We start from the raw sequence: 57,671 nt of genomic DNA, 5'->3' as shown, positions 1-57,671 counted from the left end.
ACTGCATGAAATCGACATATCGTTATCATTTAAAACGACGATCAGATCAGCATCATGTGCAACTGCATCATTCATAGCTTCAAATGCCATACCTGCTGTCATTGCACCATCACCAACAATTGCAACCACATCACACGGATCTTTTTGATAACGACGCGCAAGCGACATTCCCAGACCTGCAGAAATTGCTGTTGACGAATGCCCTACACCAAAGGTATCAAATTCAGATTCTTCACGCGCAGGGAAAGCGGCTAAACCATCTTTACTACGAATCGTAGTAATTCGCTCACGACGCCCTGTCAGTACTTTATGTGGATATGCTTGATGACCCACATCCCAAACCAAACGGTCTTGCGGTGTATTAAAACAATAATGCAGTGCAACCGTTAATTCGATTACACCAAGATTTGCGCCAAAGTGGCCACCGCTTTGCCCTGCCGCATACAAAATATATTGACGCAACTCATCCGCCACTTGTGCGAGTTGGCTTTGCTCGAGCTGACGTAATTGTTGTGGATGATCAATTCCATCTAACAATGGCGTAACAGGACGTTGAGTTGGAATTTCGGTATACAACATAATGTGGCAAAGCCTTTTTAAGCCTGGCAAATCCGAAGCTGGGTTAAATGGGGGCAATCATACAATTAAATACGATCTACCTTCAATCAGCCACATGTGCGAATGATGTAGTGCTGAACATTCTCAAGCCAATCTTAAACAACTGACTTACAGATTATCCTGAATTATGTCACTGTTTATCAACCATTATTGTGTGCTTTCTATGAAAAAGAAAAACTTATGTGAAAAATCAGAAATTCCAATTCACTCAATCTTCACACATTAAGCTATACTTTGACAGTTTTTACTAACATAGCGAGCTCTCTGTGCCGATTGAATTTATTGCAACATCAAAGCTACCAACTGCTTTTGGTGACTTCAATATTTCTGTGTTTCAAGACCCTCAAACGGGCGAAGAACATGTGGCGCTTTCTAAAGGTTTAGAAACTCCTCCAACAGGACCTGTTTTAGTCCGTATTCATTCAGAATGCTTAACAGGTGATGCTTTCGCTTCATTAAAGTGTGACTGTGGTCCTCAATTACAAGCGACTCAACGTTTGATTAATGAAGCAGGTCAAGGTGTGATTTTGTATCTACGCCAAGAAGGTCGTGGGATTGGTTTAACGAATAAAATCCGCGCCTATGCTTTACAAGATCAAGGGCATGACACTGTTGATGCAAACCTGTTATTAAATCTTCCTGCGGATGCACGTCGTTATGATATGTGTAGCATTATGCTGGATCATCTACAAATTAAAGAAGTTAAGTTAATTACGAACAACCCGTTAAAACTTAAAGCCCTAACTGATTTAGACATTAATGTGGTTGAGCGTGTACCGTTAACAGTAGGTCGTAACCCATTTAATGAACAATATTTAAAGACCAAACGTGAGCGTATGGATCATCTTTACCAGAAGGATGACTTCTAAGTCATCCTTGATTCAATCAAGCTCATAATAATTCGAAAATAAGCGATTATTTTATATCGTCATAGAAAAAATACGGTTATTGGGTATTTTGCGGTGAAGATGTAAATCAAATGCCATGCAAATATTTCTTACGAATGGTTTGCCTTGTTCGGTTACTTGAATATCCTTTGATGTAATTTTTAACAAACCGTCATTCTGCATTTCCTCTAGTTGTGCTAATACTTCAGGTAACTCTGGAAAATACAATGCTTCATTCTGCCATGAAGTACTAAAGCAACACATTAAATTGAGTATATGTTGGCGAATGACTAAATCCTCTTCTGTTAAAAGATGTCCACGATATACAGGAATCTCATTCTTCTCTAAACGTGCATAATAATCTTCTAGCGTTTTTTCATTTTGCGCAAAGCTGTACCAACTATCACTAATTGAAGACAAACCTAGGCCAATCATGACTTGCGTTTTTGATGAGGTATACCCCATGAAATTACGATGCAGATTTTCTTGTTGGAAAGCTTGATACATTTTGTCATGTTCCAAAGCAAAGTGATCCATACCAATTTCATGATAACCCTGTGCTAAAAGTTTTCTCTTTCCCTCCTCATATAACTGGCGTTTCAACTCATCTTTAGGTACGTCCTGATCTTTGAAGCCACGCTGTCCATTGCCCTTAATCCAAGGTACATGAGCATAGCTATAAAATGCCAAACGATCTGGCTTTAGACTATTTGTTTGTTCAATCGTGTGTAACACATCCGTCAAGTTCTGAAATGGTAAGCCAAAGACCAAGTCATGTGAAATCGAGGTATAGCCAATTTCCCGTGCCCAATTTGTCACCTGTTGTACATGAGCAAATGGTTGAATACGGTGAATTGCTTTCTGAACTTTTTCATTATAGTCCTGCACCCCATAACTCACTCGGCGAAAACCAAGATCATATAGGGCTTGTAAATGCTCTCGAGTCGTATTATTAGGATGCCCTTCGAAACTAAATTCATATTCATCGGATACATCTGCATTTGCCAATAACCCATTAATCAACTCGATCAAGTGTTGTACAGAGAAAAATGTCGGAGTTCCTCCCCCCAAGTGAATTTCTTTAATCCTCGGTTTGTCGACAAGCAACTGGCAGTACAACTCCCATTCTTTTAACACAGCTTGAATATAAGGTTGTTCGACTTCATGGCGCTTCGTCACACGCTTATGACAACCACAAAAAGTGCACAAGCTCTCACAAAATGGCAAATGGATATATAAACTAATCCCTTCACTCGTATTTGTCTCATCAAATGCCCGTTTTAAAGTTTGCTTCCACATTTCCAAACTAAAATCTTGTTCTTGCCAGTACGGAACAGTCGGATAACTGGTGTAACGTGGTCCTGCAACATTGTATTTTTGAATAAGTGAATGAACTTGAGTCATAACGTGCCTATCTGATGTTCAGCTTGCAACAACAAGCATTATCAATACATTCTGCTGAGCTTAACCCAAGAAATCAACCAACCCTTTTAGTCGGAATAATTATGGTTAGATCGATTAGATCCTTTAAGCTGTTCAAGTATCTAATTGCAGTTTGAATCACAAAATCAGCTTATTTTTTTTATGATTTCATGGTAAATATCCTTCCATCTTTTTTAATGATTAGAAGGTTGAAATGCAGCATCCAACTTCAGCTGATATTCAACGTGTTCGCGAGTTTTTACTCGACTTACAAGCACGTATTTGTGCAGGATTAGAACAACAGGAACGTGCAGGCGGTGGCACTGCTGAGTTTATCATTGATGATTGGCAACGAACTGAAGGTGGTGGCGGTCGCTCTCGTGTTCTGCAAAATGGTGACGTCATTGAAAAAGGCGGAGTGATGTTTTCCCACATTAACATCAGTAAACTTCCTGCTTCTGCAACTGAACGCCATCCTCAAATCGCAGGTGCAAAAGCACAAGCTTTGGGTGTTTCTTTAGTTATTCATCCTAAAAATCCCAATATCCCAACTTCACATGCAAATGTACGTTTATTTGTTGCTGAACCTGAGGGTCAAGACCCTGTTTGGTGGTTTGGCGGTGGCTTTGATCTCACACCTTTCTATCCAGATGATCAAGATATTCAAAACTGGCATCAAACCGCTTATGACTTATGCCAGCCGTTTGGTGAACATATTTATGCTGAACATAAACAATGGTGTGATGATTATTTCTACTTAAAACATCGTGATGAACAACGTGGTGTAGGTGGTTTATTCTTTGATGATTTGAACCAATGGGACTTCGAAACTTGCTTTAAATATATTCAAGCCGTTGGTAATGGTTATTTAGAAGCAATCTTGCCTATTTTTGAAAAGCATCGTGAACAGCCTTATACCGAAGCTCAACGTGAATTCCAATTGTATCGTCGTGGTCGCTATGTTGAATATAATTTAGTCTACGACCGAGGTACCTTGTTTGGCCTGCAAACGGGTGGTCGTATTGAGTCGATTTTAGTTAGCTTGCCTAATCTCGCGGGTTGGTCTTATCGCCCTGAATGGGATGCTGATTCAATAGAGAAACGTTTAACGGATTATTATCTAAAACCTAGAGATTGGTTGAGTTTAAATAAATAATTGACCGTAATTGTTCAAAGCACCTGAATTTAGGTGCTTTTTTTGTACCTAAAGATTATCGTATATTGTGTCCGCATAAGCATTCAAATATGTTTAATAGCCTCTGTCCTCTCTTTCAACTTTGGATAAAAGTATGACCAAACAATTTGCTGTCATTGGGAATCCGATTGAACAATCTCGATCACCAGAACTCCATCATGCATTTGCAGCAAAAACGGGGGTCAATTTAGACTATAAAAAAATTCTTGCGCCCTTAGATGGTTTTGAAAGTACAACAAAAGATTTTTTTGCTCATGATGGCATTGGAATGAATGTAACTGTGCCGTTTAAAGAGCAGGCATTTGCTTTATGTGATCAACTTACTGAACGTGCCAAAATTGCCAAAGCTGTGAACACCTTATGGATGCAAGATGGCAAACTGTTTGGAGATAATACCGATGGTCAGGGTTTAGTTGCCGCCATTCAAGCCTTAGGTTGGGATCTTAAAAATAGTCGCATTTTAATCTTAGGTGCTGGTGGTGCAACACGTGGTGTCATTTATCCTTTAGTAGAAGCAGGCGCAAAACAGATTGTCATTGCCAATCGTACACTTGCTCGAGCTGAACAATTGGTCTCAGATTTAAAAGATGCCGTGCCGCAGGCGCAACTCTCAGCGCTCAGCTTGGAACAACTTGTTGGTGAATTTGATTTTGTCATCAATGCCACTTCTGCCAGCTTAACTGGTGATACTTTACAACTCCCTGAATGCTTGGTTTTTCACCATGCTTATGAAATGGCTTATGGCAAACCTTCGAGCTTTTTGGATCAAGCCCAAGAGCGCCAAGTTCCATCAGCAGATGGTTTTGGTATGTTGGTGGGTCAAGCGATTGAAGCCTTCTCTATTTGGAATGGGGTCAAACCTGAATTAAAAGATTTCTTATGACCCATCTATAAATATTAATTAGCAAAAAAGAACCTACATTGCGCAGGTTCTTTTCAAGTAATCGCCAATTATTTTGCCGTTAGCATTTTCAAATACACTTCTTTAAAGATTTCATAATCAATAAATTCATTGTGCTCAATCTTTAATGTCTTAATGCTCTTTTCAGACAACTGATTTTTACGAGCATCGACATATACTTGCCCTAAAATCGCTGCGGTTTGTGCCAATAATGGTTTTTCCTCACTTGAAACTCCATTATCACGCTCAAATTGAACTTGATACTGTTGAGCAAATAGCTGCTGTGGCTGTTTATATTGAGCTTGTAGCTTTTTCCAAGCTTGACGATCTTTATCACCATGCATCGCATCATTTACAATACGATTAACAGCTTGCCCTAGCTTGTCATCAAACTGATCATCTTGCTCAAGATGATGTTTCTTCTGTAATGCTTCAATGCTCTTCAACGCCTTACCTTGTGGGTTATAGATGTCATCTGTGGCATACCAATAGGCATAAACAGCCGCGATTTCCTGCAATTCCTGACTTGTATAACGTTGTGCAATTTCTGCTTTATTTTCTATCAGCTTGGCAATAAATACCGCTTTAAATGTTTGCTCATAACTGTGTGTTGCATCATATCGCTGTTCTGCAATGACTTTGAGTTGATCTTCTAAAGATAACGTATAAGGTTCAGCTGAACGCTCTTGAATGCCTGTCTGTCCCAATTTCTCAGAGAAACTACCGATTGCTTGTTCCAACATTGAGCCTTTACTTGCTTCAGCCCATGTTTTCGCTCGTTTCAATTGAGCCTGATCAATTGGCGTTGCTTGGCCATAATTGGAAATCAACATATCTGCTTTAAGATTAAAACGAGACTTCAGTTCAGGGAGTGCATAATTCAAATCATAATCAATTTTAACTGCTCGCCCTTGCGCATCTAAACCAATATCCATGGTAAATGGATTACGTTTGTCTTGAGGAGGCAACGTTTCTTCAATCTCAGCCTGATGCTTGATCCATAGCGCTTTAAATGCCTGATCATCAATAAATTGATTTTGATCATATACAGCAAATTCTTTTTCTACGCTTTGTAATTTTTCAACATAAGATAGAAAACCTGATTCGGCTTTTTTCGTATTAAAAACATCAATATCGTAAATACTTTCACAATACTGTGCATCTCCATAAGCAGCCTGTTTAGCATTCTGAAGCGCTGTACATTGGGCCTCTGTTAAACCTTGCTCATCTTCTGAGGAAGAAGCTGCATCTACGGCAGCATCAGCTGATTCTGAATCATCAGCGACTATCCCAGCTTCTTTGGCAGCATCCATCGCTTGCTGCGCTGCATCGGATACCTTTGGATCAGCTTCACCTTCAACACCAAAGTGCTGATTCACTAAACGATATAATTGCTGACTGACGACACTTGCATCATCTGCGGAATCTTTACTCGCTAATATGGATGCCGCTGCATCAGGCTTGGTTTTGCTTGCAGCATTGGTTTCATCAGCAATCAGCTTTTCTAAATTTTGTCCTTTAATATTTAAAATGCTTTGCATTAAATATTTTTCATTTACTTTGCTGTACAAATTCGCTTGTAAAATTAATTCTTCAATCGATGTTTTTAAGCGAATTTTTTCGACTACACCCAAATTTCGATCAGCAGCGGAGACAGACAATGCTTGAATGTTATTTTGATCAGCCAAACGGTAATAAACAGCACTTGAAGCTTTCACATACTCTGCAAATTTTTTGTAATCCACTTGCTTAAACATTGCCTGATATTTTGAAAAATCCAAATAAGCTAAATTATTTTGATTTTCTTTGTTCACCAAATACGGCATCAAAGCAAAGTAATTGATATAAAACTTATAATTATTTAAATCTAGAACCATCGGCACTTTTGCTTGAACTAACAAGGTTGGTTTTTCATAACGTGCTGTCAGATTAAACGAACCCATTTTCTGACGATAGTGGACTGAGCCATCATATTCAAATTGCATATCATTCAATATATTGGTCATGATCTGAGCAAATTTATCAGCTTTAGAACCACCAGAACTTTTGGGCTGTTGTGCCAAGGCATTATAGAGTGCCTGCTTCTGTTTGCTGTTTAAATTAACCTTTTGCTCTTGTAAATATTGATCCACTTTTTGTTTGAGTGCTGCATCTAAAGTTGCCTTTTCTGACGAGGTGTTTGATTTATTTTGATCTAGGTCGACATGAACTTTAAATTTGCCACGATAATCGTAACTCGGATATTCATACATTGCATTAAGACTATTAATTGCCTTTTGCTCTAAATTCTGAGAACCTGAATTGGTTTTAATGACATGCTGCGAACATGCAGAAAGACTAAGACCTAACAAGCATAATGTTAAATATTTTAAACGCATAGCTTTACCAAACACCCTTATATCGTTATATTTTCAACTATAAAATAGATCATTTTTCACATATAATATATACGAAGACTCTAACAGAAAAATGATTTTCTTACTCACAACTCATTTCGAAAATTAGCTTTTCTGACAATTTTTTCCCTAGAGTTTATCAATGTATTTTTATCACTATTATGAATAATCAAAGTATCGAAACAGATAATCCAAAATGATTCAAATACAGGATTAAGATTATGCCAGCTTATAAAGCCCCTCTCCGCGATATTCGTTTCTTAATGAACGAAATGTTAGATTATCCAGCACATTACCAAACTTTGACAAGTGGTCAAAATGCGGATGCTGAAACTGTTGATATGATTCTTGAAGGTGCGGCAGATTACTGCGAAAACGTACTTTCTCCACTGAACCAATCTGGTGATGAAGAAGGTTGTACTTTCAATAATGGCGAAGTAACAACGCCTAAAGGTTTTAAAGATGCTTACGACCAGTTCGTAATGGGCGGTTGGCAAGGTCTTTCTTACCCAGAAGAGTTTGGTGGTCAAGGCTTACCAATGTCTTTGAACCTCATCAAATCTGAAATGATGGGTACTGCGAACTGGTCATTTACAATGTACCCAGGTTTAAGTACTGGTTGTATGAATACCATCATGCAGTTCGGTACTGATGAGCAAAAAAATACCTATATGCCTAAATTGGTTGAAGGTACTTGGTCAGGCACAATGTGCTTAACTGAACCTCAATGTGGTACAGACTTAGGTCAAGTTAAAACTAAAGCTGAACCTGCTGCTGACGGTACTTATAAAATCTCTGGTACTAAAATCTTCATCTCTGCGGGTGAGCATGATTTAACAGAAAATATCATTCATATCGTACTTGCGCGTCTTCCAGATGCACCTGCTGGTACTCGTGGTATTTCTTTATTTATCGTACCTAAATTCATCCCAACTGCTGATGGCGGTGTAGGTGAGCGTAACACGGTTTCTTGTGGTTCGATCGAACACAAAATGGGTATCCGTGCTTCAGCAACTGCTGTATTGAACTTTGACAATGCAACAGGTTACCTCATCGGTGAAGTAAACAAAGGTTTACATGCCATGTTTACGTTCATGAACACTGCACGTATTGGTACAGCGGTTCAAGGTATTGCACATGCTGAACTTTCTTTCCAAGGTGCATTACCTTATGCGAAAGATCGTATGTCTATGCGTGCCCTTTCTGGTAAGAAAGAGCCTGAGCGTGTAGCTGATGCGATTATTCATCATGCTGACGTTCGTCGTATGTTGTTAACTCAAAAAGCGGTTGCAGAAGGCGGTCGCGCAATGATCTATCATGCTGCTAAACTTGCAGACAAAATGACAGATGCATTAGTCAATGGCGATCAAGCTGCTTATGAAGCTGCTGATGACAAACTAGGTTTCTATACCCCGATTTTGAAAGGTTTCTTGACTGAATTAGGTCTAGAAGCTGCGAACCATGGTATGCAAGTATACGGTGGTCATGGTTTTATCAAAGAATGGGGCATGGAACAAATCGCACGTGATGCACGTATCTCAACATTATATGAAGGTACAACGGGTATCCAAGCACTCGACTTATTAGGTCGTAAAGTTCTTTTAAGCTCAAAAGGTAAAGTCGTTCGTGACTATACTGCTGAAATCTTGAAATTCTGTGCTACGCATGCGCGTAACAAGTATTTACGTCGTTTCGCTTGGGACTTAACGAAGCTTTGCGCTCAATGGAACACATTGACTGTTCGCATCATGCTTGCAGCTCGTAAAGACCGTGACATCGTATCTTCTGCTTCTGCTGATTTCTTGATGTTCTCTGGTTATGTGATGATGGCTTATTTCTGGGCTCAACAAGCAGTGATTGCTTCTGAGAAACTAGAAGCTGGTAACGGCATTGAAACTCCAGAATTCTATAAAGCAAAAATCAAAGTTGCAGATTTCTACTTTGACCGTTTATTGCCACGTGCACAAGGTCACGCAGAATCAATGGTAACGACTTCACGTACTTTGACTTCACTTGCTCCAGAACACTTCAGCTTCGATTACTAATTCAATCGGAACTGATCAATAAAAAGAGCGCTTAAAGCGCTCTTTTTTATGAAAGCTTTATTTCACTTTTTTAAACACATAAGCTTTTTTGGGGAAAGGATATTCTTTAAAAAAAACACGATTCTGCCCGTGATCACCATTCCAGATTTGCTCAAGATCCATAACCAAATCATGATTTTGATTAATTTGATAATACAAATTTACATTGGCGGCATCACAACGGACAATAATTTCATTTCCTGCCTCATGAACATGCCATTGCACCTGCTTACAAGTTTGCTCTATTTTGGTCATATTGCGCGATGGATCTGAACCCAAACGTCCGAAACTGGTATTGGTCCAATAGACTGAACCATCTTCTAATAAATTTAAGATATATTCCGCTTCTTTTTCATCTTTGACACAACCAGCAAATGCATCAGTACAAGGAATACGCGCATGATAGCGCCCAACATATTGCATATCTTGTTGAGTCGGTTGCGTCATATGTTTAGAAGCAACATGAGGAACTGTTGCTTGTCCAGCAACCTCAGTCAGTGACATTCCTTCACTTGCACTTGTTCGTGCTTGCTCAGCATCTAACATGACAGGAATAGAACTTTCATCAGTAGTTGGCTGTGCTTGGTTTGATGTTTTCATTGAATCCGGATGATAGCTATCACAAGCACTCAACCCCAAACTCAATAAAAATCCTACACTAACATGCTGTAAGAAGAACCTGAACTGCATATTCACAAATCTCTAATATCAACATCGTTGTCACACTTTTTTCAAAAAACACCCCATGGTTCTGCAAAATATAGGAAGCATTTGAATATTCGTCTATTCCCCAAATGGGTAATTATGGCGGACGTAACTTGATGAAATAGCAAATTAACAAAGCAGTATGCTTTAAGTCGGTGCATTTTAGGCGATACTGTCGTTTTTTCCATCAGCCTTTTACACACCGTAACGATTCTCCCATCTGTTTAAACTTTAAAAAAACCAGTTCATCCCTATCTCATTATTAACAGCGATTTATCATGAATGAAGCCTCATTCTGTTGCTGTATCAAATATTTTAGGAGAAAAATTAAATGGCCAATTCTGGTTTATATCGCTCAAACCGACAAAGCATGATCGCTGGTGTAATGGGCGGTATTGCGGAACGTTTTGGTTGGAATGCAAATTTATTACGCTTGATCTTTGTAGTGATTTCACTCATGAGCGCAGCTTTCCCTGGTATTTTGGTTTACCTGATTTTGTGGTTAGTGATTCCAAAACAACAGCAAAGTCGCGTTGATTATGTACAAGGCTATAATCAGCCCGTAAAAACCGTTTATGAAGACCAAAGCATAAAGCGTTAATTTCTTTACCTCTTTTGGTCGCTACGGTTGAATTTCCCCCTAATACAACCGTAGCTTTTTTTATTCTGATTGAAGCTTTTGACGACTGAGTTGTTGTTGAAGCGCAGCGATCATATCCGCACGACTAATAATGCCAATCAAACGTTGATTTTCCACGACAGGAATATAATTAAAAGATTTCTCTACAAAATAAGGAATGAGATCTTGAATTGGTTGTAGCGGATCAACCGTTACCACGCGATGACTCATAATTTGATGTACATAGTGTTGCCATGAATTTCTTGGATCTGTTGCACCTTTAAACCACTCCACAACCTCATACAAAGCAAGTGTCCCTACCAAATTATGATCTGAATTTACCACAGGCAAACTCATTAAATTTACCGCTTTGAATTTATCTAAGGCTTGGTGAATATCATCATCTTCATGTAGCTTAATCACATCACGACTCATAATATCTTGGCAAACAAATGAGTGATTCAAACGTTCATTGGCGTGCTCTTGTGCCTCTAAAATGATCTTTTCCAAATCATACTGACTAATATCTAATAATTCTGTGTGGTGTGCCAAAGCATACTTAATATCTTTAGGTTGGATCGAAACTTTCTGAGTTGGCGTAGGGTCTTTGGAACGCTCATTGACATGCGCTGTAATCGGATAATGACGCCCAATCAAACGATTGAAAAAGACAGCAATCAACAAAAGTAAAATTGAGTTGAGTAATACGGGATATAAAATAAAGTGGAATCCCAAACGATGTACAGCATCACCGCCTAATACTGCGGTGATTGCAACTGCGCCGCTTGGAGGATGCAATGAATCAGTTGTCATCATCATAAAAATGGCTAACCCAACTGCGACACTAAAAGCAGAGGTTAAATCAGGTAATAACTGTGTACATGTCACACCAATTAAACCTGCCAATATGTTGCCAACCACAACATTCCACGGTTGCGCTAAAGGACTATTCGGAACTGCAAAAAGCAGTACAGAAGAGGCGCCCATCGGGGCGATATACCATGCATTCATACCACCCAATACATACCAACTAATTAAAGAGGATATTGCTAAGCCACAAAACGCACCAAATCCTGAAAGTAGACGTTCTTTCAAAGGTAATACTTTGTAATTCGGTTTTAAGAAATTTAGCCAGTCTGATTGGGTTAAGCTCACAATGCACCTTGCTGGAATAGTGTTGTTTCATTGGTCGCAGCAGTATACGCTGACTCAGACTGAAGATGTATTTAAATTACAGTTTTAAATAATAACGAAAACTGATCAAGGTCAATTTAAATACTCTTTCAATTGCTCCAATCGCTCTGCATATTTTTGCATGGGGCAAAACTCATACATCGACGAACCGATATAAGCACCAGCATTACGACACTCTTGATCGACAAAATTTTTCCAGAGCTGTTGTGATTTCATCATGTCCTGATAGCGTTCAGGCTGCTTGTATTCCTGACTCTGTTTTTTTATTTGATCCAATAACTGCACAATTTGCTTTGCATATAAAGTTTTGGTTCTGGTGCTACAGATCTCCACCACAGCATTATTGATATTCCCCAGTTTTAGCTGTTGAATGGTGTCATCGACACATTGGCTATAAGAATCTATCGCTTTATCTTGCGTTTTGGCAAATACCAAAGTACTCAAACAAGCCATAATCAGTACTGCTGTTTTTAAAACTAATTTAGTCATGAATGTGCCCTTTTGTTATGTTGGTATTTTTAAAATAATAATCAAAAAATGCCTTAAACATATTTTTCATTCAGATAACGCCAATAGCGTTTAGGTAAATATTGCACATGCAATTTCACATTCTGACGTTCTTTAATGTTGATACTATTGAAATAATCTTTCCAAAGTTGATCATATAATTCTTCTTGTTCATCTAATTCTAATTGGAAATTTTGACTGGCTCCATTTGCAATATTACGGTCAATCTGATGAGCATCTAAAGAGACCTCATGAATCTCGTGTAAGTCATAATACAATCCATATTTACGTTGTTCGTCATAAATCAACCAACGTTGATCTTGATAACGACGCTTAAAATGCGGCTGTATCAAAGGCAGCACATTAAAATCAGGACGAACCAAACTTAAAAACAATCCATCTGTGGTTTTCTTAAACCGCACAAATGCTTCCATACGATGCTTTTCGCGTCCCACCTTTTTCGTCCATTGCGAAATTGCTAAAACACTGGGATGCGAATAATTCTTCTCAACTGAATGTTGATGTTGAAAGACATAGATACAGTAATTAAATAAATGCTGATAGGCATCCAAGGATTCAGATAAATAGGCAAAATAAAATTGTCTCATAGATGAATGAGACAATTTCTGCTGTAAGGCTGACCAAACACGTGCTGCATGTTGCTCATGATTTGGAATTTCAACCACCGTGGCAAATAAGCCATGCTGAGCACCTTGATTTAAATACAATTGCACGTGGAATTCTTTAAATTGAAAAGCACGAAATACACAGTTGAGTAAACCGACCATAGAGCCATCAAAGTAGTAATAAACCACCGCATCACTAAGCATGTTTAGAATCCCAAACTCAGCTGCGGTGACAGTTGTTTAACGTATTTGGATGAACCCTGCGTTAATATTTGCTGACGAATATCAGTCGTAGAAAGTTCTTTTTGAAACCGTGGACTATCTTCACAACGAATAAAAAACTTGGCACGTGAATACGCCACACCGAGTTGTTTCAGTAAATCAGTATGGATTTTACCAAAACGACGCGCTTGCACGATTTTCTTGGCAGACTTCACCCCAATGCCCGGTACGCGCAAAATCATTTGATAATCCGCACGATTTAAATCCACTGGAAATTGTTCAGGATGACGCAATGCCCAACTCAGTTTCGGGTCTACATCCAAATCTAAATGTGGATGTTTTTCATTGACGATTTCATTGACTTCAAAACCATAAAAACGCATCAACCAATCACTTTGATACAGTCGATTTTCGCGTAACAAAGGTGGTGCTGAACCGACTGCTGGTAAATAATTATTTTCCGTGTTAATTGGAATATAACCTGAGAAATAGACTCGCTTTAATTTAAACTCTTTGTAATGCCGATCTGCCATAAACAGCACATCTTGATCAGTTTCTTGATGTGCGCCAACCACCATCTGTGTGGTCTGCCCTGCGGGGACATATTTCGGTACATGCTTGATAAGCTGACGTTCATCTTTAAGCTGAATCAAGCGATCACGAACCAGTCCCAAATCTTTTTGTACTTCTTGATGTGATTTTTCAGGGGCAAAGGCTTTTAAACCGACCTCAGTTGGCATTTCCAGATTAATACTCATTCGATCGGCATACAGACCTGCTTCATGAATCAATTCAGGGGAAGCACCCGGAATGGTTTTAAGATGAATATAGCCATTAAAGTTTTCTTCTAAACGCAGTTTTTTCACCACTTGCAGCATGCGCTCCATGGTATGGTCGGCTGACTTAAAAATACCTGAGCTCAGAAACAGCCCTTCGATATAATTACGGCGATAGAAATTAATGGTCAGGTCAACCACTTCCTGTACCGTAAATGCCGCTCGTTTCACATCATTGGAACGGCGCGACACACAATAGGCACAATCAAAAATACAAACATTGCTGAACAAGACTTTCAACAAAGAAACACAGCGTCCATCTTCGGTATAGCTATGACAAATCCCTGCCCGACTCGCGTCACCAAGACCTTTATCTTTATTTTTACGGTCACTGCCACTGGATGAACAGGACACATCATATTTGGCAGCGTCCGCTAAAATTTGTAGCTTTTCACGAATGCGATCAGACATTTCAAACGACCCAAGGAGAACAGAGAATATCGTTTAAAAATTAACATTTCAAAGTTGTGAAATTAAGAGCATGTGGGATGCAATACGTCATGAGATGACGTCTAAATATTCAAAATCTTCTTTCAAAATTGTACCACGGCGCACAATTGCGCCATTTCAATTGTGTATATTCAACCCCTCGGCTTTTTGTCATTTCAACTATTTTAGAAATATGTTCTTCCGAGCAATTAGCTCCGAATACAATACCTTTCAATGAATTTAGATAGTTAAATAATGGCTCTCTACCAACATCTCCTCCCATTAAAACCCAACGGTATTCTTGCTCTTGTTCCCAATCTAATAACTTTTCAAAAAAAAGCCTATCTTTATAGGTTTCTGAATGACATAAAGCGTACTCTTTCATATCTGAATTGAGACTTTCCAAAAAATCTACATTTATTATGTATGCAGAGTCTCTTTCTCCAATAAATCTATCAATATAATTAATATTCTGAGCAAAATAACTAAACTTAGAAAACTCGTTATGAAATGCCTGACCCAGTAGATCATTATCAAAAACCAAACAAACCCCTGTATGATTAGCAGCATATTGAGCCCACATTCTTGAGCGTCCATATCCTCTGTTCAATAAATCATTTAAATGGTTACCAGTTAAAACTTTATCTTTAGAAAAACATATGACATATGTTGAAGATTTAATTTCTCTATTTAGCTCATCAGATAGCGTCCATAAGTTATAAGCACTAAGATCCGAATTATGATTTGTTCCAATTTCAAATAACCAATTTTTAGACTCTTTAGGATCATTGGTCTTTTGATAGGAGCTAACCTTAAGCGTGTTACCTTGTAAAATATAATCAATTGCTGTATCAGCTCGTGTGTAATGATATAAATATTTTTTAGAGTCCCTATTAAAAATCATCTAGTTATCCAATTTTTTCAAATTCCAACTTCATTGACGCAATATAACATGCATTAACCACTTTCTTCCCTTTGCCACTCCTCCCCAAAATCCTTATACTTAACCACAATTTTTGTTTGATTCCAGTGGATGCACCATGAGTCGTGCTATATCGCATATTGATACATTTCAGGGCTTAATTCTTGCCCTACAAAACTATTGGGCGGAGCAAGGCTGCGTCGTATTACAACCATATGATATGGAAATGGGCGCAGGTACTTTCCACACTGCAACCTTCTTACGTGCATTAGGTCCAGAAACTTGGAACGCGGCTTATGTTCAACCATCACGCCGTCCAAAAGATGGTCGTTATGGTGAGAACCCGAACCGCTTACAACACTATTATCAGTTCCAAGTGGTACTCAAACCAAATCCAGACAATATCCAACAGCTTTATCTTGATTCATTAAAAGCGATCGGCATCGATACACTGACTCACGATATTCGCTTCGTAGAAGACAACTGGGAATCTCCAACACTGGGCGCTTGGGGCTTAGGTTGGGAAGTTTGGCTCAATGGTATGGAAGTGACTCAGTTCACTTACTTCCAGCAAGTCGGTGGTGTTGAATGCTACCCTGTTACTGGTGAAATCACATACGGTTTAGAACGTCTTGCAATGTACCTTCAAGGTGTAGACTCAGTTTACGATCTTGTTTGGACCAAAGGTCAGTTCGGTACAGTGACTTACGGTGATGTATTCCATCAAAACGAAGTTGAGCAATCAACCTATAACTTCGAATATGCACCAGTCGATAAAATGTTTGAATTATTCGACTTCTATGAAGCCGAAGCGTCTCGTTTAATCGAAGCTGAACTACCACTCCCAGCTTACGAGCAAGTCATCAAAGCGTCGCATTGCTTTAACTTGTTGGATGCACGTGGTGCGATTTCAGTAACTGAACGTCAACGTTATATTTTACGTGTCCGTACTTTGGCGCGTTCAATTGCACAAAGTTATGTGGCTGCCCGCGCGAAACTTGGTTTCCCTATGGCAGAACCACATTTGCGTGATGAAGTATTGGCCCAACTTAAAGCACAAGTTGAAGCAGAAGCAGCCCAAGCTGAAAAAGCGAAGGAGAATAAATAATGACTCAACATACAGTTTTATTCGAACTTGGCTGTGAAGAACTTCCACCAAAAAGCTTAAAAACTTTGCGTGATGCTTTAAAAGCTGAAACAGAAAAAGGCTTAAAAGATGCGGGCTTAAATTTTGCTGCGATCGAAGCCTATGCCGCACCACGTCGTTTAGCATTAAAAATTGTTGATATCGATGCTGCTCAAGCAGACACACAAAAACGTTTTGATGGCCCTGCTGTACAAGCGGCTTATGATGCTGAAGGTAATGCAACTAAGGCACTTGAAGGCTTTATGCGCGGTCAAGGCATTACGGTTGACCAACTTTCAACTTTCCAAGCAGGTAAAGTTGAAAAAGTGTGCTTCCTAAAAGATGTCAAAGGTCAAAGTCTTGATGCTTTACTTCCACAAATTTTACAGACTGCATTGGATAACTTGCCAATCGCAAAACGTATGCGTTCAGCAGCAAGCCGTACTGAATTCGTGCGTCCTGTGAAATGGGTGGTATTGCTGAAAGATGATCAAGTAGTTGAAGCAACCATTCAAGATCATAAAGCAGGTAATGTGACTTATGGTCATCGTTTCCATGCACCTGAAGCCGTGACTTTGGCGCATGCAAATGACTATTTGGCAACTTTAGAACAAGCCTATGTGGTTGCGAACTTCGAAAAGCGTCAAGCAACCATTCAAGAACAAGTGAAAAAATTAGCTGATGAAGTCAATGCCACTGCGATTGTGCCAGCAGATTTGCTTGATGAAGTAACGAGCCTCGTTGAATGGCCAGTTGCTTTACGTGCGACCTTTGAAGAGCGCTATTTAGCTGTTCCTCAAGAAGCGTTGATTACCACGATGCAGGACAATCAAAAGTATTTCTGCTTAATCAACGCCGAAGGTAAATTACAGCCTTACTTCATTACCATTTCAAATATTGAGTCGAAAGATCCGATTCAAATTATTGAAGGCAATGAAAAAGTTGTACGCCCTCGTTTGTCTGATGCGGAATTCTTCTTCTTACAAGATCAAAAGCAACCGCTTGCATCTCGTAAAGAAAAATTAGCCAACATGGTATTCCAAGCACAATTGGGTACGCTGTGGGATAAATCAGAACGTATTGCGAAATTAGCTGTAGCATTATCTCCAATTACGGGTGCCAATGTTGCTGATGCTGAGAAAGCTGCGTTACTTGCGAAATGTGACTTAACTTCTGAACTCGTGGGTGAATTCCCAGAACTTCAAGGGATTGCAGGCACGTATTATGCACGTCTTGAAGGTGAGAATCATGAAGTTGCCGAAGCTTTAGGTGAGCAATACTTACCTAAATTTGCTGGTGATGTCTTACCACAAACCAAGACAGGTACAACGATTGCACTTGCAGATCGTTTAGATACGCTTGTTGGTATTTTTGGTATTGGTCAAGCGCCAACAGGTTCTAAAGACCCATTTGCATTACGTCGTTCTGCAATCGGTATCTTACGTTTAATCATCGAAAATGAACTCGATGTGACGATTGAAGAATTGGTGAACTTTGCCTTACAAGGTTATGGCGATGTTGTTAAGGATCATGACAAGACACGTACGGATGCAGTGGCTTTCCTTGAAGGTCGTTACCGTGCTAAATATGAAGACCAAGGCGTAGCGGTTGATGTGATTCAAGCCGTTCAAGCACTTGCTCCAAAATCTCCTCTTGATTTTGATAAGCGTGTCACTGCGGTAAATCATTTCCGTACATTGCCAGAAGCTGCTGCATTAGCTGCGGCTAATAAGCGTGTTGCTAATATTCTTGCCAAAGAAGCAACGCCTGAAGGAAGCGTCGTTGAAGCGAATCTAGTTGAAGCTGCTGAAAAAGCGCTTTATGCAGAACTTCAAACATTGACACCAGTAGTTCAGCCTTTACTAGCTGCACGTAACTATACGGAAGCGTTGTCTAAGCTTGCTGCGCTTCGTGCACCGATTGATGCCTTCTTTGAAGGTGTGATGGTCATGGCAGATGATGCTGAATTGAAAGCAAACCGTTTACGTTTATTGGCTCAGTTGCGTGATTTATTCACGGCAATTGCGGATGTGAGTGTATTGCAAGGTTAAGCCTATATTTATTTGAACCCTTTAAAAAACCTGCTAGTAATAGCGGGTTTTTATTTGAGAATCTAAGAAGACTATAACTACATGAAGAAATACGCTTTATTATTCTTGATTCTTTTAGTTATTGGGCAAAGTGCTTGTTCTTTAAATCCTAGTTCTAAAGCTCAGCCAGAGATAGAAAATCATCAAAATGTACAAGATCCTATCACTATTGGAATGGCTCGAAGTGAATTTATTACCAAAGTGATTACACCAAGCTCAAGTAAATTAATCGGGAATCAACGGATTGATACTTTTATATTCTATAAAAGAGAGAACAACGCTAAGATGTATGGGCTAGCTTTATATAATGGTCTGATGGCAAGCTATATCAAGTTTGAGCCATTAATCGATGTATTATCGATCCCAGAATCAGCCACTAAAAGTGACAAAACAATTATTCAAGTGATCTATGACTCATCGGATCGCGTGGAAAAAGTTGTAAGAATCCAATAAATCGCTTTGCGCAATCTTATGCACCCACAATTATCGCATTCATTAAAGATGCCATCGTGATAACGAATATCAGTGTATGCAGGGTTAAGCTCTAAGCACATCTTAAATAAAGGGATCTTTAATAGATCTCTTTATTTTTTACTTTAATTCATTGACACAAGTGCTTTAATCTCATCCAAACACTTTGAAGGCTCAAACAATAAGAAATCATAATCTGCAATCTGCTGAATATAAAATGGGTCATTTTTCATTATTTCTTTAGCTTCTTGTATAGATGAACCTAATATTAAAATTACACCGCCCACTCTATTCTCACGACGTCCAGATGCTAAAAACTTCTTTTGCTCGTAGTTATCCTGTAAAAAGCGAACATGCTCATTTAGAAAAGAATCAACCTCGTTCAATGGTTTTTTATACGTTAAAGTTACAACAATCATTTTTTCAGCTAAGCCACGATTAATTATTTCTTTCTATGATACTATTTAGGAGCATCAAATCTCATTATTTATACATAACATAACTGTATCAATTTCATATCACTTCCACTCTTTTCTTGAACTTGACGATAAGCTATAAAACTTGAATTGCAACGTTATTGCCAAAAGGATAAAAGATGTTGAAAAAAGTACCTGCACTATATTTAGCGACTGCACTGATCGCATCGTCTTCTCTCTGGGCAGCAGAAACAAATACAACTACGGCGAATGCAAACACTGCAACAGCTGAAAAAACACTTCCTTATGGTGACAACCCTAGCCTCGGTCGTGTATTGCTGTATAAAACAGGCAAAGGACTACAAAACTTAGGTGGCTCAATTCAAGGTGCATCTGAAAATACATCACAAAAAATCAGTGAAAAATGGCAAGACACCAAGAAATATACTGAAGAACAGTCTGAAATCGTTCAAGACCAAACTGAAAAAGCTAAACAATACACTGCTAAAAAATGGCAAGACACCAAAGATGCTGTAGTGGGTACAAATGATGGACATGTTCCCATTGAACGAGCTGAACTTAGTCAGCCATCATCGAACTAAATAAAAAAACCTCTAATCAAAAGTTAGAGGTTTTTTTATTAATGATAGAGATTTAAGCTGTTTCAGTTTCGAGCTTAACCTGATGATCAATCAGATATTCATTTAAATTAAAACGGCTGAGTTGCTGACGCATCTTAAACGTCGTCCACGGCCAGACCGTACTATTGCGCCCATTTCGATCAATAAAATAACTCTGACAACCACCCTTGTTCCAGACAGTGGTTTGCAAAGCTTTTTGTACGCGTTGATTAAAATCAGCCATACGCACAGGATCGGGTTCTATAGTTTTGATATTGTTTTGAATCGCTTGTTTTAACGCATCTATAATATAAGTGAGCTGTGCTTCAATAATGATGAAAGCTGAGGAACTCACCGCAATATTCGGTCCAAACATCAAAAAGCCATTCGGGCAATCTGCCACCATGGTTCCCATATAACCTTCTGGACTGCCCTGCCATACATCAGACATGCTTTGTCCATAACGGTTATAGACACGCTGTGCAATTGGCGGTTCAGCCACTTCAAAACCCGTACCAAGAATGATCACATCAGCCTCAAAGGTTGAGCCATCACTGGCAATCAACTGCTTGCCTTTGACTTCACTCAATGCCCCTGCAACAACATTGACATTATCTTGAGCTAAGGCTGAATACCATTCATTAGATTGCAAAATGCGTTTACAGCCGATCACATAATTTGGCGTCACTTTAGCGCGTAACTCAGGGTCTTTGATGCCCTGTTTAATATGAAATTCAGCAATACGCTGTACTTGTCGCATCGCAGCATTACTTTGTAAACCACCATTTAAGGTTTCAAAGATGCCATAGACTGAACCACGCATCACTAACTGAGTGACAGGGACATATTTAAATAAAGTTTGAATGGCACTTGGCAGTGACATATCAGATTTTGGTAATACCCAATGCGGTGTACGTTGAAATACAGTGAGTTGTTTTACCAACGGCTGGATCTGCGGCACAAACTGAATTGCTGAAGCACCTGTACCAATGACTGCAACACGTTTACCTGTTAAATCCACATCATGTCGCCAATGAGATGAATGGAAAATCTCACCTTCAAAATCTTTGAGACCTTTTACATTCGGAATCACAGGTTCATGCATTGGTCCACATGCCATAATCGCAAATTGTGAATGTAATTCACCTTGATTGGTTTTAATAATCCAGCACTGTTTTGCATCAGACCAACTTGCTGATAGCGCTTCATGTTGGAAATGCACATGCGGTAAAACTTGGTATTTTTGTGCTGTATTTTGCAGATATTGTTTGATTTCAGCTTGCCCTGCAAATACACGACTCCATGCAGGATTGGGTTCAAAAGAATACGAATATAGTGCAGATGGAACATCACAAGCACAGCCCGGATAGGTATTTTCACGCCATACCCCGCCTAACTCATCGGCTTTTTCCAACAAAATAAAATCTTGGATACCTGCTTGTTTTAATTTAATGGCTGCGCCTAGACCAGCAAAACCACCACCAATCACAATCACTCGATAAAATGGCACAGTCTTCGATTTCGTACCCATAACCACGTATTTCCTTATTTTAATTCCGTGAACAACATCGCATAAACAACTGAGAGGGTCATTATCAAGATAGGCCTTTTATTAGGTCATTTTTGACACAAATTGTTAAAGTGGTCTGCTGAAGATTTTAGGCGAAAGATTTAGCTAAACTTTACAGTGTTGTCTCAAAACACAGATTGAACTTCTTCATATTTCTCTACACACTAAATGGCATAAATTCATAGGATTGGAATTTTGCAAATGATGCACCGCTCATTCAAAATGATGGTACTACCATTACTCAGCTTAATCAGTTTCACTGCGTGTTCTTATTTACCGACAGCATCAACCTCTCCCATACAACAGTTAGAACAAATCCAAAATATTGAAGCTCTTCCCAATACCAAAACCAATTTGGCAACATTGAGCCGCTCTAACAATGGTTGTCTGATCCAATTTACAGGCTATTTTGATGGTGGTGAAAGTACAGAAACTTGGCATTTCAAAGCAAATCAACTCAGTCGTGCTGTTTCTGAAACCTATCAATATGATTTAAAGGGTGCGATTGATGTGGCGACACAAAAGCATAAACTGGATCAGAAAACACGGACTGTCACTGTTTTCGATATTCATAGCGATGAAACAAAACATAATTTTGAGAAGCTCAAAAGCCATTTCAGTCAAACAGCTTTAGCTCAATGTCATTCAATATAACGATATAGGGGAAATAAAAATTTCCCTCTCTGCTTAATATGTTGTTGTAGAATTATCAACTGGAACAAAGCAAGAAATAAATAAAAAGAGCAATTTACCATGCCATTATCAAAAATCGAGGTGTGTTATTCACATGCCCCTGAAACCGTTCAAGCGCTGATGCATGCTGTTATACAAGCACAACGGGAAGTTTTACAAATCCCTGAGCATGATCGACAAATTCGTTATATTGAGCATCGCCCTGAACACTTTTGGATACCACCGAACAAATCTGAAAAATATACTTTAATTGAAATTTGCATGTTTTACGGCCGCAGCCTTGAAACGAAAAAAAAGCTCTATCAAACCTTAGTTAAAAATTTAACTGAGCTAGGTATTCCTAAAGATGACATTTTTATTTTGCTTCAAGAACAAGCCTTAGAGAACTGGGGAATTCGCGGAGGGATTCCTGCTTCAGAAGTTGATCTAGGTTTTAAAGTAGAGATTTAAAATAACGTTTGAAGCAGCGTAAATTTGATCATTCAATTTTCTTTATTCAGATCAATATGAAAGTTGATAAAATATGCTTTTCACCTTTTCTTTCAATTATATTGAGATGAGTTATTTGAATAACATAACTTTTTTACTTTATTTTTCATTTAATTATAAAAATTTAAATCTCCACAATTTCTAGCTACAGTGTTTTTAAGCTGTAATGTGCTTGTAAAGTTTTGCTGAAATCCATCGCTTTCTTTCTTTTGCTCGCTATGATGCATTTGCGTTGATGAAGTACCCCAATACGGTACACCGCTAAGGAAATCGCAATGAAAAAAATGATCAAAACAGCTATCGTCACAACAACTCTACTTGCTTCTGCATCTATTTTTGCGCAAAACGTTGGTGTAAATGCCAATGGTTCTGCACAAGTGAATGTCGAATCAGGTGGCTTGATCAAAGGCGTTACTGGTGCAGTTAAAAATACAGCACAAGGCGTTGGTCATGCAGCTCAACATGTCGGTCATGCTGCTGTAGATACAGGTATAAATGCCACTCAAAAAACGGTTGATGTCGCAACCAATGTGAGTTCACAAGTTATTAATAAAACAGGTGAGGCTGTCAAAAATACGCGTGATTACACCGTAGACAAAGCAAATGATGGTAAGAGATTTACTGCTGACCAAAAGGCCAACATCAAAAAACGAATTGAAGAAAAGCAAACTAAATCTAAAGCATTAAATTTAAATGCGGAAACGAATTTAAATACACAACTGAATGCTAAAACTTCATCTGTAAATGCAAAAACAGGCTTAAATGCAGATCGAAAAAATCTACAAACAGGTGCCAATGTTGGTGTGAAAGTATTAGGTGTAAATGCGAACGTAAATACCAATGCAAAAGTGGGTACAAACTAATTTTCTAACCCATCGTCAAAAGCCCTTTGCTTAAGCAAAGGGCTTTTGATTATGTGATTTAATCTATCAATTGTAGTTTGGTCTGCTCATCCGCATGATCTTCAATAAAATGTCCCTGCCCATGATCATCACAACTCAAGGTTAAGTTTTTATAACTGAGTTGATAAAATTCAGGATAACGTTTAAAAATCAATAAAGACTGATCCAAAGCCAAAGCTTCACCGACTTTAACTAACTTATGAATCCCACGATCATTCATCGTCAAAACATAAGATTCTGCATTTAACTCAAGTTCAACAACGGCATTCGCACTGGCTTTCAATGGCAGCAGATATTGTTGATTCGCCTTAATTGCTTCAGCGTTATAAGCTTCTAGCTTTAAGCTGACTAAATTAAAAACTAACAATGTATTTTGAATCGTGCAAATGGTTGGCACTGAGCTGTCCATCTGTTGCATAAAATGCGGATGAATACCTAACTTCCGTAAATTTTGCTCAGTACCCTGTTGTAGATTAAATAATTGTTGAACCAATTTTTGCTTAAGAACAGCATCAAAATAACGCTCATCTAATTCAAAATCGTTATTTTGTAAGATTCGCAATAAAGCCTGATGATGCCTGGTTAATAACGCATCCAATACATGCCGATAGTAGAACTTACTTTGCTTTTTAACCTCTCGAACACGCTTATAAAAATAAGTAATCTCAAAAGGTTGCTCAACAAAATCATTGAGTAATTGTGAACTTGCCAAAACCGAGAGTGCTTCATGTCCTGTAAAAGGCAAATGAATCACATGCATCTTTGGTAATAAGGGCTGTATTTTTAAGAAATGTTCTTTATCTTCTGCATAGTATGGATCATAGACAATAATGTATTCACGAGATGAATCCACTTCATCCGCCTGAATCTGCATATTTTGATGAATAGATGCGTCAAAAAATTCTGCATAACGGCGATCATGAACCACGTCAGGGTCTATCGAATATTGTGGTACAAAAGCAACGATTTTATGCATATTCAATAAATTAGAATATTTAATCGCAGCATAGCCTCCCATTGATCCACCGTAACCCACAATCTGCTCAAACTGTTCTAAGATCGGATGAATCTGTCGCTGCATCTCAAGCATGCTGCTTTTAGGAAACCAAGATTTTTGCTTCGGCATAATACCGATGACATTGTATTGATATTTTATGAGTGATTTTTCAGCATTAATTGACATTCCTTTGGCACGACTAATTAAATCGCCAAACGAAACCACCAAAGTGTCACTTGAACCTTTTAAAAAAATAACGCGAATATGTTCATCTTCAAATATTATTTGCTTATCCATGCTCACACTGAAAAATTAATCCTAGGCTTGTCGCAAAAAGCCATCAAATGATGTCTTTGCCAAACCCTATTTGCGGAGTATCTTATTTTATAGAGATAAGACAGATTAAAAAGCGCAAAAAATGACACAATCTTTACATCCTTCCGCTCAAAAAGGCTTTAGTTTAGGGGCTGAACTGTATCAGCAAGTTCGTCCCAGTTACCCACCAGAAATCCTCGTTTGGCTGCAAGATCAGCTCAAAGTCGGTGAAAATTCCACTGTTATTGACCTCGGTTCAGGGACTGGCAAATTCTTACCTTTCCTGCTTCAGACACAGGCAAAAGTAATTGCCGTTGAACCTGTGACAGCGATGCGAGAACAACTGCAGCAAAGCTATAGCACAGTCGAATGTCTACAGACTTCAAGCGATCAACTTCTGGTGAAGGATGAATCCATTAACGCCATTATTTGTGCCCAATCTTTCCACTGGTTCTCAAATATCGAAACGCTCAAGGAAATGTATCGGGTATTAATTCCTGCGGGGCATCTTGGGCTAGTTTGGAATCAACGTGATATTACTGTTGACTGGGTCAAAGCGTTGGCCGATGAAATCGCCCCATTTGAAGCAGATACACCACGTTATCATAGTGAGAAATGGAAACAGGTTTTTGAGCAACAACAGCTCTTTCAATTCAACGGTCTTCAGACCTTTCAACTTCAACATACAGGTACGGTAGAACAAGTGGTGAGCAAACGATTACTTTCCACGAGTTTTATTGCAGCAATGCCAGAACATCAACAACAGCAATTAAAAGCAAGATTTGAACAAATTGTATTTGATTTTACAGGGCGAACTGCTCAAGATCAGATTGATTTTCCTTATACAACCTTTGCCTACCATTTCCAAAAAATAGCAAAGTAACAATAAATCAGGTGTTTCTATGACCTTTAAATTTAAAACCACGATTGCACTCAGTTGCCTGATCAGCTCTACACTATTACTGAGTGCTTGTAACAAAGACCCCAAAGCCCCCTCTCCACAAGAACAGCAAACTCAAAATTCTAATGATGCGATTGGTCAGCTTAAACAAATCCCTATTAAACAGTTCCCTACAACAGCTGACGATGCGCATGATATTGCGATTCTAGATGACTATGACCGTCGTTTTACCGAAATGAGCGACAGCATGGAAATAGAGCTGGCGAAGATGAAAGAAGCCAATACGCTCACTCCAGCGTTTGAACAGCAACGCCAAAAAGATAATGTTCAATCGGCACTGAATATGCTGAAAGAGTTAGAACTTAAAACAGAACAAGGTCGATATATTCAAGGACTTTTATATGAATACTGGGATAATCAAGCCAAAGTACTCGAGCAAAGCACCTTAACGAGTACCACAGAAAATACTGATACGGCTAAACAAGTTGATCATTTAAATGAATATCTACATGCGCAAAGCCAACTACACCATTGGAAAAGTTCCCAACCAACAGAAATTAAAAAGGCTAGTGAGTGATATAAAACATTGAGGGTCATACGACCCTCTCTTATTTCAACAAGATTAGATTTTTTGTTTTTCTATCCACTGAATTGAATTAACACGGAATAACTCACATGCTCCATCACCTGTATCCGTAGGTGTTAGAGAAGATCGCCAAACCAAATCTTTATCCCGAATTTCAACCAACTCACCTTTCAACTGCACCAAATCCCCACGCTTCACTTGTTTGATTTGCTGGGCAATTTCAGGATTTGCGGGAATAATATGCATATTGGAAACCATTTGCATGGCTTGATTTGCAGGAACAGGTAGCTTATCTATTTTCCAATTCAAATAGCGGTCATATTGATTTACTGAGATTTTACGTGCAATCTCGGGCTTGGCAAACAAACCCCAACTCACGGCATAATCAATCGGAGAAAATTTTGCTTGTTCGTCATCTTGGTACATTTTAGAACCAAGAATACGGAAGTTGCCATAAAAAGGCTGTAACACCGAAATAGACTGATCCTTTGCGATCGGCGATAAACCATTGGCAATGTTATATTCTATTCCGCTGGTCGATGCATGTGCCTGCCCAAGCATAACCACCATGCCTAAACTCATCCATAGACGTTTTTTCATGGCTCATCACCCTCAAAATCTAACTAAATTCTTAGAAAAGCGTATCTCTTCATAGTATGCTTAGATGATGAAAAAAATTACTTTTTTTAGTAACAATCAAACTTACTTTAGTCATATTTTTGTGGCTTTGTTACTGATTTCTCTAATCTGAATCAACGAATGGATCTCTATGATTTATCAATTCTATCAACGTCGAGTTTTCCCACATTTACTCAACCAAGTCATGCAGACTGCAAGTCTAATGGATAAGCGTCGTGAATTATTGGTTCCTATCGAAGGTGAAGTCCTCGAAATAGGTTTTGGTACAGGTTTAAATATTCCTTTCTATGGCAATATTGACTCACTTTATGCTTTGGAACCCAATCCAGACATTTATCATCTTGCTGTTGAACGAGTTCAGCATGCGCCTTTTTATATTAAGCATGTACAATCTAGCGCAGAGAAACTTCCATTCGCCGATGCAAGTTTAGATCATATTGTTTCCACATGGACACTCTGTAGCATTCCAAAACTTGATGTCGCCTTAGCAGAAATTTATCGAGTGTTGAAACCTACAGGCACCTTTCATTTAATTGAACATGTGAAACATCCTGATTCGATCAAATTACAATCCTTACAGACCCTACTCACTCCGATACAAAAAAGGATTGGAGATGGATGCCATCTCAATCGCGATATTGAACGACACCTTGCACAAGCTAAATTTAAATTTCTTGAAAAAGAATATTTTGATGCAGATGGTATTCCTGCGATTGCACAAAAAATGCTATTGGCTCGCGTGCAAAAGTTATAAATTCAAAGCAGTCATTAATTTTCAAAATCAATTCTTAGCGTTTCAAAACGAATACGTCCTTCACGTACTGCTTGAGCAATTGCCTGCTGTCCTTTGCTCAAGCGCGCACCACCACTTTTAATATCAAGTAGAATCACCTCAATATCGTCCGCAGTCCCATCACCATCACGAAAATCGGTATAGCCATCAAAAACCACGTAATCGACAGGATCACCGAGAAATTTTGCATCACTGGGTAAATACTGAAATTCAGGTAAAATCGGCGCAAACTGTTCTGCCATTTTTCCTTTTAATACCGCACGACTGGTATTTACACTACGTTTCTGCGCATCTCGTAAAGCTTGCTTATGTTCTAATTCTAATTCAGCAATATATTTTTCATATTCCGCCTGAATACGACCATTCCGCGTATTGGATAAAATTAGTGTGGTAATCACAACACCAATGCAGCCACCAATTAACATTGCAAGCCAAACCGACATAAAACTTTCCTTTTTCTGAATCTGCTATTTAACTGCAACATTAAACTTTTGTCATGTGTCACACACTCTACTGAAAAAGATGCTAAGGTATAGTTGAATACAAAACGCTTGTTAAAAAATCTAATTTCATGAAGACAATATTAATTGCAAATCAAAAAGGTGGCTGTGGTAAAACCATGACCGCCATTACGCTTGCCGCAGCACTCTCACAAAAGGGCTATAAAGTCGCGTTAGCTGATGCTGATAACCAAAAATCATCATTACAATGGTTAAAACAACGCCCTGAAACTGTTGCTGCTATTCAAAGCCTCGACTGGAGGCATGAAAAATCAATTGGTGATGCACCTAAACATCTCGATTATTTAATCATTGATGCCCCAGGTGCACTGTCAGGTGAGCATGCAGAACAATTGGTCAGCGAAGCCCATGCCATTGTGACTCCTTTACAGCCCTCATTCTTTGATATTGATAGTACGCGTCGTTTCCTAAAACATTTACAAGACATCAAACGTATACGTAAAGGAAAAGTACAAATTCTGTTGATTGCCAATCGCGTGAAAGCGAATAGCTCTAGTTCAAAAGACATTCAGGACTTCTTTAATAAGATTGAACAAGAGCCTGTCGCATGGATTTCAGAACGTAGTGCTTATGGCACGTTGGCCATGCAAGGTTTAAGTATTTTTGATAAGCCACAGAAAAACTTCGTTAGTATTCAAAGCCAATGGCAACCCGTTCTGAATCAGTTAGTCGATGATCCGAGTGAATGGTTTTAAGCTTTGCAAAGAAAGGTAATCTTTTGATATTGAATCTTTAAATAAGGAAATGAAAATTTCCCTAAACTAGTTTTTCAGTTAATATGGTTTGACTTATCTGCTAGTACTAGAGAAATATTATCGTGCAACAATACGCCCCAACATTACAACGCGTTTTGCTGTTTGGACTATTTTTTGTCTTAATGTTCCTCGGATTCAGTATCCTTAAATACTTTATCGTTCCTGTTCTTTGGGCAGCGATTATTGCTTATATGACATGGCCTGTTTATTTATGGGTACAACGTCGTTTTTTTGGTGAAAATCGACCAACGCTAAATGCAACGATCATGATTACGTTAGTCATTTTAGTAATTGGGGTTCCCTTTATTTGTGCCATTTTCATGCTGCAACTCGAAGGCCGAAATTTATATTTTAATTTACAAAAACAATTATTCTCAGGTCATATTCAAGTCCCCGAATTTATTAAAACACTACCAATTGTCGGTAAAGATATCAGTCGTACAGTCAATGAATTAAGTGCCGATCCGAATAGTATTGCGAAGAATGTTGCCGAATGGATACAAGGTCATTTGAGCTATGGTCGTTTTGTACTGAGCGAGATTAGTCGAAATTTAGTTAAACTGACCTTTGCAATCATGACGCTGTTCTTTTTCTATCGTGATGGGCAAATGATTTTGTCTCAAGTGAGTCGCGCCTTAGAAAAGATCATTGGTCCTCGCGTACATCATTATCTAGAAACCATTTCAGAAACAACACGCGCTGTAGTATATGGTGTGGGGTTAACTGCTGTGGCACAAGCCATTTTAGCGGGTCTCAGTTACTTTGTAGCAGGTGTGCCTAACCCAATGCTGCTCACCATGGTGACTTTTATTTTGGCCTTAATTCCATTTGGAACTCCCATCTCCTATTTAGGGGTTGGTTTATGGCTATTTGCTCAAGGACAAACTGTCGAAGCAATTGGTGTGATTACATGGGGTGTCTTAATTGTAAGTAGCTCAGATAATGTGATTCGACCTTTAGTTATCTCAGGCGCAACCCAAATTCCATTCATTTTAATTATGTTTGGTGTGCTAGGAGGAATCGCAAGTTTTGGTTTAGTGGGCTTATTTATTGGTCCAGTCATCTTAGCTATTTTATTGGCGATCTGGCGTGAATGGTTACATGAAAATGTTCAGGAGCCAATCGCTGCTATTGAAGCGCCACCTGAAACAAAGTCGTAATTTATTTACACGACTTACCATTTAATCTTACTGACAACTTGCGAGTTATCCCATACTTTGTTTGAATCAAACAAATAAAGATGATAGATAAGGATAATTTGCAATGATTTCAACGGTACAAAATTCTTGTCTTCTGACAAGTTTAGTTTTGATGATGAGTGCGTGTTCGTCTATTAACTTAGACAACAATGCATCTAAAATTCAAACACAGCCAACGACAACAGATCAGAAACAACTCATACAAGTTTACCAAGTCGATGCCAAAGGTGTAGGTGCATCGATTGGAACAGTAACATTTAAGCAAACAGCAAAAGGTTTATTAATTACTCCTGCACTTTGGAAACTTTCCCCAGGTGAACATGGTTTTCATATCCATGAAAACGGCTCATGTGAAGCAGCATTAAAGGATGGCAAAATGGGAGCTGCCCTTGCTGCCGGTAGTCACTTCAACCCAGATCATATTGCCAATCATGGTACACCTGAGAATGGGCATTTAGGTGACTTACCTGTGTTGGTGGTCAATAATAAAGGTTTTGCGGTTACACCCGTCATTGCTCCTCGCCTAAAACTTTCAGATATTCAAGGTCGTGCGATCATGATTCATGCGGGTGGAGATAATTATTCAGATACACCCAAGCCTTTAGGTGGTGGTGGCGAGCGAATTGCCTGCGGTGTTATTCAATAATAAAAGCACTGTGGGTATCTAAAAAGATATCCACAGTTTCGTAGATATTTTATGCAGCTACAAATGACTACGCCACTGGTTCAGCATATTATTCACTAATTGATACCCTCGGCTTTACGTTCTTGCATCACTTGTTTGAGTACAGCTCTTGGTTGCATAAACCAAAAACCGATCAAACTGACACTCGTTAAAGCAAAAGCCCAAATATGGAAATGCGTATAAAGTACACGCACCAATTCTATAATCACAAAGAAACTCATCATCAATAGCATTGAAACAGCCGCAGCGACTGTCCCTTTGGATACTTCTGAAGACATTAATGCAAAACGATATAAAACTGAAAAACTAATCCCTTCTCCTAAGCTTATTAAGGTCATACCCATCAATAAACACGGCACTAGATAAGTTTGCCAAATCACACCTAATACCAGAAATAAGGTTCCAAGCAACATAATGGGTAGACCCATCAAAATCGTTTTACCTAGAGGAAAACGATCAATAATCTTAATCAGAATGATATTTCCCGCAATAAGCCCGAAAAATATAGGAAATTGCGCTAAACCATATTGCACACTACTGAGCTTCAACTCATCGACCAAGATAATGGGTGACAGCGCAATCCACAACATTAATGGCATCCCAACCAAAGGTAAAGCAATGCTTAATCCTAAGAAACGGCGATTGGTGAATACTTTTTTAAAATCATCAAAAATATAAATAAAAGGTTGTCTAGCTCGACGCTCTTGAGTTGCTGGCATAAATTTATTTAGACCAAACCAACTCAGGAATGAAACGATTGCAATTGCAACAAAACCCCAATGCCAAGAGACATAATCAATCAGAAATGCACCAAGAACAGGCCCAAGTAATGGTGCAAGCAATGAGATATTGGCCATTAATGCCATCACTTTAATGGCATCACGTTCCTCAAACGTTTCCTGAATTGCAGCATAACCCACTGCCGAAATGACCGTAAGACCAATTCCCTGTAAGAAACGTAAAGTCAGGAATTGTTGAATATTCTGCGTCAATAAAATCAGCAAACAACAGATGGTAAAGAAAGCTACGCCTGCCAATAATACTTTCTTACGTCCAAGACGGTCTGAAAGAGGTCCAAGCAACCAAGCAACGCTTGCTCCACCCAATAAATAAAAAGACATGGAAGATGGTGCCCATGTTGCACTAACACCGAATTGTTCCGTAATTGCCAACATTGCTGGCTGAATTAAGTCATTACCGATATATACTGAAAATTCGAATAGCACTAAAGCTAATGGAAACATGAGCGTTATACGGTTTAACGTCATGCTTTGATTGTTCGTCATCATGTTCTATTCACAAAAATAACCAATTCGCGTGCATTCCATTTCCTTGAAAAAAAGAAAATAGATTCCGCACCACGTCATTTTATGGTTCTGATTTAAATTAAATTTTGATTTTCATGCAGTGAGAGCGCATGTAATAAATGTGAAAACACCGTATTCACAAGGTGTATAAATTGCGTGAGATTCGTAAATATTTTACCTATCGTAAAAATTTACAAGCGCAACTTTAGCACTTTTTAAAAATGCCTGCAATTTAAGCAATAAAAGGAATTGTGTGGATATGTGAATAACCTAAAAGTTATCCACATTTTTGTTTGGTTTTTATTCATCGTCAATTTATCAATGCGATTCAGGAACACAATTCAAACTGGAATTTATTGGTATTGTCCCCTCTCGCACACTGATAGCTTTGTTTTTTATTTACAATCTTCCAGACTTCTTGATCACGCTTTAACTCATATTCGGTACGAATAGCTGCAACAGAATCATCTAATTGGGCTTGCTCAACAGTGATTTCCGCATCTGTTGGGTTTTCTGCACGATTAAACTGCTGATCAATTTTGAGATTAGTTTCATCATGAAATAAATTTGGTTGATCGAGTAAAACCGCATGTATTGCCGTACTTTTTTGTACCGCTGCTTGTTGCTGTGACTGTGCAATCGGCTGATTACATGCGGCTAAAAATAAGCTACACCCTAAAACCATCCAAATTTTATACATTTTGTACCTTTCCTATTTACCACATGCATTTATGCTACTATGCAAAACTGGATTTCAAAGCAACAAAATGTATGTGACTTATAAGAGATTTGTTGTATTTATCAATCATTTGAACATCATCACAAGTCACTAAAAAAACAAATTTTATAACATGAACATCACCACAGATTAGGCATCAGCAATGTCAGATTTAGCAAAAAAATTAGTAATTATTTTAGTCGTCAGTAGTACGATTGTCGGCTGTTCGAAAAAAGAAGAAGGTGCTGCAAGCGATGCATCTGTAGCGACAGAAAGTGCAGCGCCCAATAGTGAAACAATTCGAGCAAATGCAGCAAAAAATCCTGAACAGCTAGTAAGCACACAACAAAGTGCTCTCGAACAAAATCGGCAATTAATTAAAAGTGCTGAATTGAAATTTGAAGTGAACGATGTATTAAAAACCACATCTATACTTGAGCAACAGTTATTGCAATACAATGGCTATATTGAGAATAAGCAAATTGACTATCAAGTGAGTGACCGTTCTCAACATGATCGTATCGATGGAACCGTGGATATTTATGAAAAAATCACGCCGACGGTACAACTGATAGTACGTATTCCAAATGATCAGGTGACAACATTTCTAAATCATTTACTGCCTTTAATGCTGAACTTTAATACACAAAGCTACGAAGCAAAACGTTATGAATTAAAACTTTTAGAAGAGAAACTCAATACAGCGAACCAAAATAATAGTGCATCTAATGCAGTAAACAATCAATTACAACTGCTCACTGATTTAGAAGTGAAAGATCGCCTAGCATATAGCACCATTCGTTTAGAATTTTTCCAACAGCCAAAAGTGCGTAAGAGTCACGACCTCAATATTCATCGTATTGCATCACTAGACAGCGATCCATTACTCACCCGAATAGCCGAAGCATTCAAAATCGGACTATCATATTTTAAAGAAACGCTCATATGGTTGATCCAATTTTGGGCGTTTTATATAGTGATTATTGCAATTTGGTTGATCCGTAAAGCCTATAAAACACGAAAACAGAAGCCATAATTATTGATTTTTAGTCAATAGTATTTTGCTTATTTATACATTTTTACTCATGAATAGATTCTCTAAAATGTGTCCAAGTTTTAGAAATCTATTTTTGAGTTTAATTTTATGAGCAATATTTTAATTATTAATGGCGCTAAACAATTCGCTCACTCGAATGGTGAATTGAATGACACCTTAACCGATTTTTCCGAATCACATTTAAAAACCTTAGGTCATACGGTACAAGTAACACGTACCGACAGTGACTATGACATCCAAGCCGAAATTGAAAAATATTTATGGGCAGATGTAGTGATCTATCAGATGCCAGGCTGGTGGATGGGTGCGCCATGGACAATGAAAAAATACGTTGATGATATCTTTACCATTGGTCATGGTTCACTTTATGCCAACGATGGACGTAGCCGTTCTGATGCTTCTAAAAAGTATGGTTCAGGTGGCTTGATTCAAGGTAAAAAATACATGTTGTCGTTGACATGGAACGCACCAATGGAAGCGTTCACTGATCCTGACCAATTCTTTCACGGCGTGGGTGTAGATGGCGTGTATTTACCTTTCCATAAAGCTAATCAATTCTTGGGTATGGAATCATTACCTACATTTATTGTGAATGATGTAATCAAAATGCCTGATGTCCCAAGCTACATCGAAGCTTATAAAGCACATTTAGATCAGCTTTTTGCGACTGCCCATTAAGAGAGAAATACTATGTTGACAATTATTGCAGAAATTCAGACACATGCAGGTGCAGAACACCGCCAAGCAGTCTTAGATGCATTCCAAAAAATCATTCCAACTGTATTGGCAGAAGAAGGCTGTCATAGCTATACCCCATTGATTGATCACCTGCCAGCGATTGCTATGCAGACGCAAGATGAAAATAGCATTATGATGTTAGAACAATGGAAAAGCAAAGCTCATCTCGAAGCACATATGCAAACGGCACATATGTTGAAGCATTTTGAAGCGACCAAAGCGCATGTGGCTAATGTCAAAGTGCGTATTTTGGAAAGCGAAATTTAACCGATAAAACTGTTAACCTGAGTTCGAAAATAATATGATACTCGGAAAGGTCATCTGCAACTGTTTGAGACAGGACTTCATTAATAAAAGGATGTTTCTGCGATTTATTAAACTAGTTGATGGTAGTCAACGAGTTTTGCGGATGACAATGCCTTTGCCTACTTTGGGCGAAACCAAAGTAGGGCGAGCCGCAGGCTGATCCTAAAATTAGATGAGCACTCGGCAAGACCCCGCCAAGATAATTATTTTTCAATGAATTGGAAAATATATAAGTCCAACCAAGATGGTGAGTAAAAAAATTTTACTGATAATAATGCTGCTTTAAATGACGACTATATTCCGTTAAATAACGCTCTAAGCCCTCTCGACGATCAGCTTTTTGCATTTCTTTAGCAGTTAATTGCTCAATTTTGGTTTCCAATAAATTTAGAATTGCTGCTTGTTCCGCTTCAGGTAGTTGGGCTTTTTCTTTCTGCTGTTTTTTAATTTCCAAATAATCTTCTGCCCAATGACGTAATGGATCATGCTCAGAGACTTGCGCAAATAAATCAGTAATCAATAATTCAGGCATGACTTCTTGAGTTGCTAACTCTGCCGACATCAAACCACGGATCGAATAAAATACTTTTTTATAAGTAAAATTATCCACAGTTTGCATTACTTTCATCCCGCCTTTTGCCAGCGATAAGTAGTGATGATATAGCGCACTATAGTCAATTCGCTCAAGTAATCCATCTCGAAAGCTTTGCCATTCTGGAAAAGCATTAAAATAAACGATATGTGCTCTGACCCATTCCAAAACCGTTGGGTTACTTTTTGCAAGTAATCCAAACATTTTATCAAGATCATATGAAACGAAATCGAAATCCCCATCCATGATTTCAATTAGATCACGATACTTTTTATAGTCAAAATACTGGTCTTTACTCGGCAAATGAAAACCGCGCACATCATAGTCACTGTCAGGGCTCGCCATACCCCATAAACGGCTACCACTTTCGATATAAAATAATGGAATATCTTGGCGATGTTGAAACAGTTTTTCGATTTCGTGATGGATGTTCATGTTAATTTTACTTCTATTTAAAAAAGTGCACTTATGAAAATACACTTTTTATTTAGCTTTTAATAAATTTGCATAACCTTAATAATTCTTAAGCTTACCTAACCTTTAAAATTATTAAGAATCGTATTATCGGGATTCGTCTGTTGATACCCTCCACCATTATCAACTGTACGATCATAAGCGGTATTTCCGTCACCATCTCGCCAATACCCATCAACTTGAGTACCAGATGATGTTGTATACCCTTCTACATGGTGCGGGTTTACAAAATGTGTATTATCTAGATTGTTCCCTTCTACAGCTATATCCGAAGAAGGCGGAATATCAGTGGAATCACCAACGATACTAGTAACACCTGCGACCTCTAGAACCCCAACAGATAAAATAGCTGCTCCACCAATGATTGCAACCTCTTTCAGTGCTGATTTAGCTTTATCCATATCTTCATTGATAACAGCCTCAAAAACATCACCAACTTTATTGGCAGTCACAACAACTCCCCCAACCACACCTTTTGCTGTTGTTACAACAGTATTCCCTAATTGAGAAAGTCCTTGATCTCGCATTTGAGGATTATCATCTAATAAACCTTCTGTTGTCTTGCCAATTCCTGTAGATAGATGATTAAGAATTTTACCTGTTTGATGTGTTGATTCTTTAGCCAAAACCCCTACTTGTTTGAGTGATTCTGCACCTGTTATATCTGAAATAACACCACATGCACCGTTAATGGCTTCACCAGTTAATTTAGCAGTGCCTTCCACAATTTCTCCAAATCCTTTAAAGAATTTTGAAATACTCATATTTTATTATCCTCATTAATTTTATAATTTATTGAAGAATTAAAAAAATTAATTCAATTAATATTTTACCCTACAAATGGTTTTTTATAAATTCTATATAAGAAAAACCGCAATATACAATTAAATATATTGCGGTTTTTTTGATTTAAAACATCAATTAATTATATAGCTTCTTAAAGATCAAATAATTTTCCTGGGTTCATAATTCCATTCGGATCAAATGCCAACTTCAATGCTTTCATATATTCAATTTCTTCAGGCGAACGTGAATACTCCAAATATGGCTTCTTGGTCATCCCCACACCATGCTCGGCAGAGATCGAACCATCATATTTTTTCACGGTCTCAAACACATATTTATTCACCACCTGACACTTGGCAAAGAATTCATCTTTGGTCAGATTTTCAGGTTTTAGAATATTTAAGTGCAAATTACCATCACCAATATGACCAAACCAGCAGATTTCAAAGTCTGGATAGTTATCTGCAACGATCGCATCAATTTCCGCAATAAACGCAGGCACATGGGTAATTAACACGGAAATATCATTTTTATATGGCGTAAACGGTGCAATCGATTCTGAAATATCTTCACGTAAACGCCATAAGCTTTGAGCTTGTTCTAAGCTTTGGCTCATCACACCATCAATCACCCAACCCTGTTCCATGCAATGTTCAAAAATTTGCATGGCTTTGTCCATGATTGGCTCATATGGTGCTTCAAATTCGAGTAACACATAGAACGGGCAAGTTGTGTCAAATGGACGTTGTACATGACCACGATCCAACACTTTTTGCATTGCCACTTCGCCAAAGAATTCGAATGCAGTTAAGTCGATTTCTTTTTGAAAAGCATGTAATACAGGCATTACCGCTTCAAAGTCAGGCGTACCCAATACCATGACTTGTAAGTTTTGTGGCTTACGCTCAAGTTTAATCTCAGCCTCAGTCACTAAACCTAATGTGCCTTCACCACCGATAAACAAATGCTGTAATGCATAACCCGTCGCATTTTTAATCATGCCTTTGTTTAAACGTAAAATATCGCCTTTACCCGTCACAACTGTTAAGCCAAGCACCCAGTTACGTGTCATACCGTATTTGATGACTTTAATACCGCCTGCATTGGTTCCGATATTTCCACCAATTTGACTAGAACCTGTAGATGCAAAATCAACTGGGTAATACATGCCTTGTTGTTCGGCATAATTTTGCAATTGTTCAGTCACAACACCCGCTTGAACGCGAACTATACGATCTGCTGGCAAAAATTCCAAGATTTGATTCATCTTGTCGAAACTAATCACGATTTCGCCATTATTCGCCACAGCACCAGCCGATAAACCTGTACGACCACCCGATGGCGTAATCGCAACATTGAATTGATTGGCAAGTTTTACAATCGACTGAACTTGTTCAGTACTTGATGGAAAAACGATGACTGATGGGTTCGGATCAAAATGTTTAGTATGATCTCGTCCCCAATTTTCTAAACTGTCAGCATCGGTTTTAATACGGTTTTCACCTACAATTGCCGTCAATTGGGTCAATAATTCAGGTGTCAAAGCGACTGAAGCATTCATCGTTTACAGGCCTAGCAAGAAGTGAATATAGGGCTTTTGGATGACAATATAATATTTTTCAAAACCTTATAAACAAAGGTCTGGAAACATCCAAAATATAGAAACGCTAGCGAAAGCATCAAACTTTCAATAGATCAGTTTGATTATCGTATTTCTTTATTTTACATGTAAGCAAGCGAGGGATAAAGCACAGGATGGCAATAGTGTCATAACAAAATGTGTATAAACACTAAAATTCATTCGGAACTGAAAAATTCTCAACATTTATGCTGAGCTAATTTTAAACGAAATATCTATATCTCAAAGCTCTATGCTATGATACTGCAACTAAATTTTGGCCTTTGTAGCGGAGCCGTAATGAGCCAACATCTATCACTACCGAAAGACAAAATCCGTTTCCTTTTGTTAGAAGGTGTGCACCAAAATGCCATCGATACATTAAACGCTGCGGGTTATACCAACATCGACTACCACAAAACTGCACTTGAAGGTGAAGCTTTAAAAGAAGCGATCAAAGATGCTCATTTTGTTGGTATTCGTTCGCGTACTCAATTGACTGAAGAAATCTTTGAAGCAGCGAATAAATTGATTGCGGTAGGTTGTTTCTGTATCGGTACCAACCAAGTCGATTTAAAAGCAGCGATGTCTCGTGGTATCCCTGTTTTCAACGCACCATATTCAAATACACGTTCGGTTGCAGAATTGGTTCTTGCTGAAGCAATTTTATTACTTCGTCGTGTACCTGAGAAATCAAAAGATACACATGCAGGCGGTTGGAACAAATCTGCGGTTGGTTCTTTTGAAACGCGTGGTAAGACTCTAGGTATTATTGGTTACGGTTCAATTGGTTCACAACTTTCAGTTTTAGCTGAAAGTTTAGGTATGAAAGTTTGCTATTATGATGCGGTAACTAAATTACCGTTAGGTAATGCACGCCAAGTGGGTTCATTGGATGAGCTTTTAGAAACTGCTGATGTAGTTTCTTTACACGTTCCAGATGTTCCTTCTACACGTAACTTCTTCAAAAAAGAACAGTTCGCGAAAATGAAAGAAGGTTCGATCTTCATTAATGCTGCACGTGGTACATGTGTGATTATTGAAGATTTGGCAGATGCGATTAAATCTGGTCACATTGCTGGTGCAGCGGTCGACGTATTCCCGAAAGAACCAAAAGCGAATGGTGAAGAATTCCAGTCTCCACTTCGTGGCTTAGACAACGTGATTTTAACACCGCACGTGGGTGGTTCTACGATGGAAGCGCAAGCAAACATCGGTTTAGAAGTTGCTGAAAAATTCGTTGCATATTCAGATAAAGGTATGACACTTTCTGCGGTGAACTTCCCAGAAATTGCATTACCACTTTCTGACGGTCAACACCGTTTACTTCACATCCACAAAAACGTGCCAGGTGTGTTGTCTAAAATCAACACATTATTTGCTGAACAAGGCATCAACATCTCTGGTCAGTCTTTAATGACCAAAGGTGATATTGGTTATCTAGTTATGGATGTTGACGCATCTGCTTCTCAAGAAGCTCTTGATACCTTAAGCCAAGTTGAAGGCACAATTCGTGTACGTGTATTGTTCTAAGCTAAATTTAGAATAATCTATAAAAAGCCACAGCAATAGCTGTGGCTTTTTTATTCGCATTTGAATTATTATGTGAATAATATACCAATTTTTCAAATAATAAGTTGCTTCTCTAATGTTAAAAACCCCACTTCATGCCTTATTGTTGTTAATGATTGCCATGTTGTGTGTACAAGGAAGCGGTTCTTTAGCCAAAATTCTATTCCAAAGTTTTCCAGTTCTCACGGTCTCAGCCATACGTTTATGCTTTGGTGCAATCATCTTGGCATTGATTTTTAAGATTTGGACCATCAATTTTAAAGTGGTGCGTTGGAAAGCGATTCTTAGCTATGGTGTTGCACTTGCAGGCATGAATGCCCTGTTCTATTTATCGCTTGAACGTTTACCTTTGGGCTTAGCCGTAGCCTTTGAATTTATTGGGCCACTCAGTGTGGCGCTGTTTCATGCACGACAAAAATATGATTTCATCTGGGTCGGTTGTGCCATTCTTGGGTTGGTTCTGTTATTCCCTTTGCAACAAGCACAACAAGGTCTTGATTTAATCGGTGTTTGCTTTGCCATCGGTGCAGGTGCATGTTGGGCGCTGTATATTATTGCAGGTCAAAAACCATCAGGTATTTCTGGTAATCATACGGTTTGTTTAGGTATGAGTATTGGTATGCTGTGTTTATTGCCCTTCGCACTCGCTGGTGGTGCCATCGATCGAGTCTTTGAACTACCCAATTTATACTATTTTATTGGGCTTGCGATTTTAGCCAGTGCCTTACCTTTTACGCTAGAAATGATTGCATTACGAAGTTTAACCCCTCTAAGCTTTGGTACTTTGATGAGCTTAGAACCCGCTGTAGCAGCACTCTCAGGCTTCATCTTTTTGGGTGAAACTTTGCTTTGGAATCAATGGCTCGCTTTAGCAACGATTATAGTTGCATCGATCGGTTGTACTTTTACCACTCAACATGCTCGACAACAGAAAGAGGCTCAATAAAATGTCACCGTATGATCATAATGTCGTTTTCACAGCATATAATCATCGCGCCTATTTTTAGGTCTGTTTACTTTGATTTTGTAGATCTCCCATGAAAAATATTCAGTTGGTCGCTGTGCTATACATGGTTCTTTCCATGGTGGCTTATCAAATCAGTGCTTCATTTGCTAAACAACTGATTGCGACACTTGATCCACTTACAGTCACAATATTACGCCTATGTTTTGCGACTATTCTAGTTGCAGTCATGTTCCGCTCATGGAAAGTGATCGCTAAACTTAAATACCTAAAATGGCGAGATTTACTGCTATATAGCGCCTCTTTGGGCTGTATGAATATCTTGTTTTATAGCTCTTTAGGGAAGCTGCCTCAAGGCATTGCGGTCGGTTTAGAATTCATCGGCCCTCTTGGTTTAGCTTTACTTTCAATTAAGCAGCGTAGTGATTACATCTGGGTAGCTTTTGCCATCTTAGGAATTGCACTGATGGTACCTTGGCATGATACGAATACTGAGCATTTTTCTTATCTTGGCGCGGCGTGCGCTTTAGGTGCTGGATTATTTTGGGCATTTTATATTTATTTCGGACATCGAGTTGTGCAACAGAATATTGGTATGCATGCCTTAACCATCGCAATTGGTTTATCTGCCCTGACCTTACTTCCATTTGGTCTGTGGAGTAATGCACCTGCTCTACTCGACACTCAATATTGGAGTAAAGCTTTAGTCATTGCAATTCTAGCAACAGCTATTCCTTATGCACTCGATCTCATGGCACTAAAACGTTTAAGTAAACTCAGCTATGGTACGCTTTCAAGCCTTGCACCTGCGCTTGCTGCTTTAGCAGGACTCGTGTTACTGCATGAACAAATTAGCTTCATCCAGTGGATCGCACTTGCATGTATTATGATTGCATCGATTGGAGTGACCTTACGTGGGGAAAAATCTCAAACACAGTAAGAGCACTCCTTTCTGCTCATTCTCGTTATAACGAAAATTAGCTATCTGCATTTTTATATTTCTGATATTCAGTAAGATATTTTTTACCTAGTTTTTCCTTTTCATCATCCTCTAATATTTTTCCAGCCTGTTGGAAAAATTTATGTTCCTCTTCCTTTAAATGATGATGGACTTTTTCACTTAATTGTTTTGCTGTCGCTAACCAACTCGGATTACTCATATCAGTTTCTTCTAATTTTTCAACCAGTTCATCTATTTCATGATGCTCAGATAAAGCATGGCGGGTAATGTCTAAACCCACATCATCAAACATTAAAGGAATATATAAATAGCGGTCTTCGGCAACTGAATGCGCATAGAGTTCATTCTTAAGCTGTTTAAATAAATGTTCCCTTTCTTGAGTATGTCCGCTGGTCTGAATTAATCGTTCAGCTAAGTTACGTTGTTGTTCGTGGCTTTCTCTGAGTGCCTCAAATATATTCATTATTTACCTCTACGATGGCTAGCATAATCAACACTTACTTCAATTCTTTATCTAGTTGATCTGTTTGGCTGAGCCTTCATATTAAAAAATGACATTTTTTTAAACAGCGATGTTTGCGTAGGTTTTTGTATGGAAAGTTTATTTTTATAGATTAAACTGCAACAAAGATTTGATAAGCCAACCGACAAATTAAAATACTGACCAAAATCAAAAATAAAATACGAATAAAACCACTACCGTATTTCAAAGCCAAACGTACACCCAATAATGAACCTGCAATATTGGCAGCCGCCATCATAAAACCAAGCTGAAAGAAGATATGCCCTGCGGGAATAAAGAAGCTCAGTGCCGCCAGATTAGTCATAAAATTACCAATCTTGGATAATGCAGAAGCATGTAAAAAATCGACTTGAAGAAAGCGAATAAAAAAGAAGATAAAGAAGCTGCCTGTACCAGGACCAAAGATTCCATCATAGAAACCAATCGCTAAACTACCCAATGCGGCAAAAAATAATAATTTTGGTGTGATGTGTTGATCAACATGTACTTGCCCAAATTGCTTTTTCATAAAGGTATAAATCGCAATCACAATCAGCATAATTAAGACAATTGGTCTTAATATATGAGTAGGCACCAGTGAAACACAGGCTGCACCTAAATACGCACTGACAAAAGCAAAAATTGCGATCACCCATAATAATGACCACTGCAACTTTACTCGACGTACAAATGAAAAAGCTGCTGAACCCGTTCCAAAAATAGAGGCCAGTTTATTTGTTCCAAATAATGTTGCAGGAGCCGTTTGTGGTAATGCACCCATTAATGCTGGAATCTGAATTAACCCACCACCACCAACTGCCGCATCAATTGTTCCCGCACAGAATGCAAAAAACACCAGACTCAGAATCAGCTCCCATTCCATCAATATAACCTTATAAATTCAACAAACGTTTTGGCACAAGACGCTTTTTATCTGTAATTTCAGCTAAGCCCAAACAACGCTCACCATCAAATACCAATACTTCAGCAGCAGCTTCATGCTCAATATTACTTTCTTGACCATTACCAAAATATTTTTCACGCCCTTCGGGTAATTGAACCCTTGGAAAATGTTCAACAGGTGCATAAACAGGCAACAATAATGCATCCCGCTGTTCCTGAGTAAGCCCTTCTAAATATTCGATGGTATAACTTGGATTAATTTCAAAATGACCTGTTTGAGTACGATGTAATTTTGTTAAATGTCCACCGCAGCCCAAAGCTTCACCAATATCCTCACCTAACACTCGGATGTAAGTTCCTTTAGAACACGTCACATCTAAGGTCAAACTGTCTTCTGTAAAACTTAAAAGCTTGAGTTCATAAATAGTGACTGGACGCGCTTCACGCTCAATTTCAATTCCTTGGCGCGCTAACTCATACAAAGGGCGACCTTCTCGTTTCAGTGCCGAATACATCGGTGGCACTTGCTTGATATCACCACGAAACTGTTCTAGAACCTGTTCAATGTTAGCTTCAGTTAATGCGGGTACATCTCTTTGTTGAAGAATTTCCCCTTCAACATCACCCGTAGCAGTTGTCTGTCCAAGTTTTACTGTTGTTTGATAACGCTTGGTAGAATCCAATAAATAATGCGAAAACTTGGTTGCCTCCCCTAAGCAAATCGGTAATAAACCTGTTGCAAGCGGATCTAAAGCACCTGTATGTCCTGCTTTCTGTGCATTAAAAAGTCGACGTACTTTTTGCAATGCCGAATTAGAACTTAAACCTAACGGCTTATTTAATAAGAAAACACCACTCAGATGGCGATAAGAGCTTTTTTTCATAAATGAAAAGTCAAACAAGAAAGGTGTATTTTATCAAAACTATTCATCGGATTTTTAAAAATTAAACGCTCAAAAAAACAACATATATGATAAATTTATTTTCGTTTACGAAATTAAAAGCAAATGGATTATGCTTAATGAATAAAAATGGAAAAAAAATAGCATTATTATGTAGCTTATTGATCATTTCAGCAGTCATGCTGAGCGTATTGTATTGGTTATATCCAAATCAGTCTCAGCAATCACTTAACTCAACTGATCAATATAGCAACAACAGCAATCCATCACAGCTGCATAAGAGTCCAAAGAATATCAATCAACTCGATGCTTCTTTTAATAGCACCAGCCAAATGGATACTGAGATTGACTGCAAATTACAATTCAATAGCGCTCAGCATTTGATTGTGAATGAACATACGCGGAATTGTTTTGAGTATTTTATTTCTCAATACGGTGAGCGAAATATTGATGAAATTCGGCATAACTTTCAGCTTTATATCGCTAAAACATTTCAAGCTTCACAACAACAGCAAGTTTTAACCTTATGGTCACGTTATTTAGAATATCGCCAAGAGCTCAGTAAATTACAGACTCAACAACCCTCACAGGAAAGCTATCAATATTTCCAAACTATTTTTAATTCGATGCATGATTTAAAGCAGCGTTTTTTTTCAAATACCGAAATTGAGGGACTGTTTGGATCAGAGGATATCTATCAACAATACACGCTTGATCGCATGAAAATTCTAGAAAATAACGGATTAGATGCATCAGCGAAAGCAAAACAACTACAACAACGTTTTGAGCAGCTTCCTCAAGATTGGCAAGACAACCTCAAAGATTTATCAAAGCTCGATGATTTACATTCATTAACTGCACAAATCAAAGCAAGACATGGCTCAACCCAAGAGCTGCGTGATATGCGTGTCAATTTAGTTGGCGAGGCCGCTACTCAGCGTTTAGAGCAACTCGATCAACAACGATCTGATTGGAAACAGCGAGTTCAATCCTATCTTGATGAGCGTAAAACAATTGTAGATAGCAATATGAGCACTTCAGCCAAAGATCAAGCCGTTCAACAACTCAAACAAAAACAATTCCAATCAGCACAAGAACAACAGCGTTTGCAAACTTTTGAAACTGTCTATGACCAAGGAGGAACCTTACCTTTTAGTAATTAAGAAATATCTTAAGGCATTGAAATAAAGCTATTTAGCATGGATGCAATGTCTCGTTCGCAAGAACATCAAGACCCATATGAAAACAAAAATCGAGAGAAATATCATGCAAAAACTAATCCGCTGTCTTGCACTATCTATGATAGCAATGGGCGTATCAACAAGTTACGCATCAAATACAACGCAAGTTAAAGACAATAATGCCACATCAACATATGCAAAAACCAAATATCCGATGGTCTTTGTACATGGTGTCGCAGGTTTTTCACGCGTTGGAAGTGATCCATTAGGCGTTGATTATTGGCATCAAATCCTACCTGACCTTGCTCGTAATGGTGCAAATGTCTGGGCGACACGACTTTCACCTTTTAACTCAAATGAAATTCGTGGTGAACAACTAGCGCAACAAGTTGAAGAAATTATTGCGATTACTGGACAACCTAAAGTTAATTTAATTGGTCATAGCCAAGGTGGTCCAACGATCCGTTACGTTGCTGGCATTATGCCGAATAAAGTTGCCTCATTAACCAGTGTAAGCGGAACACATAAAGGTTCACCCGTTGCCAGTTTGATTATGAAAGTGGATGGAACTGCGCTGGGTAGTGCTGGGGCCGCAGTAGTCAATTTCTTTTCAGGCGCAATTACATGGGCACAAGGACTTGATCCAAAAAGCTATCCTCATGATGCTTTAGCCGCTGGACGTAGTATTTCGGTAGAAGGTTCAACCAAATTCAATACACGATTCCCAATGGGTGTACCAACCACAACATGTGGCGAAGGTAATTATCAAGAGAAAGGAATATATATGTATTCATTCTCAGGGACTCAAGCAGTCACAAACATTCTTGACCCACTTGATCCCCTATTTGCAGGTACTAGCCTAATTGTCGATATTAAAGGAGATAATGATGGTATGGTGAGCCGTTGTAGCGCTAAGTTTGGACGTACAATTAGAGACAATCTCCCTTGGAATCATGCAGATGAAGTGAATCAGGTTTTAGGTTTGAAATCACTGTTTGCACCTGATCCAATTGATATTTATCGTCAACATGCCAATCGACTAAAATTACAAGGACTATAGAGCAGACATAAAAAAATGCGCCAAAGGCGCATTTTTTTGCTTTACAACAAAGTTAAAATTAACCTTGTTTACGAGCTGGTAACTTTTCACGAATACGTGCAGCTTTACCAGACAACTCGCGTAGGTAGTAAAGTTTAGCACGACGAACGTCACCACGACGTTTCACTTCGATTTTAGCAACGATTGGAGAGTGAGTTTGGAAAACACGCTCAACACCAACACCGCTAGAGATTTTACGAACTGTGAAAGCAGAGTTCAAACCACGGTTTTTCTTCGCGATTACAACACCTTCAAATGCTTGAAGACGCTCACGGTCACCCTCTTTTACTTTAACTTGAACGATAACAGTGTCACCAGGAGCAAAAGCAGGGATATCAGTTTTTAACTGTGCATTTTCAACAGCTTGAACTAAAGGATGTTTACCACTCATTGTGGAATCTCCAATATGTGCGGGAGAGAAGAGGTCTCTTATACCGCTGAGGATAGAGGCTAAAACGCATATCGCTCGTTTAACTTTCCCTTTAAAGCAAAATTACTCTAAAGAGCCTATTTTCAACTTAAACTCAGTTTAAGTAGTAACTCGAAGCAAAGCTTCTCGTCCGTTGCAAACACAAACTTCTAACAGTTTAGTTTTGCGAATTTTTTAGCCATTTTTTTTGCTGTTTAGTCAACTCAACTTTATCAACCAACTCTGGTCGACGATCTAAAGTTCGTTGATAACGCTGCAAAAAACGCCATTTCTCAATATTGGCATGATGTCCTGATTTAAGTACCTCAGGCACATCTAACCCTTCGAAATGGTCTGGCTTGGTATATTGTGGACAATCAAGAAGACCATCCACAAAAGAATCTTGGATCGCAGATTGCTCGTCAGACATGACATTTGGCAATCGACGAATAATACTATCAAGCAACACCATCGCTGGCAGTTCACCACCCGATAAAACGTAATCCCCAATTGACCATTCTTGATCAACATAATTTTGGATTAAACGCTCATCGACACCCTCATAACGCCCACACAATACAATCAAACCATCATAATCAACGAATTGTTGTACTGCCTGTTCATTTAAGGTTTTCCCTTGCGGTGACATATACACCACTGGGGCATGAACACAGCTTGCTTGTGTTGCAAGTTGTTTAGCATGGTTAATTGCTTTTGCCAAAGGCTCAGCCATCATCACCATACCAGGACCACCACCGAAAGGACGCTCATCCACTCGTTTGTAGTTGCCCTCAGCAAAATCTCGTGGGTTAATGCAAGTCACTTGCACGATGTCACGCTTTGCTGCACGCCCGCTAATCCCGTGCGCTGTAATCGCTTCAAACATTTCAGGAAACAGTGTGATGACTGCAAAAAACACCGCAGACTCCTTTATTTTCCTGCTGTGCTACTATTCCAAAAAGGATTAGTAGTCTACGCCCCAATTGACGTAAATACGACCAGCTTCAAGATCAACGCGTTGTACCACATCTTTATACCAAGGAATCATTCGCTCTTCAGCATCAATGCTATCAGGTGTCGCTTTCACGACCATGACATCATTAGCACCAGTTTCAAACAGTTCGTAGATTTGACCGAGATTCACTTCTTGTTCTTCATCATCAAGACCTAACACGGTTAAGCCTTTAAGATCAGACCAGTAGTACTCGTCTACATCTGCTTTAGGAAGCTGTGATTTAGCAATCCAGATATTTGCACCAACTAAGTTTTCTGCACCTGTGCGATCATTCACGCCTTTTAATGCAACAACCAAGCCTTTGCCATGTGGTTTCCAACGTTTTACATCTATGGTTTGCCAACCTGCCTTGGTCTCAATGTACCAAGGAAGGTAGTCAAACATATTGCTCATAGGTTCTGTATTAGAGTAAACCCAGAGCCACCCATTCAATCCATAAGCTGAACGTAACTGTCCAATCTGAATACGATCTTCTGGTACATTCTGTGTTGATGTCATGGGCTACCTACTACAATTATGCAGTAGTTGCAGCTTTTTTAGCTTGAGCAGCTAAAGAAGCAACACGATCTGAAGGTTGAGCACCTTGAGCAACCCAGTGAGCAAAACGGTCAGCATCTAAACGAACTTTTTCAGCTTTACCTTGTGCAGTTGGGTTAAAGAAACCAATACGCTCGATGAAACGACCATCACGTGCATTGCGGCTATCAGTTACAATGATTTGATAGAATGGACGTTTTTTTGCACCACCGCGCGCTAAGCGAATAACAACCATGAGAACAACCTTATAATTTTTACGGATTATCCCTGCGCCGACCATCGGCAGCACTTCAAACCCCTTTCATAGAGGGCAATATTCTACGTTATATTTACTCTGAAAGAAAGACTAAATTAAGAGTTATCCACAGTTTTGAATTCGGCAAGAATAATTGCCAATAACTAAGGTGATAGGCTACTTTAACTAAATCATGAAAACTACTAAATAAAAAAGCAAGCTAGTTAAGCTTGCTTTTGGGACTGGAAAGGAATCAATTAACTAACGTCCATCCCAATTTGAAGTTGGCGAAAGAATACATGCAGATGCCCCTTTTGCCCAAAACCTCTGTCCTTGATCATTCAAACAGATAACGCCATTACCAAATTGATTTGTCCCACTTTTAGGTGTTGCAACTAATAACCAAGTTCTTACATTTGCATTTGAGGCAGTTAATGGATTGCCATTTGCATCTGTAAGTACAATATCATACAACGGCTTACCCAAAGGTATTGTTGATCTACCAAAGATATTAGAAACTGTACGCCCTGCATAATTATAGTTAGCTAACTTATAGTTAGATAAATTTCTTGCAACATCCAACATCTCAGTTTGGGCATTTACCCGCTGTGTGCGAATTTGATAAGCTGTATAAGACGGGTATGCGATAGCAAGTAAAATCGCAATAACAGTCACAACTATTATTAATTCAATTAAAGTAAAAGCGCGTTGGCTTATCATTACCAATCCTCTTTGCCAGTTACAGTAGTTCCACAATCAGCATAGCTAACATTCGCTTTTGTTTTGTTTTTACATTTCATACCACTACTAGTCATTAGAAAATTGTAATTTTTAACATCAGAAGTCTCTGCTTTCATCGCCCAGTTTCTACCACGAACAGTTGGTTTAGGCGGTGAGCTCCCATCAACTGCAGTCAATAACTTAGTTGAATCATCTGCATCACGAATCGTAATTGTATATTTGATTGCCGTTCCTGTTGCCCCCTGAGGCAATATAATTGATGTCATAGGACCTGTGGCACCATAGATATATGCAGGATCAAAACCACGATAAGTAAAATTTTTTGCTTTATGTCTAGCTAATTGTTCAGCAATTTTCTGCATTTCTTGCTGAACAACAGATGCATCTGCTCGCCTTACATACTCTTGATAGCTAGGAATAGCAATAACCATAAAAATTGCAATCAAAACTAATACTAGCATCAGTTCGATTAGAGTGAATCCATTCACTCTTCGACTCTTGGAGGAGTCACGTTGAAAGAGCGTGACGTCTCCAATTGATTTCATGTGTTTAATTATTTCACCCATTTTTCATACCACCGAGTAGGGTTAATAATTGCACTGCATCCCCATTCACCAACACCTTTTATTGGTGCTGAAATCGTTTTACCCGCACAAGAAGATCCAGTATTAGTTTTTGGAACTAAGGCAACACCACGAATACCTGTACCAATTACATTAGAATTACACTCGGTGGCATTATCCGGACAATTTAGCGTTGTTGTTTGTAATCCAGAGTTATTCTCCATCCCCCCTGTACCAGTATCTGGAGTTCCATCTGCTTTTAAATATACGCCAAATGGTAAACCATATAGTTGACGATCAGTCTCACCAACTACCCTTGGTAAACAAGGATTCTGTGGAGCAATACCAGTTCCTTGAGGATCGTAAACAGGAATAATAAGATTTCCAGTAATTGCTATTGGCTCTTCAAAGGCTTTCATACCACCAGCAATCCGTCTAAACCCAGTAGTAGTAGACACTTCTGTTCCATCACTTTTACTTGAAAGGGAACGATACCAACCGTCTTTTGTTGCTGTTGCACCAATAAAGACCGCTGGAATATTTCCTGTCAATGTTTGAGGATTCTTTTGTAAATTAGCAAGTGTCTTATTTTGTGTTAATAGTGTTGGCGATCCGCTGATTAAATTACTCTTGATGAAATCACGATCAATAAGACCGTATACATTATTTACCAATCGATCTGTCAATGCTGTTTTAGGCAACATCCCATCACGACCGATCAATGGATAAACATCTAGTGGAGTGCTTCGATTTCCTGAAGCGACACCAACCAAAATAAAGGTTGTAGCACCTTGGTCATGAATTGTTAAAGTTGGTGCTTCATAAAAACGAGGATTTGTGCCATTAGTTAAGGCAGTTCCAGTTGTTGTCGTTGCGAGATTTGCTAAACGAACAACTCGCTTACCTAAATTTGCACTTGACGTACCTGAAGCATTATTAAGATCTGCACGGAAAACTTGACCACCTAAATCACCAAAATATAAATGATCAGCTAAACCATCTGCATCCCGATCAATAACACTAATACGACTAACAATACTGTGTTTCATATCGGCATTTGTCACATCAGCACCAGATGAACTACTTGCCCACCACAAGCGAGCACCAGTTTTAGCATCAATAATGTAAATCGCATTCCCTTTTGCTTCAGTACGATTATCACAAGAAGCATCTGGGTAATCCGTCGGTACATTTACACCGTTTACGTTCGTATAAGATAATACTTTACCAAATTCAAATTTTGGGTTTTCGTAGCATTGATCATATCCACCGCCAACGATCATCACTCGTTTAATCTGATTGTTATATCGAATGTTTGCCAAAACAGGCTTAGACCAAGATTGCCCCATGCGTGAATAATTAGATTGGTCAGCACCAACGCGGAATAGAAATTTCGGTGCTTTAGGGTCTAAAACATCTAATCCATAATAGCTACTACCACCCATTCGTAGCCCACCATATACATTCATTTGACGGGCTTTAACTAGACTACTATCGGTAGCAGATGCTGCTTTCTGTGTTGTATAGGCAGCATCTGCTACCCATGCAGCATCTACACCATGCACAGGCGCATTCGTATCATCTTGTCCTTTCACCAAAGCTTTTGATGACAATGTATTTCTTAATAACTCAGCTGGAACAAAAACCATCTGTTCAACACCCGTTTCACCGTCAACAAGATGCAGACCACCATCCATCGTTCCATACAAAACAGATTGGCTTCGTGTACTTGTCAGTTTACCTGCTGAATCTAACGTACCTGAATAAGTTAATTGAATTGGATATGAGTGAATACTTCCACCCATCGCTAAATTCGGAGCATTTGGTGTAATTAATGACGTTGGTAAAGCTGTAGCAGTTTCATCTAAAGGAACACTATACCCAAGATAATTCAAAAGTTTTTGCTTGATAAAGAGTGGAAAATCTTTTAAACCAAGTTGAGTAGAAAATTTACCCAAAACATATGAATCAACATTTGTAGTAGGTACGATTCCTTCAGGAATTCGCAATAAACTTGCACCGTTACTTGCTCCTGTTAATGTACTACCACCAGTTACAGCAACATCTGTAAATAAAGTTCTTAAAGCATTTGGAGTCGCAGTTAATGCATATTCTTTTGGCTTTTTATTCAAATCCTGATTTTGACCTAGAATAGGCATAGGTACACGAGAGTATGCTCCACCTAAATTAACAATCCCGCCATCATCATAACTCGTATTCTGATAGACACTCGCATTGTTCCAATTATCTTTTGTATTTGTATTAAAACCGCCATCAGTTTTATAGACAAGTGTAGTTCCATTCACTGAAGTAAATGCGCCTGTATTTGTACCGGTTAAAGCAACTTTATACTTTTTAAGATTACCAGCCCAAATCACTTTATTACTTTGCGGGTTAGGTTCTAGCGCACGTAAATAACCATAAGGTTGTAAACCCGATGGATCCAAATCATCGATTGGAACTGAAATTGCGCCTGTCGTTAATGGCTCCAATGGTGCCGAACCTAAGTTATTAATAAACGCAATAACACTGTCTGTCACTCCGCTTGAACTTTGGGTTGGGAAAAAACCACCATTACCATAACCAGGACTAGAAACTGCATAAGTTCCTTGACCAGGTGAACAAGCATCATTACCAGTACGATCAGCTTGTGTCCGAGAACTGATTTTGCAGGCATTTCTAGCATCTGCTGCACCGCTAGTTGCTGTTAAGTTATTCATGACTGAACCAAAACCAACAAAAGCTGTCTGAATAGATACACCTGCTGGGTTTTTTGTACTGTCATATAACTTCTTAGCGAATTCCCCCATACAATCCCAAGCTGAGTCACTACCTGTATTGCTTAGTCCTCCACTACAACTAAAACCAGCCCCACTACTACCTAATGCTTTTGACATTACTTGCGTAGCTTCTGCTGTGCTAGAACTGTTCGCAGCACCATCTGACAAGAAGTAGACCCCTTGACCATCACAAGAAACTCGATCAGCGCTATCAGGCAATGGGGATTTATATGCCACATCAATATCAGCCGCCGTTCGATCCATTACAATATCTGGATTCGACGTTGTATCTCTACTTTTTGACTTCGGAACCCCACTATTCGCATCCGCATTGATTTGATAAAGTTGAGATTCATTCACCCTAAAAATAATCGTTTGATCGGTATCACGATTTGGATTTGAAATAGAACTTGGGCTTGTTGAATCATAATCCGCACTCCACGGTTGATTAACCCATTCAGGATTCGAACTACTTGTTGTTCGTGTCGTATTACTTGGATCTTGATATGAGGTATTGGTGGATGTTCCCCAATTTGCACAGCTTTGTGTATTTGTATTTCCAAATGTCGTTGCATTTAGGCTTTGGCATGTTGAAAATTGATACGTATATGTATAACGATAGTATGTTTTACCACTTACCGTTACAGCGACTCGGCTATAACGCCTAATTAATCTTTGCTTTTCTACAGCAATATCACGATAGACTCGGTTTTCAGTATATGTCGATGTCCCCATCAAATAAGCTGCGGCTTCTGCAAACGCATGGGCAGATGGCGTACCATTACTTGCAACAAGACCTGCAACCGCAGTTTTTAATGCCACACGTTGGGTAGAGCCAACAGCTCCAAGCGCCTTAGCAGGTACTAAAATTTCACCTGATGAACCATCTCCGGTTGTAGTCCCTGAGTTATAGGCTGAAAAATGTCCCAAACCTACGCGTACATTATTTAATGTTGGATTATTACTGTCTAAAAAAGCAAACATACCATCTTTGAGACGGCTCAAACGATCATAACAACGATAACCTGTAATTGATGCACCTGTCGCACCTAAAGGTTGTGCCTCACAGCCTGAAGCGGTATCTTTGACCTTTGCGTTGGTTGTACTTGCAGATATTGAACAATAATAACGCGTATAAGATGGTGTTGTTGAACTCGTAGACGAAGTTACACTACAACTACTACTTGTTAGACCATAATCGTCATACAAACTATACCCAGAACTAAGGGTATAACCCATCGAACCAGAAGTATCCAACATCATGACAATGGTTTTTTTACCTGCAGTGGGTACGGCATAAATTTGCATATCGGTAGCTTGCGCAACTGAAGAAGCAACCAACATCGTTCCAGTAAATGCCCAAGCAAATGACACACCATATTGAATATGATGAGTTTGATTTTGAGAATTCAACCTATTTTTTAATTTTTTCATCATCATTCTCCATTTTCATTATGGGGTTGGTACTGGAGCACTTATTTGCTGCTCACGTTCACGTAGAACTAATTCTTGTACTTGCGTATTTACAGGAATACCGTACCCAGATAAACACTCGGCCATCGTTTTTTTACCTGCAACTGCCTCATCAAGATTGTCATTGATATATCCTACGGATGTCGCTGATCCAATACAGTCTTCCTGCACTACAGACAAATCCTGTGTTGAGTAACTTGGAAGGATTGATGTAATTGTGATGCGTACACGTGAATCAGAAGCCTTACTATTTTTTACAAGTGAGTTTTCACTCAAATCAGAGTTACGATCTAAATAAGCTCCTATACCCGCATTTGCGGCATCTGTTGGTATACGAACAGCAACTTGTGTTACCACTGCTGACCGAGCACTTCCAAAATCCTTTTCTAAATCACAAAAACCACTACGATTAGACTGAGTAGAATCAATTGTTGCTTTGGTATTAGCAGGATCAGTCTGTGCTGGAGGAACCAATACGGTTGCATCTAAAGCAGCTCCCATTTGTTGCGCCGATGTAGGTCTGTAGCAAAAAATAAATTCTTTACCTGGCGCACTTTTATGTTCCAAAATTGCTGCTCCGATGACGACATCCGCTTTTTTTAATGCTTCATAAGTTGAAACATTTATAAATTGGTTTGTAGGTGCATCACCCGTTTGTACTAATAACTGACCAATTTGGCTATTAGTTGCGATATTTAGAGAAGTAATTGCCGTACGGATTGCCAGAATCCCTAGAATCGTAATCAGTAACAATAAAATTAAAACTACAATTAAAGTAGCTCCTCTTTGTCCTCGGCGATAAGCTATTTTCATATTCTTTCCCCTAAAGCATTTCGAAGCGCTACCGTTGTAGTGTATACACGACGGGCATATTTTGTATTTTTATCTTTCAATTCAACACTTTGATTCAAAATATCTATTTTTTTAGTGAGATCAATCGATGCATTTTTTGTATCATCCAAAGATCGAACTAACACAGCAAATTTAACTGAAACGATTCTTGGGGGAATCGTAGCAGGAGTTGCAGCTCTAGCATTTGCAGCAAGTTGACGATATTGATTAATTGTATAGTAAGCTAGATTTCCTGTTGGAGTGCGCGCACCTAACTGAACTGTAAAGTGATCAACACGAGGAATAATCATTTCACCTGCATCACCAAAGCCAGTTAGATTTGTTGGAGTAGAAATAGCCGCTGTGCCGACAGGTGTAGGGGTATTGGCATCGCAAGCTAAACCAAAATCAGTACCAGATGTTGCGGTTGCAGGATCTCGTCGGATAAAGTAACGTTGAATGACATAATCACGAGCTTGAACTACCCCCCCCTCACAGTTAACCATATCATTCGGAGCTACAAATTGAATCGTTAACTGATCACTTTGCACATCCACATTTGATAATCCTTGCCATTGGTTTTGGGTAGTGCTCACAGCTTCATTTAGACCCACACTATGACTCAACAGACCTTGAGCAATAAAAGGTGCTGCTGCAGGAATCGGAAGATTAGTGTTGGTTAAGACCCCATTATTAGCTGTTAGAACAATTCCCCCCCAAGGTGTTTGCTCATTCAATTCTGGGTTATTAATATTTCCATAATTTGCTAAACGAATATCACGGACAATATAATCTAAACCAAAAATACCACTATTCTGCAACTCATCATTCGCTTGTTGCATACGCGTTGATAAAATACTACCTGTAAACAATTGCACTGCGGCTGCAGAAACCAATAGGCCCAAAACTAATGCAACCATCAATTCTATTAAGGTAAAACCTTTTTGATATTGATTGGAGATATTATACTTTTGACGAAGACTAGTCATTTAATATGCCTCCATCATTAAACATTTAGAATTACTTACATATACACCAGTTGCAGACATACATTGACTAATATCAGCAGTTGTGCCACTTACACTCAACACCGTATCCCCCCAAGCAGCAAAAAGACATTGTCGCTGAACTGGTGCTCCAGCTGTACCTGGGCAAGCGGTCATTGTAATATTCATCCCTAATTCAAATGCGGTTTTTGCAGCAAAATAGGCATCATACGTCGCCGCTTGCGCTGGCGTACAAACTGTCGCAGGATTAAAACATGTGGTTGTAGGAGCTGTAGGTAAAGCTGTTATATTCGTATAATTACGTACGGCCGCTGGATAGTTCGCTTGTCCAGCAGAATTTACTCGAATACTCTCAGCAAGACTTCGTAAAACCAAAACCCCTTGGGAACGAGTTAAAGCTTCACTCGATGCATCTATGGCTCTAAATTGCAAGATACTGTATCCCAACACACCTACAGCAAGTAATAACAAAGCAACCAAAACCTCCACAAGACCAACACCCTGTTGATTTTTTATATTTATCATACACATACACCCGTATTTTTTGCCTGTGTCACGCTGCCTAAACGAGTTATTGTTATCGTTCGCTTATTTGCAGAAGCGCAAAGCCTAAACGTTTTCACAGCAGCCACACTACCCGTAGCATTAAACAAAATAAAAGAATCACTCGTCGATTCAACAGCTACTTTTGAATCAATATCAACTGAAAAAACACGATTATTTAAAATATCTTGCTTTTGGGCCGTAGTTAAAGCTGGACTAGTAGCCGTATAAGCTGGTATTGCGGCTTGTGCACATTTATCTTTATTAAAATCTGGATCAGAAGCCAACTTATTTGGACAAACTGCAACAGTTGATCTTAATACTGTCGCCTGAGATCTAGCTTGACTCAATGTAGCCATAAAACCACGCGAAGATGCATCAAGTTTTTGTCGCGTCAACATATCTCCAAAAGAAGGCATAGCGATCGTAACAATAATAGATATTATTGACAGTGTTACAATCAACTCTATCAAAGTGAATCCTCGATTGTTCCCCATCGCTTTACACCTAATTATCCAAATTCCCT

At 38.8% G+C, this 57,671-nt stretch carries 59 protein-coding genes (1 of these 59 running past the window's edge); 26 read left to right on the top strand and 33 right to left on the bottom strand.

All coding sequences use genetic code 11. From position 1 onward, the window contains the following. Positions 1 to 579 carry the start of a 1-deoxy-D-xylulose-5-phosphate synthase gene (gene dxs / locus IEV17_RS09820; protein ID WP_004660294.1) on the bottom strand. Its footprint begins 1,317 nt before the window's first position, so only the first 579 of its 1,896 coding nucleotides appear in the window; it begins with the start codon at positions 577 to 579; the stop codon falls past the left edge of the window. A 305-nt stretch (positions 580 to 884) separates the two neighbouring features. On the opposite strand from dxs, the gene ribA reads away from it, so the two are divergent. Continuing rightward, positions 885 to 1,487 (top strand): GTP cyclohydrolase II, encoded by a 603-nt coding sequence (gene ribA / locus IEV17_RS09815; RefSeq protein ID WP_004660293.1) that lies wholly within the window; start codon positions 885 to 887, stop codon positions 1,485 to 1,487. A gap of 51 nt (positions 1,488 to 1,538) precedes the next feature. Here ribA and hemN read toward each other — a convergent pair whose 3' ends face one another. Continuing rightward, complete coding sequence (gene hemN / locus IEV17_RS09810) at positions 1,539 to 2,909, bottom strand: oxygen-independent coproporphyrinogen III oxidase (RefSeq protein ID WP_004660291.1); 1,371 nt, start codon at positions 2,907 to 2,909, stop codon at positions 1,539 to 1,541. Between the two features lie 232 nt (positions 2,910 to 3,141). Here hemN and hemF point away from each other — a divergent pair, with 232 nt between their 5' ends. Further along, positions 3,142 to 4,083 carry an oxygen-dependent coproporphyrinogen oxidase gene (gene hemF, locus IEV17_RS09805; RefSeq protein WP_004660289.1) on the top strand — a complete coding sequence of 314 codons (942 nt, stop codon included), beginning with the start codon at positions 3,142 to 3,144 and terminating at the stop codon, positions 4,081 to 4,083. A 133-nt stretch (positions 4,084 to 4,216) separates the two neighbouring features. Further along, positions 4,217 to 5,005, top strand: coding sequence for a shikimate dehydrogenase (aroE, locus tag IEV17_RS09800; protein ID WP_004660287.1), 789 nt, complete (start codon positions 4,217 to 4,219; stop codon positions 5,003 to 5,005). Between the two features lie 68 nt (positions 5,006 to 5,073). On the opposite strand, the gene IEV17_RS09795 is transcribed toward aroE, so the two are convergent. Continuing rightward, positions 5,074 to 7,401: a hypothetical protein gene (locus IEV17_RS09795; protein ID WP_004660285.1), complete on the bottom strand. Its 2,328-nt coding sequence runs from the start codon at positions 7,399 to 7,401 to the stop codon at positions 5,074 to 5,076. A gap of 239 nt (positions 7,402 to 7,640) precedes the next feature. On the opposite strand from IEV17_RS09795, the gene IEV17_RS09790 reads away from it, so the two are divergent. Then, the gene (locus IEV17_RS09790; protein ID WP_004660284.1) at positions 7,641 to 9,464 is read left to right on the top strand and encodes an acyl-CoA dehydrogenase C-terminal domain-containing protein; all 1,824 of its coding nucleotides are present in this window, start codon (positions 7,641 to 7,643) and stop codon (positions 9,462 to 9,464) included. A 57-nt stretch (positions 9,465 to 9,521) separates the two neighbouring features. Here the strand turns inward: IEV17_RS09790 and IEV17_RS09785 are convergent, their stop codons facing one another. Next, entirely contained in the window at positions 9,522 to 10,193 is a 672-nt protein-coding gene (locus tag IEV17_RS09785; RefSeq protein ID WP_004660283.1) for a hypothetical protein, read from the bottom strand. Positions 10,194 to 10,539: 346 nt separating this feature from the next. On the opposite strand from IEV17_RS09785, the gene IEV17_RS09780 reads away from it, so the two are divergent. Beyond that, positions 10,540 to 10,809 (top strand): PspC domain-containing protein, encoded by a 270-nt coding sequence (locus IEV17_RS09780; RefSeq protein ID WP_004660281.1) that lies wholly within the window; start codon positions 10,540 to 10,542, stop codon positions 10,807 to 10,809. A gap of 60 nt (positions 10,810 to 10,869) precedes the next feature. Here the strand turns inward: IEV17_RS09780 and IEV17_RS09775 are convergent, their stop codons facing one another. The 5 genes from IEV17_RS09775 to IEV17_RS09755 all read right to left on the bottom strand — a co-directional run bounded on the left by IEV17_RS09775 (position 10,870) and on the right by IEV17_RS09755 (position 15,545). Further along, complete coding sequence (locus IEV17_RS09775; protein WP_004660280.1) at positions 10,870 to 11,982, bottom strand: HPP family protein; 1,113 nt, start codon at positions 11,980 to 11,982, stop codon at positions 10,870 to 10,872. 111 nt (positions 11,983 to 12,093) lie between these two features. Continuing rightward, complete coding sequence (locus IEV17_RS09770; RefSeq protein ID WP_004660277.1) at positions 12,094 to 12,510, bottom strand: lysozyme inhibitor LprI family protein; 417 nt, start codon at positions 12,508 to 12,510, stop codon at positions 12,094 to 12,096. Between the two features lie 53 nt (positions 12,511 to 12,563). Beyond that, complete coding sequence (locus tag IEV17_RS09765; protein WP_004660276.1) at positions 12,564 to 13,358, bottom strand: TIGR03915 family putative DNA repair protein; 795 nt, start codon at positions 13,356 to 13,358, stop codon at positions 12,564 to 12,566. Between the two features lie 2 nt (positions 13,359 to 13,360). After that, on the bottom strand, positions 13,361 to 14,623 hold the full coding sequence (locus IEV17_RS09760) for a putative DNA modification/repair radical SAM protein (protein WP_004660273.1): 1,263 nt from the start codon (positions 14,621 to 14,623) through the stop codon (positions 13,361 to 13,363). Between the two features lie 109 nt (positions 14,624 to 14,732). Continuing rightward, the gene (locus tag IEV17_RS09755) at positions 14,733 to 15,545 is read right to left on the bottom strand and encodes a DUF2971 domain-containing protein (protein WP_004660271.1); all 813 of its coding nucleotides are present in this window, start codon (positions 15,543 to 15,545) and stop codon (positions 14,733 to 14,735) included. Positions 15,546 to 15,681: 136 nt separating this feature from the next. Here IEV17_RS09755 and glyQ point away from each other — a divergent pair, with 136 nt between their 5' ends. From glyQ to IEV17_RS09740, 3 genes are all read left to right on the top strand, one after another. Then, positions 15,682 to 16,671 carry a glycine--tRNA ligase subunit alpha gene (glyQ, locus tag IEV17_RS09750; RefSeq protein ID WP_004660270.1) on the top strand — a complete coding sequence of 330 codons (990 nt, stop codon included), beginning with the start codon at positions 15,682 to 15,684 and terminating at the stop codon, positions 16,669 to 16,671. Continuing rightward, positions 16,671 to 18,740, top strand: coding sequence for a glycine--tRNA ligase subunit beta (gene glyS / locus IEV17_RS09745; protein ID WP_004660268.1), 2,070 nt, complete (start codon positions 16,671 to 16,673; stop codon positions 18,738 to 18,740). The genes glyQ and glyS overlap by 1 nt, the downstream gene beginning before the upstream one ends. A gap of 81 nt (positions 18,741 to 18,821) precedes the next feature. Then, complete coding sequence (locus IEV17_RS09740) at positions 18,822 to 19,232, top strand: lipase chaperone (protein ID WP_004660266.1); 411 nt, start codon at positions 18,822 to 18,824, stop codon at positions 19,230 to 19,232. Between the two features lie 143 nt (positions 19,233 to 19,375). Here IEV17_RS09740 and IEV17_RS09735 read toward each other — a convergent pair whose 3' ends face one another. Continuing rightward, the gene (locus IEV17_RS09735; RefSeq protein ID WP_004660265.1) at positions 19,376 to 19,669 is read right to left on the bottom strand and encodes a YciI family protein; all 294 of its coding nucleotides are present in this window, start codon (positions 19,667 to 19,669) and stop codon (positions 19,376 to 19,378) included. 176 nt (positions 19,670 to 19,845) lie between these two features. Here IEV17_RS09735 and IEV17_RS09730 point away from each other — a divergent pair, with 176 nt between their 5' ends. Next, positions 19,846 to 20,268, top strand: coding sequence for a hypothetical protein (locus IEV17_RS09730; RefSeq protein WP_004660264.1), 423 nt, complete (start codon positions 19,846 to 19,848; stop codon positions 20,266 to 20,268). Between the two features lie 52 nt (positions 20,269 to 20,320). On the opposite strand, the gene IEV17_RS09725 is transcribed toward IEV17_RS09730, so the two are convergent. Further along, a complete protein-coding gene (locus IEV17_RS09725) occupies positions 20,321 to 21,817 on the bottom strand; it encodes a flavin-containing monooxygenase (RefSeq protein ID WP_004660263.1) in 1,497 nt (498 codons plus the stop codon). Between the two features lie 240 nt (positions 21,818 to 22,057). Between IEV17_RS09725 and IEV17_RS09720 the strand changes: the two genes are divergently transcribed. The 3 genes from IEV17_RS09720 to IEV17_RS09710 all read left to right on the top strand — a co-directional run bounded on the left by IEV17_RS09720 (position 22,058) and on the right by IEV17_RS09710 (position 23,901). Then, positions 22,058 to 22,510, top strand: coding sequence for a hypothetical protein (locus tag IEV17_RS09720; protein WP_004660262.1), 453 nt, complete (start codon positions 22,058 to 22,060; stop codon positions 22,508 to 22,510). A 99-nt stretch (positions 22,511 to 22,609) separates the two neighbouring features. Then, complete coding sequence (locus IEV17_RS09715; RefSeq protein ID WP_004660261.1) at positions 22,610 to 22,999, top strand: tautomerase family protein; 390 nt, start codon at positions 22,610 to 22,612, stop codon at positions 22,997 to 22,999. Positions 23,000 to 23,313: 314 nt separating this feature from the next. Then, positions 23,314 to 23,901 (top strand): hypothetical protein, encoded by a 588-nt coding sequence (locus IEV17_RS09710; RefSeq protein WP_004660256.1) that lies wholly within the window; start codon positions 23,314 to 23,316, stop codon positions 23,899 to 23,901. 58 nt (positions 23,902 to 23,959) lie between these two features. On the opposite strand, the gene IEV17_RS09705 is transcribed toward IEV17_RS09710, so the two are convergent. Beyond that, positions 23,960 to 25,234 carry a hypothetical protein gene (locus tag IEV17_RS09705; RefSeq protein ID WP_004660254.1) on the bottom strand — a complete coding sequence of 425 codons (1,275 nt, stop codon included), beginning with the start codon at positions 25,232 to 25,234 and terminating at the stop codon, positions 23,960 to 23,962. Positions 25,235 to 25,355: 121 nt separating this feature from the next. On the opposite strand from IEV17_RS09705, the gene IEV17_RS09700 reads away from it, so the two are divergent. Beyond that, positions 25,356 to 26,135, top strand: a complete 780-nt coding sequence (locus IEV17_RS09700) for a class I SAM-dependent methyltransferase (protein ID WP_004660252.1) — start codon at positions 25,356 to 25,358, stop codon at positions 26,133 to 26,135. Between the two features lie 19 nt (positions 26,136 to 26,154). Then, a complete protein-coding gene (locus IEV17_RS09695; protein ID WP_004660250.1) occupies positions 26,155 to 26,730 on the top strand; it encodes a hypothetical protein in 576 nt (191 codons plus the stop codon). Between the two features lie 45 nt (positions 26,731 to 26,775). On the opposite strand, the gene IEV17_RS09690 is transcribed toward IEV17_RS09695, so the two are convergent. After that, complete coding sequence (locus IEV17_RS09690) at positions 26,776 to 27,339, bottom strand: hypothetical protein (RefSeq protein WP_004660247.1); 564 nt, start codon at positions 27,337 to 27,339, stop codon at positions 26,776 to 26,778. A 169-nt stretch (positions 27,340 to 27,508) separates the two neighbouring features. Here IEV17_RS09690 and IEV17_RS09685 point away from each other — a divergent pair, with 169 nt between their 5' ends. Continuing rightward, positions 27,509 to 28,132, top strand: a complete 624-nt coding sequence (locus IEV17_RS09685; RefSeq protein ID WP_004660243.1) for a class I SAM-dependent methyltransferase — start codon at positions 27,509 to 27,511, stop codon at positions 28,130 to 28,132. A 14-nt stretch (positions 28,133 to 28,146) separates the two neighbouring features. Here IEV17_RS09685 and IEV17_RS09680 read toward each other — a convergent pair whose 3' ends face one another. Further along, a complete protein-coding gene (locus IEV17_RS09680; RefSeq protein ID WP_004660242.1) occupies positions 28,147 to 28,614 on the bottom strand; it encodes a Holliday junction resolvase-like protein in 468 nt (155 codons plus the stop codon). A gap of 128 nt (positions 28,615 to 28,742) precedes the next feature. Here IEV17_RS09680 and IEV17_RS09675 point away from each other — a divergent pair, with 128 nt between their 5' ends. From IEV17_RS09675 to sodC, 3 genes are all read left to right on the top strand, one after another. Further along, positions 28,743 to 29,387, top strand: a complete 645-nt coding sequence (locus IEV17_RS09675) for a ParA family protein (protein ID WP_004660241.1) — start codon at positions 28,743 to 28,745, stop codon at positions 29,385 to 29,387. Between the two features lie 122 nt (positions 29,388 to 29,509). Beyond that, positions 29,510 to 30,607: an AI-2E family transporter gene (locus IEV17_RS09670; protein WP_004660239.1), complete on the top strand. Its 1,098-nt coding sequence runs from the start codon at positions 29,510 to 29,512 to the stop codon at positions 30,605 to 30,607. Positions 30,608 to 30,710: 103 nt separating this feature from the next. Next, a complete protein-coding gene (sodC, locus tag IEV17_RS09665; RefSeq protein WP_004660237.1) occupies positions 30,711 to 31,292 on the top strand; it encodes a superoxide dismutase family protein in 582 nt (193 codons plus the stop codon). Positions 31,293 to 31,387: 95 nt separating this feature from the next. On the opposite strand, the gene craA is transcribed toward sodC, so the two are convergent. Together craA and IEV17_RS09655 are read right to left on the bottom strand one after the other, a co-directional pair. Then, positions 31,388 to 32,617, bottom strand: coding sequence for a chloramphenicol efflux MFS transporter CraA (gene craA, locus IEV17_RS09660; RefSeq protein ID WP_171062400.1), 1,230 nt, complete (start codon positions 32,615 to 32,617; stop codon positions 31,388 to 31,390). A gap of 349 nt (positions 32,618 to 32,966) precedes the next feature. Further along, entirely contained in the window at positions 32,967 to 33,338 is a 372-nt protein-coding gene (locus IEV17_RS09655) for a hypothetical protein (RefSeq protein WP_004660233.1), read from the bottom strand. Positions 33,339 to 33,519: 181 nt separating this feature from the next. Between IEV17_RS09655 and IEV17_RS09650 the strand changes: the two genes are divergently transcribed. The 3 genes from IEV17_RS09650 (at position 33,520) to IEV17_RS09640 (ending at position 35,418) form a co-directional block, all read left to right on the top strand. After that, positions 33,520 to 34,392, top strand: coding sequence for a DUF4349 domain-containing protein (locus IEV17_RS09650; protein ID WP_004660231.1), 873 nt, complete (start codon positions 33,520 to 33,522; stop codon positions 34,390 to 34,392). A gap of 108 nt (positions 34,393 to 34,500) precedes the next feature. Continuing rightward, positions 34,501 to 35,091: an NAD(P)H-dependent oxidoreductase gene (locus IEV17_RS09645; protein ID WP_004660230.1), complete on the top strand. Its 591-nt coding sequence runs from the start codon at positions 34,501 to 34,503 to the stop codon at positions 35,089 to 35,091. Positions 35,092 to 35,103: 12 nt separating this feature from the next. Then, a complete protein-coding gene (locus IEV17_RS09640) occupies positions 35,104 to 35,418 on the top strand; it encodes a putative quinol monooxygenase (protein WP_004660228.1) in 315 nt (104 codons plus the stop codon). Between the two features lie 301 nt (positions 35,419 to 35,719). Here the strand turns inward: IEV17_RS09640 and IEV17_RS09635 are convergent, their stop codons facing one another. From IEV17_RS09635 to IEV17_RS09625, 3 genes are all read right to left on the bottom strand, one after another. Beyond that, on the bottom strand, positions 35,720 to 36,484 hold the full coding sequence (locus tag IEV17_RS09635) for a nucleotidyltransferase domain-containing protein (protein ID WP_004660227.1): 765 nt from the start codon (positions 36,482 to 36,484) through the stop codon (positions 35,720 to 35,722). A 98-nt stretch (positions 36,485 to 36,582) separates the two neighbouring features. Next, the gene (locus tag IEV17_RS09630) at positions 36,583 to 37,287 is read right to left on the bottom strand and encodes a hypothetical protein (RefSeq protein ID WP_004660225.1); all 705 of its coding nucleotides are present in this window, start codon (positions 37,285 to 37,287) and stop codon (positions 36,583 to 36,585) included. Positions 37,288 to 37,460: 173 nt separating this feature from the next. Continuing rightward, the gene (locus IEV17_RS09625) at positions 37,461 to 38,870 is read right to left on the bottom strand and encodes a D-2-hydroxyglutarate dehydrogenase (protein ID WP_004660224.1); all 1,410 of its coding nucleotides are present in this window, start codon (positions 38,868 to 38,870) and stop codon (positions 37,461 to 37,463) included. Between the two features lie 357 nt (positions 38,871 to 39,227). Here IEV17_RS09625 and serA point away from each other — a divergent pair, with 357 nt between their 5' ends. The 3 genes from serA (at position 39,228) to IEV17_RS09610 (ending at position 42,403) form a co-directional block, all read left to right on the top strand. After that, entirely contained in the window at positions 39,228 to 40,460 is a 1,233-nt protein-coding gene (serA, locus tag IEV17_RS09620; RefSeq protein ID WP_004660223.1) for a phosphoglycerate dehydrogenase, read from the top strand. Positions 40,461 to 40,575: 115 nt separating this feature from the next. Then, positions 40,576 to 41,445 (top strand): EamA family transporter, encoded by an 870-nt coding sequence (locus IEV17_RS09615; protein WP_004660222.1) that lies wholly within the window; start codon positions 40,576 to 40,578, stop codon positions 41,443 to 41,445. A gap of 91 nt (positions 41,446 to 41,536) precedes the next feature. Further along, positions 41,537 to 42,403: an EamA family transporter gene (locus IEV17_RS09610; RefSeq protein ID WP_004660221.1), complete on the top strand. Its 867-nt coding sequence runs from the start codon at positions 41,537 to 41,539 to the stop codon at positions 42,401 to 42,403. 37 nt (positions 42,404 to 42,440) lie between these two features. Here the strand turns inward: IEV17_RS09610 and IEV17_RS09605 are convergent, their stop codons facing one another. The 3 genes from IEV17_RS09605 to truB form a co-directional block, all read right to left on the bottom strand. Beyond that, complete coding sequence (locus tag IEV17_RS09605) at positions 42,441 to 42,887, bottom strand: hemerythrin domain-containing protein (RefSeq protein WP_004660220.1); 447 nt, start codon at positions 42,885 to 42,887, stop codon at positions 42,441 to 42,443. A gap of 151 nt (positions 42,888 to 43,038) precedes the next feature. Further along, positions 43,039 to 43,809 (bottom strand): sulfite exporter TauE/SafE family protein, encoded by a 771-nt coding sequence (locus IEV17_RS09600; protein WP_004660219.1) that lies wholly within the window; start codon positions 43,807 to 43,809, stop codon positions 43,039 to 43,041. A 10-nt stretch (positions 43,810 to 43,819) separates the two neighbouring features. After that, a complete protein-coding gene (truB, locus tag IEV17_RS09595; protein WP_004660218.1) occupies positions 43,820 to 44,713 on the bottom strand; it encodes a tRNA pseudouridine(55) synthase TruB in 894 nt (297 codons plus the stop codon). 137 nt (positions 44,714 to 44,850) lie between these two features. Here truB and IEV17_RS09590 point away from each other — a divergent pair, with 137 nt between their 5' ends. Together IEV17_RS09590 and IEV17_RS09585 are read left to right on the top strand one after the other, a co-directional pair. Beyond that, positions 44,851 to 45,894 (top strand): lipase secretion chaperone, encoded by a 1,044-nt coding sequence (locus IEV17_RS09590; RefSeq protein ID WP_004660216.1) that lies wholly within the window; start codon positions 44,851 to 44,853, stop codon positions 45,892 to 45,894. 103 nt (positions 45,895 to 45,997) lie between these two features. Next, positions 45,998 to 46,972: a lipase family alpha/beta hydrolase gene (locus IEV17_RS09585; RefSeq protein ID WP_004660215.1), complete on the top strand. Its 975-nt coding sequence runs from the start codon at positions 45,998 to 46,000 to the stop codon at positions 46,970 to 46,972. A 58-nt stretch (positions 46,973 to 47,030) separates the two neighbouring features. On the opposite strand, the gene rplS is transcribed toward IEV17_RS09585, so the two are convergent. The 11 genes from rplS to IEV17_RS09530 form a co-directional block, all read right to left on the bottom strand. Continuing rightward, complete coding sequence (gene rplS, locus IEV17_RS09580; protein ID WP_004660214.1) at positions 47,031 to 47,402, bottom strand: 50S ribosomal protein L19; 372 nt, start codon at positions 47,400 to 47,402, stop codon at positions 47,031 to 47,033. A 196-nt stretch (positions 47,403 to 47,598) separates the two neighbouring features. After that, the gene (gene trmD, locus IEV17_RS09575) at positions 47,599 to 48,339 is read right to left on the bottom strand and encodes a tRNA (guanosine(37)-N1)-methyltransferase TrmD (RefSeq protein WP_004660211.1); all 741 of its coding nucleotides are present in this window, start codon (positions 48,337 to 48,339) and stop codon (positions 47,599 to 47,601) included. A 45-nt stretch (positions 48,340 to 48,384) separates the two neighbouring features. Continuing rightward, positions 48,385 to 48,933 carry a ribosome maturation factor RimM gene (gene rimM / locus IEV17_RS09570; RefSeq protein ID WP_004660209.1) on the bottom strand — a complete coding sequence of 183 codons (549 nt, stop codon included), beginning with the start codon at positions 48,931 to 48,933 and terminating at the stop codon, positions 48,385 to 48,387. A gap of 16 nt (positions 48,934 to 48,949) precedes the next feature. After that, positions 48,950 to 49,207 (bottom strand): 30S ribosomal protein S16, encoded by a 258-nt coding sequence (gene rpsP / locus IEV17_RS09565; protein WP_004660208.1) that lies wholly within the window; start codon positions 49,205 to 49,207, stop codon positions 48,950 to 48,952. Positions 49,208 to 49,468: 261 nt separating this feature from the next. Next, positions 49,469 to 49,927: a type IV pilin protein gene (locus IEV17_RS09560; protein WP_004660207.1), complete on the bottom strand. Its 459-nt coding sequence runs from the start codon at positions 49,925 to 49,927 to the stop codon at positions 49,469 to 49,471. Further along, positions 49,927 to 50,514 carry a type IV pilin protein gene (locus IEV17_RS09555; protein ID WP_004660206.1) on the bottom strand — a complete coding sequence of 196 codons (588 nt, stop codon included), beginning with the start codon at positions 50,512 to 50,514 and terminating at the stop codon, positions 49,927 to 49,929. Before IEV17_RS09555 ends, IEV17_RS09560 begins: the two co-directional genes overlap by 1 nt. Then, entirely contained in the window at positions 50,502 to 54,725 is a 4,224-nt protein-coding gene (locus IEV17_RS09550; protein ID WP_004660199.1) for a pilus assembly protein, read from the bottom strand. The genes IEV17_RS09555 and IEV17_RS09550 overlap by 13 nt, the downstream gene beginning before the upstream one ends. Before the next feature lie 18 nt (positions 54,726 to 54,743). Continuing rightward, positions 54,744 to 55,577: a PilX N-terminal domain-containing pilus assembly protein gene (locus tag IEV17_RS09545; RefSeq protein WP_004660197.1), complete on the bottom strand. Its 834-nt coding sequence runs from the start codon at positions 55,575 to 55,577 to the stop codon at positions 54,744 to 54,746. Next, positions 55,574 to 56,584: a PilW family protein gene (locus IEV17_RS09540; RefSeq protein ID WP_004660195.1), complete on the bottom strand. Its 1,011-nt coding sequence runs from the start codon at positions 56,582 to 56,584 to the stop codon at positions 55,574 to 55,576. Before IEV17_RS09540 ends, IEV17_RS09545 begins: the two co-directional genes overlap by 4 nt. After that, positions 56,585 to 57,127 (bottom strand): type IV pilus modification protein PilV, encoded by a 543-nt coding sequence (gene pilV / locus IEV17_RS09535; protein ID WP_004660194.1) that lies wholly within the window; start codon positions 57,125 to 57,127, stop codon positions 56,585 to 56,587. After that, a complete protein-coding gene (locus IEV17_RS09530) occupies positions 57,124 to 57,642 on the bottom strand; it encodes a GspH/FimT family pseudopilin (protein ID WP_004660190.1) in 519 nt (172 codons plus the stop codon). The genes pilV and IEV17_RS09530 overlap by 4 nt, the downstream gene beginning before the upstream one ends. Positions 57,643 to 57,671: the final 29 nt, after the last annotated feature.

It is taken from the genome of Acinetobacter modestus, from assembly GCF_014636095.1.
Classification (GTDB): domain Bacteria; phylum Pseudomonadota; class Gammaproteobacteria; order Pseudomonadales; family Moraxellaceae; genus Acinetobacter; species Acinetobacter modestus.
The sequence above is the reverse complement of the archived record's forward strand: the minus strand, read 5'-3'. Positions and strand labels throughout refer to the sequence as shown.

Coding starts and splice junctions, on each gene's coding strand:
- hemN (WP_004660291.1), bottom strand. CDS start 2,909: ATGACTCAAGTTCATTCACTTATTCAAAAATACAATGTTGCAGGACCA.
- hemF (WP_004660289.1), top strand. CDS start 3,142: ATGCAGCATCCAACTTCAGCTGATATTCAACGTGTTCGCGAGTTTTTA.
- aroE (WP_004660287.1), top strand. CDS start 4,217: ATGACCAAACAATTTGCTGTCATTGGGAATCCGATTGAACAATCTCGA.
- IEV17_RS09795 (WP_004660285.1), bottom strand. CDS start 7,401: ATGCGTTTAAAATATTTAACATTATGCTTGTTAGGTCTTAGTCTTTCT.
- IEV17_RS09790 (WP_004660284.1), top strand. CDS start 7,641: ATGCCAGCTTATAAAGCCCCTCTCCGCGATATTCGTTTCTTAATGAAC.
- IEV17_RS09785 (WP_004660283.1), bottom strand. CDS start 10,193: ATGCAGTTCAGGTTCTTCTTACAGCATGTTAGTGTAGGATTTTTATTG.
- IEV17_RS09780 (WP_004660281.1), top strand. CDS start 10,540: ATGGCCAATTCTGGTTTATATCGCTCAAACCGACAAAGCATGATCGCT.
- IEV17_RS09770 (WP_004660277.1), bottom strand. CDS start 12,510: ATGACTAAATTAGTTTTAAAAACAGCAGTACTGATTATGGCTTGTTTG.
- IEV17_RS09765 (WP_004660276.1), bottom strand. CDS start 13,358: ATGCTTAGTGATGCGGTGGTTTATTACTACTTTGATGGCTCTATGGTC.
- IEV17_RS09760 (WP_004660273.1), bottom strand. CDS start 14,623: ATGTCTGATCGCATTCGTGAAAAGCTACAAATTTTAGCGGACGCTGCC.
- IEV17_RS09755 (WP_004660271.1), bottom strand. CDS start 15,545: ATGATTTTTAATAGGGACTCTAAAAAATATTTATATCATTACACACGA.
- glyQ (WP_004660270.1), top strand. CDS start 15,682: ATGAGTCGTGCTATATCGCATATTGATACATTTCAGGGCTTAATTCTT.
- glyS (WP_004660268.1), top strand. CDS start 16,671: ATGACTCAACATACAGTTTTATTCGAACTTGGCTGTGAAGAACTTCCA.
- IEV17_RS09740 (WP_004660266.1), top strand. CDS start 18,822: ATGAAGAAATACGCTTTATTATTCTTGATTCTTTTAGTTATTGGGCAA.
- IEV17_RS09735 (WP_004660265.1), bottom strand. CDS start 19,669: ATGATTGTTGTAACTTTAACGTATAAAAAACCATTGAACGAGGTTGAT.
- IEV17_RS09730 (WP_004660264.1), top strand. CDS start 19,846: ATGTTGAAAAAAGTACCTGCACTATATTTAGCGACTGCACTGATCGCA.
- IEV17_RS09725 (WP_004660263.1), bottom strand. CDS start 21,817: ATGGGTACGAAATCGAAGACTGTGCCATTTTATCGAGTGATTGTGATT.
- IEV17_RS09720 (WP_004660262.1), top strand. CDS start 22,058: ATGATGCACCGCTCATTCAAAATGATGGTACTACCATTACTCAGCTTA.
- IEV17_RS09715 (WP_004660261.1), top strand. CDS start 22,610: ATGCCATTATCAAAAATCGAGGTGTGTTATTCACATGCCCCTGAAACC.
- IEV17_RS09710 (WP_004660256.1), top strand. CDS start 23,314: ATGAAAAAAATGATCAAAACAGCTATCGTCACAACAACTCTACTTGCT.
- IEV17_RS09705 (WP_004660254.1), bottom strand. CDS start 25,234: ATGGATAAGCAAATAATATTTGAAGATGAACATATTCGCGTTATTTTT.
- IEV17_RS09700 (WP_004660252.1), top strand. CDS start 25,356: ATGACACAATCTTTACATCCTTCCGCTCAAAAAGGCTTTAGTTTAGGG.
- IEV17_RS09695 (WP_004660250.1), top strand. CDS start 26,155: ATGACCTTTAAATTTAAAACCACGATTGCACTCAGTTGCCTGATCAGC.
- IEV17_RS09690 (WP_004660247.1), bottom strand. CDS start 27,339: ATGAAAAAACGTCTATGGATGAGTTTAGGCATGGTGGTTATGCTTGGG.
- IEV17_RS09685 (WP_004660243.1), top strand. CDS start 27,509: ATGATTTATCAATTCTATCAACGTCGAGTTTTCCCACATTTACTCAAC.
- IEV17_RS09680 (WP_004660242.1), bottom strand. CDS start 28,614: ATGTCGGTTTGGCTTGCAATGTTAATTGGTGGCTGCATTGGTGTTGTG.
- IEV17_RS09675 (WP_004660241.1), top strand. CDS start 28,743: ATGAAGACAATATTAATTGCAAATCAAAAAGGTGGCTGTGGTAAAACC.
- sodC (WP_004660237.1), top strand. CDS start 30,711: ATGATTTCAACGGTACAAAATTCTTGTCTTCTGACAAGTTTAGTTTTG.
- craA (WP_171062400.1), bottom strand. CDS start 32,617: ATGACGAACAATCAAAGCATGACGTTAAACCGTATAACGCTCATGTTT.
- IEV17_RS09655 (WP_004660233.1), bottom strand. CDS start 33,338: ATGTATAAAATTTGGATGGTTTTAGGGTGTAGCTTATTTTTAGCCGCA.
- IEV17_RS09650 (WP_004660231.1), top strand. CDS start 33,520: ATGTCAGATTTAGCAAAAAAATTAGTAATTATTTTAGTCGTCAGTAGT.
- IEV17_RS09645 (WP_004660230.1), top strand. CDS start 34,501: ATGAGCAATATTTTAATTATTAATGGCGCTAAACAATTCGCTCACTCG.
- IEV17_RS09640 (WP_004660228.1), top strand. CDS start 35,104: ATGTTGACAATTATTGCAGAAATTCAGACACATGCAGGTGCAGAACAC.
- IEV17_RS09635 (WP_004660227.1), bottom strand. CDS start 36,484: ATGAACATCCATCACGAAATCGAAAAACTGTTTCAACATCGCCAAGAT.
- IEV17_RS09630 (WP_004660225.1), bottom strand. CDS start 37,287: ATGAGTATTTCAAAATTCTTTAAAGGATTTGGAGAAATTGTGGAAGGC.
- IEV17_RS09625 (WP_004660224.1), bottom strand. CDS start 38,870: ATGAATGCTTCAGTCGCTTTGACACCTGAATTATTGACCCAATTGACG.
- serA (WP_004660223.1), top strand. CDS start 39,228: ATGAGCCAACATCTATCACTACCGAAAGACAAAATCCGTTTCCTTTTG.
- IEV17_RS09615 (WP_004660222.1), top strand. CDS start 40,576: ATGTTAAAAACCCCACTTCATGCCTTATTGTTGTTAATGATTGCCATG.
- IEV17_RS09610 (WP_004660221.1), top strand. CDS start 41,537: ATGAAAAATATTCAGTTGGTCGCTGTGCTATACATGGTTCTTTCCATG.
- IEV17_RS09605 (WP_004660220.1), bottom strand. CDS start 42,887: ATGAATATATTTGAGGCACTCAGAGAAAGCCACGAACAACAACGTAAC.
- IEV17_RS09600 (WP_004660219.1), bottom strand. CDS start 43,809: ATGGAATGGGAGCTGATTCTGAGTCTGGTGTTTTTTGCATTCTGTGCG.
- truB (WP_004660218.1), bottom strand. CDS start 44,713: ATGAAAAAAAGCTCTTATCGCCATCTGAGTGGTGTTTTCTTATTAAAT.
- IEV17_RS09590 (WP_004660216.1), top strand. CDS start 44,851: ATGAATAAAAATGGAAAAAAAATAGCATTATTATGTAGCTTATTGATC.
- IEV17_RS09585 (WP_004660215.1), top strand. CDS start 45,998: ATGCAAAAACTAATCCGCTGTCTTGCACTATCTATGATAGCAATGGGC.
- rplS (WP_004660214.1), bottom strand. CDS start 47,402: ATGAGTGGTAAACATCCTTTAGTTCAAGCTGTTGAAAATGCACAGTTA.
- rimM (WP_004660209.1), bottom strand. CDS start 48,933: ATGACATCAACACAGAATGTACCAGAAGATCGTATTCAGATTGGACAG.
- rpsP (WP_004660208.1), bottom strand. CDS start 49,207: ATGGTTGTTATTCGCTTAGCGCGCGGTGGTGCAAAAAAACGTCCATTC.
- IEV17_RS09560 (WP_004660207.1), bottom strand. CDS start 49,927: ATGATAAGCCAACGCGCTTTTACTTTAATTGAATTAATAATAGTTGTG.
- IEV17_RS09555 (WP_004660206.1), bottom strand. CDS start 50,514: ATGGGTGAAATAATTAAACACATGAAATCAATTGGAGACGTCACGCTC.
- IEV17_RS09550 (WP_004660199.1), bottom strand. CDS start 54,725: ATGAAAAAATTAAAAAATAGGTTGAATTCTCAAAATCAAACTCATCAT.
- IEV17_RS09545 (WP_004660197.1), bottom strand. CDS start 55,577: ATGAAAATAGCTTATCGCCGAGGACAAAGAGGAGCTACTTTAATTGTA.
- IEV17_RS09540 (WP_004660195.1), bottom strand. CDS start 56,584: ATGACTAGTCTTCGTCAAAAGTATAATATCTCCAATCAATATCAAAAA.
- pilV (WP_004660194.1), bottom strand. CDS start 57,127: ATGATAAATATAAAAAATCAACAGGGTGTTGGTCTTGTGGAGGTTTTG.
- IEV17_RS09530 (WP_004660190.1), bottom strand. CDS start 57,642: ATGGGGAACAATCGAGGATTCACTTTGATAGAGTTGATTGTAACACTG.